Source organism: Bradyrhizobium sp. USDA 3256, from assembly GCF_054058275.1.
Window position 1 is genome coordinate 6,437,847 of record NZ_JBSSAE010000002.1, and the last position, 55,127, is coordinate 6,492,973.

Below are 55,127 nucleotides of genomic sequence, written 5' to 3' on the forward strand. Positions count from 1 at the left end.
AGGAAGCTGAAGGCGGCCGGCAAGCCCGCGGGCTTCGCACTCGGCAACGCGGTCGGCGACGGCAACGGCTTCGCCAACTGGCTGTTGTGGTCGCACAACGCCGCGCTGCTCGATGAGGAAGGCAACATCATCATCAACAGCAAGGAGACGATCGCGGCGCTGAAATATCTGAAGGAGCTGTATCCGACCTTCATCGCCGGCACCCCGTCCTGGAACGACGTTTCCAACAACCGCGCCTACTCGTCGCAGGAAATCGGCCTGACCGCAAACGGCGTCTCGCTGTATTTCTCGCTGAAGAACGATCCCGCGACCAAGGCGATCGCCGACGACACCGCGCATCAGTTCCTGATCAAGGGGCTGGCCCCGACCTCTCCGATGTCCGGCCTGACCTTGAACGCAATGGTGTTCAAGCACAGCAAGTATCCCAACGCGGCGAAGGCATTTCTGCAGTTCATGCTCGAGCACGAACAGTACGAGCCGTGGCTCAACGCCAACTCCGGCTACTGGTCGCAACCGCTGGCGGCCTATGCCGACGCGGCGGTGTGGTCGAGCGACCCCAAGGTCGCTATCTTCAAGGACACGATGCGGAGCCCCTATTACAACGGCTACAAGGGGCCGATCTCGACCGCGACCGGCGCCGTCAACGCCGACTACGTGCTGGTGCAGATGTGCGCCTCGGTCGCGACCGACGCCGCAACGCCCGAGGCCGCCGCAGCGGAAGCCGAACAGCGCGCCAAGCGGTACTTCCGGCGGCAGGGCCGGTAAGATCGACCTCAAGCCGCTGTCATTCCGGGGCGATGCGTAGCATCGAACCCGGAATCTCGAGATTCCGGGTCTGGTGCTAACGCACCATCCCGGAATGACCCTGGAAGTCGGACCGAGACAAGAACCTGATGTCTGTCACCACCCTCCCCTCACGAGGACACGCGCTGCACCAGCCGGGCTGGCTCGCGCGCCTGTTCGACTACAAGCCGTTCCTGATCGTGATGTGCCTTGCGCCCGCGATCGGCCTGCTGCTGGTGTTCCTCACCTATCCGCTGGGCCTCGGCATCTGGCTCGCTTTCACCGATACCACGATCGGCCAGCGCGGCATCTACATCGGACTTGAGAACTTCCAGTATCTGCTCAAGGATCCCTTGTGGTGGAACGCGGTGTTCTATTCGATCTTCTACACCGCGATCGCAACCTTCGGAAAGTTCGCGCTCGGCTTCTGGCTGGCGCTGCTGCTCAACAACCATTTCCCGCTCAAGAGCCTGATCCGCGCCATCGTGCTGCTGCCGTGGATCGTGCCGACGGTGCTCTCCGCACTGGCGTTCTGGTGGATCTACGATCCGCAGTTCTCGATCATCTCCTATCTCCTGGTCGACGTGCTGCACTGGCGTGACAGCAATGTCGACTTCCTCGGCTCGCCCTGGCCGGCGCGGTTCTCGCTGATCGCCGCCAATATCTGGCGCGGCATCCCGTTCGTCGCGATCTCGCTGTTGGCGGGGCTGCAGACCATCTCGCCCTCGCTCTACGAGGCGGCGATGCTCGACGGCGCCACTTCCTGGCAGCGCTTCCGCTACATCACCTTCCCGATGATGATGCCGATCCTGGCGATCGTGATGACGTTCTCGATCATCTTCACCTTCACCGACTTCCAGCTGGTCTACGCCATCACCCGCGGCGGCCCGGTCAACTCGACCCATCTGCTCGCGACACTGGCGTTCCAGCGCGGCATCGCCGGCGGCGAGCTGGGCGAGGGTGCCGCGATCGCCGTCTCGATGATCCCGTTCCTGGTGTTCGCAACATTGTTCAGCTACTTCGGCCTCGCGCGCCGCAAATGGCAGCAGGGAGAAGCCAATGACTGACGTTGCAGCCCAATCCTCCAACGTCGCCAGCGCCACCCCCGATACGATGGCGTGGGACTCCCGCGCCCGGCGCGTGGTGATGATCTATCTGCCGCTCGCCTGCTTCATCCTGATCCTGCTGTTTCCGTTCTACTGGATGGCGGTCACCTCGTTCAAACCGAACGCGGAGCTGCTGAACTACAAGGAGCACAACCCGTTCTGGATCACCTCGCCGACGCTCGCGCATATCAAGCATCTATTGTTCGACACGGCCTATCCGCGCTGGCTGAAGACCACCATGCTGGTGGCGATCGGCTCGACCTTCCTGTCGCTGTTCGCCTCGACGCTCGCCGCTTACGCGATCGAGCGGCTGCGCTTCCGCGGCAGCCCCTATGTGGGCCTCGGCATCTACCTCGCTTATCTGGTGCCGCCGTCGATCCTGTTCATTCCGCTCGCCACCGTCATCGTGCAGTTCGGGCTGTTCGATTCTCCGCTGGCGCTGATCCTGGTCTATCCGACCTTCCTGGTGCCGTTCTGCACCTGGCTGTTGATCGGCTATTTCAAGTCGATCCCCTACGAGCTCGAGGAATGTGCGCTGGTCGACGGCGCGACGCGATTGCAGATCCTGTGGCGGATCACGCTGCCGCTCGCGGTGCCCGGCCTGATCTCGGCCGGCATCTTCTCCTTCACGCTGTCGTGGAACGAGTTCATCTACGCGCTCGCCTTCATCCAGAGCGGCGCCAACAAGACGGTGCCGGTCGCGATCCTGACCGAGCTCGTCACCGGCGACGTCTATCAGTGGGGCGCGCTGATGGCCGGCTCGCTGCTCGGCTCGCTGCCGGTCGCGCTGTTCTACTCGCTGTTCGTCGACTACTACGTGTCGTCGCTGACGGGCGCGGTGAAGGAGTAACCAAGCTTCCGGCGTCTTGAAGCGAACTCAATCTATCCCCGTCATCCTGATGAGCGCGAAGCGCGTCTCGAAGGATCGACGGCCACCGGCCGGGCCGTGCATCCTTCGAGGCTCGCCCAGCGGCGCAAGTGCGCCGCAAGGCTCGCACCTCCAGCGACAAAGGCGAAGCTTTTGCGCGGGGATGACGGGGATGAAATAATGCGGCCTCCATCAATGAGGTCGCACGCTACCGCGGCACAAACGCGACCGGCACGGAAAAGCCCATCGAGCCCTGCGTGATCTCGGACGGAAACGCCGGAAACGGCTGGGCCTGGCGCACCATCGCCAACGCGCGCGCGTCGAAGGTCGGATTGCCGGAGGAGCCGCCGAGATGGCTCGACAGCACCTGCCCGCCGCGGCCGAGCGTGAACACCAGGCGTACCACGCCGCGCTGGCCGTTGCCGCCTGCGGGATAGGAATGGAAGCGCAGCAGATGCGCGCGGACGCGGGCGTTATAGGCCGCGATCGCTGACGCGGCTGCGCCGGCGCTGATCGCGGACGCAGCCGGCGCCTGCCGTTCGGCACGGCTCGGCGCGCTGGTGCGCGGTGCCGGCGTTGCCTCGGACGGCTTTTTTGCTTCCCGACGAACCACCTTCGGCTTGACCGGTTCGGGCCTCCTCTCCGGGACGACTTTCGCGGGCTCGGGTTTCGGCGGCGTGATCTGCGGCTTCTGTTCCGGCGGCGCGACGACGTCGGGCTTCTCCTGCATCGGCGTTGGCGCGATCTCCTGCTGCACGGGCTGCGCGGCGGCAGGCTCCGGCGGCGACGCGTCGGCCTCCTGCATCGCCGGCCCCGGCGGCAGTTCGGTCTCCGAAAGCTCCGGCGCCGAGGTGATCGGCGTCAGGTCGACCAGCACTGCCGGCACCGCGACGCCCGGCGGCGGCGCCGGGACCCAGCTCATGGCAACCGCGAGCACTGCCGCATGCGCCGCCAGGATCGCTGCCGCCGACAGGCCCCAACGCCTCAGCCGGATCTCGCCGCCCGCATCATGAAGCGCGTACGCATTCATAAATCAGCTACGCCCGTCGAGGCCGACCAGCGCGATCTTGAGATAGCCGGCGTTGCGCAGCAGGTTCATCACCTCCATCAGATCGCCATAGCTGACCGCCTTGTCGGCGCGCAGGAAGATGCGCTCGTCCTTCCTGCCTTGCGTGGCGCCATCGAGCGTCGACGTCAGCGTCTCGCGCGCGATCACGTCCTCGCCGACCGCGACGGAAAGATCGGGCTTCACGGTGACGAACACCGGCTTGTCCGGCCGCGGCTGCGGCTCCGCGGTCGAGGCCGGCAGATCGACGCCGAGATCGACGGTTGCGAGCGGCGCCGCCACCATGAAGATGATCAGCAGCACCAGCATCACATCGATGAACGGCGTGACGTTGATCTCATGTGCCTCGACCAGATCGTCGTCGCCGCGACGCCGGCCGCCGAACGCGCCGCCAGTGCCAAGCTTCGCGCCCATCGCCTACTCCGCAGCGCGCGCCAGCCGGAACAGGCTGCGATCGCCCTCGCGGCTGACCAGCAGCATCACCATGACGGAGGCGTCGCCGAGCAGCGCGCGGTAAGACGCGATCGAACGGGTCAGGTGATTGTAGATCACGACCGCGGGGATCGCGGCAACCAGGCCGAGCGCGGTTGCAAGCAGCGCCTCGGCGATGCCGGGTGCGACCACCGCGAGATTGGTGGTGTGGGCCTCGGAGATGCCGATGAAGGCATTCATGATGCCCCACACCGTGCCGAACAGGCCGACGAACGGCGCTGTGGCGCCGATCGTCGCCAGCACACCGGTGCCGCGCGCGATCTGCCGTGACATCTCCGCCTCGACCCGCTCCAGCCGCAGCGCGATGCGCTCCTTGAAGCCGTCGTCGAACATGCCGCCGGACAGCGCAGCCTCGCGCGAGGCCGATTGCACGATCTGCGCCACCGCGTCGTTGCTGTCGCGGCTCGCCTGCTCGACCTCGGCAAGCTGGGTGTCACGCTCAAGGAGGCCGATCCCCTGCCGGGCGAGCGCGGTCTTGCGGCGGATCTCGACGGTCTTGGCGAGCCAGATCGTCCAGGTGACGAGCGAGGCGAAGGCGAGCCCTATCATCACCGCCTTCACGACGATGTCGGCGCTTTCGAACATGCCCCAGGGCGAGAGGTTGCGCGGCAGCAGTGCGGCGTCGGCTGCGGCAAGGCTCGTGCCCGGCAGCATGCCGAGCCCGGCCGACGCCGCCATCCAGATGCTTCGCCCAAGCCAGCGCTGCGACATTGTCGCCTCCCGTCCTTCGTTGCTTTCAGGCCGCCTGCGGCGCGAGGCGGTCCGCCAGCGCATGAAAGCGCACCAGCTGATCGCCGCGCAGCGCGCGCGTCTCGTCGCGGCCGACGAACACCTTGAACATGATGCCGCCGTCGCGATTGATGAAGGCGATGAACGCCGACACCTTGCCCATGAAAGGCCGCTCGACGAAGGCGATCGCCGCGCAGCGCTCGTGCCTCAGGTGGCCGTGCAGGCCCTTCGGCTGCATCAGGTTGAAATAGCCGCGGCCGACTTCGCCGTTCGGAATGGCGCCGGTGAACTCGAAGATCGCGTCATCGGTATGCACGATCAGCGTCACCTCGCCCCACTCCGCGATGTCCTGCATCGCGGCGGCAAACTCGCCGGGGCCGATCCGCACCATGCTCTCGGGCAGCGCCTCGAGCACCGCGCGCGGCGTCACCCTGCGCTCGCGCGCGACGTCCTCGATCACAGCGCCGGGATTGTCGGCCATATAGGCCTTCAGCCCCGCAAGCTCCGCATCAGGCACGACCGCCTCCATCACGCCGCCGCGCTCTTCGCCCGCTCGGTGATCAGCACCTCGAAGCCCTCGAATTTCGGATGCCCGAGATAGAGGCTGCCGCCGGTCTCGTTGCCGGCGCGGGAATGAGCGCGGCGGAACGCATCCGACCTGGTCCAGTCCTCGAACGCCGCCTTGCTGGCCCACACCGTGTGGGTCGCGTAGAGCGTGTGATCCTCGGCCTCGGGGCCCTTCACCAGGTGAAACTCGATGAATCCAGGCAGATCGCCGAGATAGGATTCGCGCGTCTTCCAGACCGTCTCGAACGCCTGCTCCTTGCCCTTGATCACCTGGAACCGGTTCATTGCGATGAACATGAAAACTCTCTCCTGTATGACGGCGGATGCCCGATCCTGCCGGTTGATCTCGTTAATAACATGAACGCGCCAAGGAACACGCCAAGGCCGCGCCGGGGGCACCAGCGCGGCCGGAGCAACCTGGATGGAATGATCGGCGTCTCGCGTTACGCTCCACCTAGGTGAATCCTGAGCCCGGCCTTGTAGACGGTACCCGGACCGGGGCTCGAGAACAGCACGTCGTTCTGCGTCGTGCCGTCGGTCGAGGAGCCCGGGATCGCATAAGGCCGGTAGTACTGGTTCAAGAGGTTGTCGACCGACGCCGTGAAGGTGATGTCCTTGGTGGCGTTCCAGGTCAGATAGAGGTTGACGAGCTCGTAGCCGGTCGAGGGCAGATAGCCCGCCGGCAGGTCGTTGTTGGCGCCGAACGAGGACCATTGCGCGGCAATGATCAGCGAACGGTCGAGCAGCCGCACGCCGCCGGTGGTCGTCACCTTGCGCGGCGTGATGGTGGCGAGCCCGACATTGGTCTGGGTGTTCCGGCCGCGCATCAGATGGCCGGCGACGCCGACGAACCAGTCGCCTGCATCATACATCGTCTCGAGCTCGAAGCCCTCGATGCGGGCGTGCGCGATGTTCTGATACTGGTAGAACTGGCTGAAGCGCCCGAACGGCGTCAGCGTCGGCGCCGAGGCGACGAGATCGATATAGCCGTCGACGTCGTTGCGGAACACATTGATCTTGCCGCGGAACGAGTCGCTCGCGGTGAAAATGCCGTCATATTTCAGGTTGATGCCGACTTCCTTGTTCTTGCCGACCTCCGGCCGCAGCGCCGCATTGGGCAGGAAGCAGAACAGGCCTGAGGTGCCGTCGGGGCAGTTGAACAGCGCCGGCCCGCCGCCGGTGGCGTGGCCGCCCGCGATCAGGGTCTCGGTAATCGACGGCGCGCGATAGCCTTCGGCATAGCTCGCATAGGGCGTGAAGCCGGCAACCGGCGTGACGCCGACCGTGATCTTCGGCGACAACCGGTCGCCGCTGGTCGTGGTGCTGATCGAGTTGAGCTCGTAGTGGTCGTAGCGGACCGCGCTGATCAGCTCGAGCCAGGTCGAATAGTTCTGCTTCAGCTGCACGAAGCCGCCGGACACGGTGCGCTGGCCGCCCGGCGTCGTGATGTTGGAATTGCCGCGCGAGTCGAAGGTCTCGACATCGTCGCGGAAGGCGTCGAAGCCGTAAGTCACGGCGTTGCGCCAGTCGCCGAAATTGAAGCGCGAGGTGTTGTTGACGTCGATACCTACGGTGTCCAGCAAATAACCACGCTTGTCGCCGACGCAGCCGGAGATGTTGTTGCCGGGATTGGCGAGCGTGCAGACGCCGCCGCCGGTGGTGATGCGGTTGTTGTAGGTCTTGACCTGGTCGTTGTCGGTGCGGTTGCCGTAGACCGAGATGTTCCAGTCGAACAGCATGTCGTCCGGCTTGGAATATCTCCAGCTCAAGGTGCCCGTGTAGTTCTTGGCGTCGGATGCATAGACCGAGGAGCCCGCGATCGCGGCGAGCGGCGCCGCCGTCGTGGTCGGGCCGCGGTTCGGCTGACCGATATTGTACTGGTAGTCCTGGAAGATACCGCCGATCTTGAACTCGTGGCCTTCGGCCGGCCGGAACGTCACCTTCATCAGGCCGGCCGCGATATCGTTGCCGGTGTTGCCGATCTCGGTGCCCGCGCCGTCCTTGTAATTGCCCTGGGTGCGATAGACCGCGCCGCCGAACACATCGACATTCGGATCGACGCGCACGCCGCCGAACACCGAGCCCATGCCGCGGTCCGTGTTGGTGCCGTAGGAGCCCGACATGTCGACACCCCAGCGCTCGCCGGGACGCACCACGTCGTCGATATCCTTGGTGCGGAACGAGACCACGCCGCCGATCGCGCCGGAGCCGTAGATGTTCGCGGTCGGGCCGCGCACCACGTCGACGCCGCCGATCAGTTCGGGATCGAGGAAGAACGAGCCGTTGGCGTTGTGGCCGGTGCGCTGGTAGTTCTGCCGCGCGCCGTCGACGACAACGGCGACACGGCCGAAATCCTGCAGGCCGCGGATGTTGATGACGGTCGCCGGATCGTCGCCGCGCTCCTGAACCGAGACACCGGGCACGGCATAGAATATGTCCGAGAGCCGGTTCGGCTGCAGGCCCTGGATCTTCTCCAGGGTGACGGCGCTGACCGGCGCCAGCGCATCGATCGCGCGCTCCTCGGTCTTGGACGCCACCGCCGTGATGGTGTCGAGCGATTGCACCGGCACCGCGCCGATCTGCGCCCGCGCATTCATCGCCGGCGAGGCCGCCACCTGAGCTTCGGCCACCGGCTTCGGCTTCCGCTTGGCCTGCTTCGGCCGTTCGCTGGAAGGACGCGCAGCCGGCGGATCGGCGGTCTGCGCGAAGCCGCGTTCCGGCAGTGCTGCCGCAAATGAAAACACCGACGCGCCCAAAATCAGGGCGCACGAAACCCTAGCCCCGTCAGCCATTCTAGCCCCAGCCTGATCATCGCTTTCTGGTTTGGCTGGCGTGCGCTCTCTGACGAGCGGCTTGCTGGCTACGTCGCGATGCAAGCCACCGGCTTGCATCGCGTGAGGATTGGTTACGAGCCGGCAACAAAACGGTCAAGAATGCGGCGGCGCTGTTTATATCGATTGTAAAGTGCTGCCGTTGGAATGCGCCTTCGCCCGCTTATACAAGCAAACACCATTTGAAAATTTTCGCAGGCGCAACACCACAATATGTCCGCAGCTTCCGGAGACAATATCGGCGCAGCCGGAAAGCAGACCGAGCCTGCATCCGGCGCAGCCAAAACACTGATCATGCGCGGTAATCGTCTCGACAGCCGCGACCTGTTCGCTGCGGAGCGCGAGATCATCATCATGCATGGCGAGGAGCACTACCGCTTGCGGCTGACCTCGCAGAACAAGCTGATCCTGACCAAGTGACGGCCCCGATGACAATTTGTCGCACGCTCGCTTTGCTCGCCTTCTCCTGCCTGCTGCCGATCGAAGCAGTGGCAACCGAGGGCATCACCGTGCATGACGCGCGCGACCGCGACGTCGTGATCGACAATCCGTCGCGCATCGTCTCGATCGGAGGCGCGATCACCGAGATCCTCTATGCGCTCGGCTTCGAGGACCGCATCGCCGGCGTCGATGCGACCAGCCTCTACCCGCCGGCTGCGCTGCGCGAGAAGCCCGACGTCGGCTACATGCGCCAGCTGTCGCCGGAGGGCGTGCTCGGCCTGCACCCGTCGCTGGTGCTCGCAGTGCAGGGCTCCGGGCCGAAGGAGACCATGGACGTGCTGGAGGCGGCCAAGGTGCCGCTGGTGCTGGTGCCGGAGACGTTCTCGGAGGCCGGGCTAGTCGAGAAGATCAGGTTGGTCGGCCACGCCATGGGCGCCGATCCGCGCGCCGCCTGCCTGACCACGGCGGTGGAGGGCGATCTCGCGCAACTGCGCGCGCTGCGTGCCAGGGTGACCAAGCCGGTGCGCGTGATGTTCGTGATGTCGCTGCTGAATGGCCGGGCGATGGCGGCGGGCCACAAGACCGCCGCGGACGAGATCATCCGGCTTGCCGGCGGCGTCAACGCCATCGACGGTTACGACGGCTACAAGCCGGTCAATGACGAGGCCATCGTGGCGGCGAAACCGGATGTCGTGCTGTCGATCGATCGCGGCAAGGATTCGCTGACGTCGGATGCCGTGTTCGCGCATCCGGCCTTCGCGCTGACGCCGGTCGCGGCCAACAAGGCCTTCATCGCGATGGAAGGCCTTTATCTGCTCGGCTTCGGGCCGCGCACCGCGGCCGCGGCACGCGACCTCTCGGTCAAGCTCTATCCGGCGCTGGCGCCGGAGGCTGACAACTTCAAGCCGGCAGCGCTGACCGCGAATTGTCGGCAATGAGCGTGCTGACTGAGCGCCGCGGGCGTGCGAAACAACGGCGCGCCGGCATGTCGCTGCGGCCGGCCGCGACACTCACCCTGCTCTGCCTGCTTGCGGCGCTCGCAGGCGCCGCCCTGGTCGCCCTGACGGTCGGGGCCGCCGGGATTCCAATGGCGCGGCTTCCGGCAGCGCTTGGGCTTTGGGCTGATGGTGTCGCCAACCCGCTGCTTGCACGCGACCAACTCGTGGTGTGGTCGATCCGCATCCCGCGGATCGCGGCGGCGGCGATGGTCGGCGGACTCCTTGCCGTATCAGGCGCGATCATGCAGGGCCTGTTCCGCAACCCCCTCGCCGACCCCGCGCTGGTCGGCGTCTCCTCCGGCGGCGCGTTTGCCGCGGCGGCCGCGATCGTGTTCACCGACAGCCATCTCGGCGAAAGCCTGCGCTTCCTGCAACACCAGCTGCTGCCGATCGCGGCCTTTGCCGGCTCGCTGATCACGACCATCGTGCTTTACGGCATCGCCAGCCGCGGCGGCCGGACATCGATCGCGATCTTCCTGCTGGCCGGGCTTGCGATCGCCGCGATCGCCAATGCCGGCATCGGCCTTCTGGTGTTCGTCGCCGACGACCGCCAGCTCCGCGACATCACCTTCTGGCTGCTCGGCTCGCTCAGCGGCGCGACCTGGAGCAAGCTCACGGCGCTGGCGCCGGTGCTGGCGGTCGCGCTGGCCGCCTGCCTCTCGATCGCGCGCGGGCTCGACGTGCTGGTGCTCGGCGAGGCGGAGGCGTTCCACAGCGGCGTCGACGTCGAACGGCTGAAGCGGATCTCGATCGTGCTGGTGTCGGCGATGACCGGGGTCGCGGTCTCGGTCTGCGGCGTGGTCGGTTTCGTCGGCATCGTGGTGCCGCATCTGTTGCGGCTGGTGATCGGGCCCGCGCATCGGCTGCTGCTGCCGGCGTCCGCACTGCTCGGCGCCATCCTCCTGGTCGGCGCCGACACCGTGGCGCGCACCATCGTGGCACCCGCGGAAATGCCGATCGGCATCCTCACCGCGGCGATCGGCGCGCCGTTCTTCCTCGCCATGCTGCTGCGGCAGCGCGGGCTGGTGTCGCTATGACGGCCCTGCTCGAAGCGCAGTCGGTATCGATGACGGTCGGCGGCACTGATCTGGTCGACGCGGTGTCGCTGCAGATCGGCGCCGGCGAGATGGTCGCGATCGTCGGTCCCAACGGCGCCGGCAAATCGACGCTGCTGCGGATGCTGTCGGGCGACCTGCGCCCGTCGCGCGGGGCGATCCGACTCAGGCAGCGCGACCTGCAAACCTACGGACCACGCGCGCTGGCGCAGCACCGCGCGATGCTGTCGCAGCACGTCAACGTCACCTTCCCGTTCACCGTCGAGGAAATCGTCAGCATGGGCGCCGGCGAAAGTCCGCGTGCCGTCACGCGGGCGCTGGTCGAGGCGGCACTCGACGAGGTCGGGCTCGCGCGTTTCCGTTTCAGGCAATTGCCGACGCTGTCGGGCGGTGAGCAGCAGCGGGCGCATTTCGCCCGCGTGCTGGTGCAGCTCGCCTGCGGCGAAGCGCTGCATGGACCCGGGCTGTTGCTGCTGGACGAGCCGACCTCGAGCCTCGATCTGCGGCACCAGATCGACCTGGTCGAAACGGCGAGGCGCCGCGCCGCGCGCGGCACCGCCGTGATCGCGATCCTGCACGACCTCAACCTCGCGATGCGGTTCGCCGACCGCATCCTGCTGCTGCACCGCGGCCGGCTTGCCGTCGACGGCGACCGCACGGCGGCGATGAAGGCCGAGACGCTGCGCGAGATCTTCGAGATCGACGCTGCGATCGCCTACACCGGAAACGGCGTACCGTTCCTGCTGCCGCAGACCATGCGGCCCGTTTAGACCCTCATGGTGAGAGCGCGGTACGCGCGTCTCGAACCACGAGGCCCGGCTGTTGCTCGCGGCCATCCTTCGAGACGGCCGCCGCGCGGCCTCCTCAGGATGGGATTGCGAGTGAGAGGCGACGTAACGCCGCAAGCCTTATCCCGCCGCAACATCCGCGGTTCACAAAACTGTCAGCCGGCTGTAACAGGCGGCTCGGAGAACACCGCATCGTTTATCCTTTGGGAGATCAACCATGCGCCTGTCCCTGCTCTGCTCCGTCGCCTCGATCCTGCTCACCACATCGGCGTTCGCGCAGGGTGAGGGCGAATTCCCGGCGACGCTGGCAGGACACGCCGTGATGCCGGCAGAGAGCTTCATCGACGCGCCCGCCGACGCCCCTGATGATCTGAAGAGCTCGGGCAAATACACCACCGGCAAGCGCGTCGACGCCATCGGCACCGTGATGGGCAAGTCCTATGAGCGGCCGACCGGCGTGTCGCTGCCGTTCAAGGGCCAGCCGCTGCAGGGCCATTCCGGCATCAAGGTGATGCCCGACGGCTCGTTCTGGGTGATCACCGATAACGGCATGGGCTCGCGCTACAACTCGGCGGACTCGATGCTGTATCTGAACCGGCACAAGATCGACTGGGCGAGCGGCAAGATCGAGCGTCAGCAAACCGTGTTCCTGCACGATCCCGACAGGAAGGTGCCGTTCCGCATCGTGCACGAGGACACCGCCAAGCGCTATTTGACCGGTGCCGATTTCGACACCGAGGGCTTCCAGATCATCAACGAGATTTTCTGGATCGGCGACGAGTTCGGGCCCTACATCCTCAAGGCCGACAAGACCGGCAAGATCCTCGCCGTATTCGAGACCGTCGCCGACGGCAAGCCGGTGCGCTCACCGGATCACTGGGCGGTGCAGTCGCCCGGTGCGCCCGGCGCCAGCTACACCAACGTCAACCTGCGCCGCTCCAAGGGCTATGAAGGTTTTGCTTCCTCCAAGGACGGCAAGTTCCTTTACGGCCTGCTCGAGGGGCCGCTGTGGGATGCCGACAAGAAGGATTGGGAGAAGGTCGACGGCAAGGAAGCCTCGCGCATCCTGGAATTCGACGTCGCGGCGGAGAAGTTCACCGGACGCTACTGGCAGTATGTGTTCGAGCAGAACGGCAATGCGATCGGCGACTTCAACATGATCGACCCGGCCCAGGGCCTCGTGATCGAGCGCGACAATGGCGAAGGCACCGCCGACAAGGCCTGCCCGCAAGGCCAGCGCGGCGAGAACTGTTTTCCTGACCTCGCCAAGTTCAAGCGCGTCTACAAGATCGAGCTGTCCGACGCCAATGTCGGCAAGCCGGTGCGCAAGATCGCCTATATCGACCTGATGAAGATCCGCGATCCGAACAAGAAGGCGCGCAAGCCGCTCAACGACGGCGTCTACACCTTCCCCTTCTTCACCATCGAGAACGTCGATCGGGTCGACGAGACCCATATCATCGTCGGCAACGACAACAACCTGCCATTCTCCTCGAGCCGCGACCCGAACAAGGCCGATGACGACGAGTTCGTGCTGCTCGAAGTCGGCGAGTTCCTGAAGTCGAAGTGAAGGGGCCGCTCTCGCCGATCACAACAGTGTCGTTGCCCGGCTCGGCCGGGCGACCCAGTATTGACGTCCGAATTTGGCGGACAAGCCGCGGCGTACTGGATGCCCCGCTCAAGGCGGGGCATGACAGCGAATTTAAGCCGGCCATTATCGCCGCACCGGTCAGCGCGCGCGGCAAGCCACGTCACTCCTTCTTCGTCCGGTAATCTCCGAACGTCGTGTCGCGCTGGTCGAGCTGGGCCTTCACGCTGCCGCCGTCGCGGCGGAAGCCCGCCATGTAGGCCTTGCTGGCCTCGGTCGTGAAGGCCAGCGCCTGGATCTCGGTGCCGGCCCGTATCGCGGCGCGGGCGCCCATGATTTCCATGGCGCGGTGGACGCTGCGCTTGTTGAGCTGCTGCAGCTCGATCGGCACCTTCGTCGCGCGCTCGGCGAAATCGAGCGTCTTCGCCTCCAGTTCGGCGAGCGGAAACGACCGGGTCGCATAGCCCCATTCGGCGGCCTCGCGGCCGGACATCGCGTCGCCCGTCAACATCAATTCCATGGCGCGGCGCATGCCGACCAGCCACGGGTGATACTGCATGTCGGGCGGGCTCATCAGCCGCACCGGCGGATAGCCGATCTGGGCGTCGTCGGCGACATAGACCACGTCGCAGGCGGTCGCGAGCTCTGTGCCGCCGGCGAGGCAATAGCCGTGTACCTGCGCGATCACAGGCTTTGCGAGATCCCAGATCGAGAACCAGCCCTCGACGACATGGCGCGACCACTGGCCGGGGCCGGATGCCGAATGGTAGGGCTGGTCGACGCGGTTGTCGGCGGAGAGATCGTAGCCCGCCGAGAAGCAGGGTCCGGCGCCGCGCAGGATCGAGATCGAAATCCCGGGATCGCGGTCGGCCTGTTCCAGCACCTCGAAGATCTCGCCGCGCAGGCGATTGTTCAGCGCGTTGCGCTTCTCGGGGCGGTTCAGCGTGATGCGGCGGACGCGCGGACGCGGATCATCGACGACGATGTGCTGGTAGCTCATGAATCCTCCCGATCTCAGGCTTTGTTGCCTTTGGCAAAGTGATGCCCGAGATCGGGAGGGTTGTCATCGGTAGATGACGCAGGTCCTCATAGCGTTTTCAAGCGAAGTGGGTTCCGGTTCGCGTGAAGAAGACGCGTCAAGCAACAACGCTAGAGCCCGGCACGGGCTCTAGCCCGCCGGCACCATCACGACGCCCTTGTCCTTGGGCCAGCGCATCCGCCAGGCGAAATTGATATCACGGACCTCGCCGGCCTTGGCCTCGAACGCCCATTCCAGCACGCCGCGCTTGTCGCGCAGATTGGTCGTTGTCGCCGGCGTCGACGACGGCAGCATCTCGACCACGATATCGTCGTTCTCGCTGACCGGCAGCTGGTCCTGGATCGCGACCTTGATCGGGAAGTCGTGGCCGTTGCGCACCGTGGTCTTGAAGGCGCGCTCGTCGGTTTTCGACGTGGTCACGATCAGGCCGGCGGAGCCCTCGTTGCGCTTCACCACCGTGCGTTCGATCTTGACCTTGTCGTCGGCGCCGAAACCGAGCCGCACGGTCTCGTCCTTGGCGGCGGTGGCCATCCGGCTGCGGCCGACAAAGATGCCGTCGCGGTAGATCGAGACCTGTCCCGGCAGCAACGGCGCATCGTCGGCCTGCACGAAGCTCGCTTCCAGGAAAGCGGTCGGGTCGATCACCGGAACGGCGCGAACCGCGAGATCGGGGGTGATGGTCGCCGTCGAGATACGCAGGCTCTTTGCGCCCTCATTGGCGGCAACGCTGACGCGGCCGGGGATCTTGAAGGTGGCCTGGAAAGCTCCGATCTCGGCGGTGGCTTCCAGTTCGTCCATGCGTCCCCCACCAAAACGGAACTGCTGAACCGCGTCGGCGGCTGGCGCAGGTGCCAGCGCCTCGCGCGCCCGCATGCTGGCCTCTCCCGAAAGCTTCGCCAGCGGCCGCGGCGGTTGCGGATATTGCACGATCAGCGAGCGGAGGTCGGGCGCGTTTCCGCCGCGCGCGACCCGCACGGTGGAGACGACGAGCGCCACGTTCGACCAATCCTCACCGGTCGACTGGGTGATCTCGGCGCGGCGCACCAGCTCGATCGCGGGCTTGCGGTCCCTGGCGCCGGTGTCGAGCCGGGCGTCATAGAGCGGCACCCACCGGGCGTTGGGAACCGCATAGGTGACCCGTAAGGTCGCCTTGGTCACCGCCTGCGAGGCGACGTCGATCCGCACCTCGACCTTGCTCGGCGGCTTGCTCGTGCGATCGGCTGCGAGCTGCGCAAGATCGCGGTCGATCACGCGGATCTTGCGCTCGGCGTCACGGATCGCGCTGTCGGCGGTTGCGACCTCGTCGGCCACCGCCGAGAACGCCGCACGCCACTCGCTGAGCGGACGCGCCTCGCCCTTCTCGCCGAGACCCGCGGGCGACGCTTCGGCAAAGCGCTCGGCAAATTTGCGCCGCGCCTCGGCCGCGCTGATCAGCCCCTGCAAATCGGCGCGCTCATCGTTAAGCGCCTCGATGCGCTTGTCGATCTCGGAAAGATTTGGCGGCAGCAAGGGCTGCGGCAGCTTTGTATCGATCGCGCCGATCGTGAGCTTCGCTCCGCCCTCGCCGTCGACCCGCAGCGAGGACGGATCGAGCCCCATCGGGAAATCCCTGGCTATGAGCGTGCTGTCGCCGGCAGGCAGATCCAGCGTGATGACGCGGGTGACGCTCGCGCCATCGGGGTAGACGGTCACGGCATCGACCTGCGAGACTGCATCGAGATTGGCCGCATGCAGCGGCCCGGCAACCAGCGCACCCGCCAGCACCAGGCTGGTGGTCACAAGATAATTCGCAATCCTACACATGACATCCCTCCGGAAAAACGCCGCATCGCGCGCGAGACGAACGGCGCGCCGGGCTCGAGGGCGCGTCGTTTCTCGTGGTGAGACGCGGCGAGGAAGGAACTGGTTCGATTGAGGTTTCCCTGCGGCGCGACGATGGCGCCGCAGCGGCTGCCGCATGGCGCGGCGATGTCTTCGGGCTCTAGCGATCCGCCTTGCGCCGGATGAACAGATAATTCGGCACGAAGCCGGCCAACGTGATCGCGATCATGATCCACCAGCCGCGCTGAAACGCCGCGATCCGCTCGGTCATCGAGACCGGCGTTGCAAGGATCGCGACAAAGATCGCGACGCCGATCGCCAGTGCCGCCTGCCGGATCATGTTGATGACGCCCGAGCCGGTGGCAAACGACGACGGCGGCAGCGCGCCGGCGCCGACGCCCATCAGGGTCGGAAAGGTCAGCCCGACGCCGATACCGATCAGCATCACGCCCGCGACGACGGCAGGCGCATTGGGTTCGGCCCCGAGCAGCGTCGCCCAGATCGCGAGGCCGGCCGCGAACAGCACGATCCCGGCGGAGACGACGGCCGCGGCGCCAAACCGCGCAATCAGCCGGCCGGCAAACAACAGCGAGGTGATCGGCACCATTAGCGGACCGGGGGCGATTGCAAGGCCGGTCTTCAACGCCGACCAGCCCCATACCGTCTGCTCCCACAACGCGCAGGACAGCAACATGGCGCCGAAGGCCGCCGAATAAGGCGCCATCACCAGCGACGCGCCGGTGAACGGCCTGACCGCGAACAGTGCAGGATCGACGAAGGGATTCCTCGATCTGAGGCAATGCCACGCGAAGGCGGCGAGCGAGACGGTCGCGACGCCAAAGCCGAGCGCGACGCCGCGCGAACTCCATCCCCAATCGTTCGCCTTCACGATCGCAAATGTCAGCGCACCGATACCCGAGGTCACCAGCAGCGCCGCCCATGAACTCGGGCGCGGCACGTCGTGACCGGGCACTTCGGGCAATTTCAGCCAGCCGATGATCAGCGCGACCACGCCGATCGGGACATTGACGATGAAGATCCAGCGCCAGTCGAACGTGACCAGGACGCCTCCCGCGAGCGGGCCCAGTGCGGCGGCAAGGCCGCCGATCGCCGTCCAGGTGCGCACCGCCCCGGCGCGCTGCTCGGGCGGAAATGATGCCAGCAGCAGGCCGATCGAGGTCGGCGTCATCAATGCCGCACCGGCCGCCTGCGCCACGCGGGAGACGACCAGGAACTCGACACTGGACGCCAGCGCACATGCGGCTGACGCGGCCGTGAACAGCGCGACGCCGAGCAGGAAGCTGAGATTGCGGCTGTGGCGTTCGGCGAGCCGGCCGAAGAACACCAGCAAGGCCGCGTAGGCAATGGCATAGGCATTGAGGATCCAGGACAGATCCTCAAGCGAGGCGCCGCGAAATTCCTGCGCGATGTTCGGCAGCCCGACATTGACGATGAACAAATCGAGATTGGCGAGGCAAATTCCGACCGACACGATCGCAAGCACCTGGCGCGGGGTTGCGGTGGCGACGCCGGACCGCGGCCGCGCATCAGGTTCGACGACCAGATCGATGGTCTCCGCCTCTACCTCCGACATCACACCCTCCAAAATATGTGCATATGCATCTATTGCCATTAGGTGCATATGCATGTATCTGTCAAGTCCATCGGAGGCAGCGATGGCGAAAACGGAACCCAGCCGGTGTAATCTCACGGCGTTGCGCAAGGCGACGCGGCGGGTGTCGCAGCTTTACGATCAGGTCCTTGCGACATCCGGCCTGCGCGGCACGCAACGGGCGATTCTGGTCTATGTCAGGCGGTCGGGCGCGCCGACGATGGGCGAGCTTGCCGCAGCCCTGGTGCTCGACCGCACCGCGCTCAACCACAACCTCAAACCGCTCGAGCGCGACGGTCTGTTGACCATCATTGTCGACAAGAACGACCGGCGCAGCCGGCTGGTGCGGCTCACCAAGCGCGGCGAAGCCAGGCTCGAGGAATCACAGGCCGCATGGCTCAAGGCGCAGGAGCGTTTCGAGACCGCCTTTGGCGCAAGGCAGGCCGCCGATCTCAGGCAGACGCTCGAGCTGATTGCCTCGCTCGAGTTTGACGAGCGCGCGCTCGGCTCACCGGCGAGCTAGCCGGCTCCAAAAGAAAAGCGGCCCGGCGTTGCCGCCGGGCCCCTGGTTCGCACACGATCAGTGTCGATCGCGCTTAGCTATAGATCTCGAACAGGCCGGCGCCGCCCTGGCCGCCGCCGATGCACATGGTCACGACGCCCCACTTGGCCTTGCGGCGACGACCTTCCTGCAACAGGTGGCCGGTGAGGCGGGCGCCGGTCATGCCGAAGGGATGGCCAATCGCGATCGAGCCGCCATTGACGTTGTACTTCTCGGGATCGATGCCGAGCTGGTCGCGCGAATAGAGGCACTGGCTGGCGAACGCCTCGTTGAGCTCCCAGAGATCGATGTCGTCGATCTTCAGGCCGTGGCGCTTCAGCAGCTTCGGCACCGCAAAGACCGGACCGATGCCCATCTCGTCGGGCTCGCAGCCGGCCGAAGCCCAGGCCACGAAGCGGCCGAGCGGATTGAGGCCGCGCTTCTCGGCGTCCTTGGCCTCCATCAGCACCACGGCGGCGGCGCCGTCGGAGAGCTGGCTGGCATTGCCGGCGGTGATGAACTTGCCCGGGCCCTTGACCGGCTCGAGCTTGGCGAGGCCCTCAAGCGTGGTCTCGGGGCGGTTGCACTCGTCGCGATCGACCACGTAGTCGACGATCGACTCGGCCTTGGTCGCCTTGTCGACCACCTTCATCTTGGTCTTCATCGGGACGATTTCGTCCTTGAACTTGTTGGCCTGCTGCGCGGCGGCCATGCGGCGCTGCGACTCCAGCGAATACTCGTCCTGGTATTCGCGGCTGAGCTTGTAGCGCTCCGCGACGATGTCGGCGGTATCGATCATCGCCATGAAGATGTCGGGCGCGGTCTTGAGCAGGTCCGGATCGATCGATTCCTTCGGCGAGCCGCCGCCGGGAATCGAGATGCTCTCGACGCCACCGGCGACGATGCAATCGGAGCCGTCGGAACGGATCGAGTTGGCGGCCATCGCGATGGTCTGCAGGCCGGACGAGCAGAAGCGATTGACCGAGACGCCGGCGGTCGATTTCGGCAGGCCGGCGAGCAGCGCCGCCTGGCGGCCGATGTTCGGCGCGCCGTGCGCGCAATTGCCGAGATAGCAGTCCTCGACATATTCCTTGTCGACGCCGGCGCGGTCGACCGCGTGCTTGATGGCGTGCGCGGCGAGCGACATCGGCGGGGTGATGTTGAATCCGCCACGGCCGGACTTTGCCAGGCCGGTGCGCGCGTAGGAAACGATTACGGCTTCACGCATTGTTTTCTCCCTCTGAGATGACGGTCATTGTGGCGCGTCGTGGCCCGTTCGTACACATTTTTCGTCGGGCGCAACAGCAATACCGGACGCCCCGGAACGACAAACGCCGCCTCCGGGACCGGAGACGGCGTCATGTTCCGCAGATCGGAATTTGGATATGCTTGAGCGGTATCTTGTTCGTCACGTTCCGGACGCGTCCCGGGGACGACGAGAACCGCTCAAACAACGTTTAAAACATCGGCGCCCTAAAACGTCGGCGGCTCAGAACGTCAGTGCCTCAGAATGTCAGTGCCTTGGCCTGCTTCACCTGCGGCAGCGTCTGTACCTTGGCGAGCAGCTCCGCCGGCACCGCGCCGTCGACCTCGACCAGCGCAATGGCGTCACCGCCCTGCTTGACGCGGCCGAGATGGAAGGTCGCGATATTGATTTTCGCATCACCCAAGAGGCTCGCGAATGCGCCGATGAAGCCCGGCTTGTCCTCGTTGGTCACGTAGATCATCGACTTGCCGAACTCGGCGTCGACGCGGATGCCCTTGATGTCGACGAGACGCGGCTTGCCGTCAGCGTAGACGGTGCCGGACACCGAACGCTCCTGACGCTCCGTGGTGACGGTGACCGTGATCAGGCTTTCATAGTCGCTCTGCGCGGCGCGGACGACCTCGTCGACCACCATGCCGCGCTCCTTGGCGACGACCGGCGCCGAGACCACGTTGACCTCGCCCAGCATCGGCCGCAGCAGGCCCGACAGCACCGCCGAGGTGATCGCCTTGATCTTCATCTCGGCGACGTGGCCCTCATAGGTGATCTCTGTCTTGAGGATGCCGCTCTCGGTGAGCTGGCCCGCGAACGAGCCGAGCTTCTCGGCAAGCTCGATAAACGGCTTCAGCTTCGGCGCCTCTTCCGCCGTGATCGAGGGGAAGTTGACCGCGTTCGAGATCGCGCCCGACAACAGATAATCCGACATCTGCTCGGCGACCTGCAGCGCGACGTTTTCCTGCGCCTCGGTGGTGGAGGCGCCGAGATGCGGGGTGCAGATCACGTTGGGATGGCCGAACAGCACGTTCGAGGTCGCCGGCTCCTCGACGAACACGTCGAAGGCGGCGCCCGCGACATGCTTCGAATTCAGCGCGTCGACCAGCGCCTGCTCGTCGACCAGGCCGCCACGCGCGCAGTTGATGATGCGAACGCCCTTCTTCATCTTGGCGATCGCGGCCGCGTCGATCACGTTGCGGGTCTTCTCGGTCAGCGGCGTGTGCAGCGTGATGAAATCGGCGCGCTTCAAGAGATCGTCGAGCTCGACCTTCTCGACGCCGATGTCCTTGGCGCGCTCCGGCGACAGGAACGGATCGAACGCGATCACCTTCATGCGCAGGCCGAGCGCGCGGTCGGCGACGATCGTGCCGATATTGCCGCAGCCGATCACGCCGAGGGTCTTGGCGGTGATTTCGACGCCCATGAAGCGGTTCTTCTCCCACTTGCCGGCCTGGGTCGAGGCGTCGGCCTGCGGGATCTCGCGCGCCAGCGCCAGCATCAGCGTGATCGCGTGCTCGGCGGTCGTGATCGAATTGCCGAACGGCGTATTCATCACGATGATGCCCTTGGCGGTCGCGGCCGGAATCTCGACATTGTCGACGCCGATGCCGGCGCGGCCGATCACCTTGAGCCTCGTCGCCTTCTCGATGAGCTTGGCGGTCGCCTTGGTGGCCGAGCGGATCGCGAGGCCGTCGTAATTGCCGATGATCTCGGCGAGCTTTTCCTTGTCCTTGCCGAGGTTGGGCTGGAAGTCGACCTCGACGCCGCGATCCTTGAAGATCTGCACGGCGGCGGGAGACAGCGCGTCGGAAATCAGAACTTTGGGTTTTGTCATCTCGATTGTTCCTTTGCCCTGCGGCGGGCGGGTCTCCTGGACCGATCTGGTGAAGTCTCTGATCACTTCTCCCTCTCCCCGCTCTTGCGGGGAGAGGGTTGGGGTGAGGGGCAGCCACGGGCGAGGAACAAGCCGAAAGGGCCCCTCACCCGGATCGCTGCGCGATCCGACCTCTCCCCGTAAGAACGGGGAGAGGTGACAAGAGAAAACTTATGCCGCCTTGGGCAACGCTGCCTTGATCTCGGCAAACGCCCAGTCGATCCACTGCGTCAGCAGCTCGACGTCCTTTGCCTCGACGGTGGCGCCGCACCAGATCCGCAGGCCGGCCGGCGCGTCGCGGTAATACGCGAAGTCGAAGCCGGCGTTCTCCTTCTCAACCAGCGCGACCAGCTTCTTGCAGAAGTCGGCCTGTGCGTCTGAAGGAAGCGAGGTGATCGCGGGATCGGTGAACTTGAGGCACACCGAGGTGTTGGAGCGGATCGCGGGATCCTTGGCCAGGAAGTCGATCCACGGCGTCTTCGCCTTCCAGTCGGCGAGCGCCTTGGTGTTGGCATCGGCGCGGGCGATCAGCGCCTTCAGGCCGCCGATCGACTTCGCCCAGTTCAACGCATCGAGATAGTCCTCGACGCAGAGCATCGACGGCGTGTTGATGGTCTCGCCTTCGAAGATGCCCTGGTTGAGCTTGCCGCCCTTGGTGAGGCGGAAGATCTTCGGCAGCGGCCAGGCCGGCTTGTAGGTCTCGAGCCGTTCCACCGCACGCGGCGACAGGATCAGCATCCCGTGCGCGGCTTCACCGCCGAGCGCCTTCTGCCAGGAGAAGGTGACGACATCGAGCTTGGCGAAATCGAGCGGCTGCGCGAAGGCGGCCGACGTCGCGTCGCAAATCGTCAGGCCTTCGCGATCCGCGCTGATCCAGTCGGCGTTCGGAACGCGCACACCCGAGGTGGTGCCGTTCCAGGTGAAGACGATATCCGACTTCGGATCGACCTTGGCGAGATCGGGGATTTCACCATAAGCCGCGTTGAGCTTGGTGACGTCCTTCAGCTTCAATTCCTTGACGATATCGCTGACCCAGCCCTCGCCGAAGGATTCCCAGGCGATCGTGGTGACGGGCCGCGCGCCGAGCAGCGACCACAGCGCCATCTCGACCGCGCCGGTATCCGACGCCGGCACGATGCCGATCTTGTAATCGGCGGGCACCTCAAGCACTTCGCGCGTCAGGTCGATCGCAAGCTTGAGCTTGGCCTTGCCGACTTTCGCGCGATGCGAGCGGCCGAGGGCGGCGTCCTTGAGATTGTTGGGGTTCCAGCCGGGGCGCTTGGCACAGGGGCCGGAGGAAAAATGCGGCACTTCAGGCCGCGAAGCGGGCTTCGCTGCAGTCATAATCTACCCTTCCAGATAGCTGCCTCTCGGTGGGGAGAGGTTTCCCGCGGTCGGGGATAGTGGAAAGGTACCCAAACGTCAAGAAAGTTCGGACTCGTCTGGAACAATCCGGGCATCACGGCTGATTGATGGGGCGTCCTCGACCTGCTGGACTGTCTCCTGATCGAGCAAATCTGCTGCCAGAGTCATGATCTTAACCGCCCTGCGCCGGCTCGATACTTTCAGAATGCGCTTCTCGCCGGCCTGCACGATGTATTCGTTGCCGACCCGCACGATCGAATAATCCGACATTCCAATCCCCAGTTGCCCGTCGCCCCGTGGGAGACGTCCGACATACCGGACTCGTTCCGGCCCGTAAAATCACGGAGGTCGGCTTAGTTTATTGCCTGTTAACCGGATCGCAGACTATCCGCTGCCGCAGGTATTGCCCGGTAGATGGCACAACTTCTTGCGCGCGTTTCAAAAGCGAATCGTCATCCCCACATGGCTGCGTGCGAACCCGAGACGTTCATAGAAGCGCTGCGCATCGACCCGCGTCTGATGCGTCAGCAGCTCGACGAGCATGCAGCCTCTCGCGCGCGCTTCCGTGACTGCCCACTGGACGAGCTTCTCGCCGATGCCGCGGCTGCGGCAATGCTTTGCAACGCGAACGTCCTCGAGCAGGCCGCGCGAGCCGCCCTGCGAGCTGATGCCCGGCAGAACCGCAAGCTGCAGACAGCCGACGACGACGCCTTCGCCCTCTCCGTCGACGGCGACGACGAGCTGCAGGTTGGGATCGCACTCGACCCGCGCGAAGGCCTCGTAATAGCTTTGCGGCAGCGGATCCTCGATCCGCTCGCGCGCACTGCCGAGCGGATCGTCCGCAAGCATGCCGACGATGGCGGCGACGTCTTCGCGGCAAGCGCGGCGGATCGTGATGGATGAAGCTTCAGTCATGGCGGCATTCACCTGAGGTCAGCAGACCGGCGGCAGCGCGAGCACGCGCTCTGCGTCGGCGATCCAGCGACGGATCACCGGATAGCGCGCGAGCTCGAGGCCGCCATCCTCCGCGACACGGGTATAGGCGAGCAGCGAGACGTCGGCGAGCGAGAACGCGTCTCCGACCAGGAATTGCGTGCCCGCCAGATGCCGCTCCAGATGATCGAGCGCGACATAGCCGCGCTTGACGAGGTTCGGATCGATCTCCGAGATGGCCTTGCCGAGATACACGGCCTGAAAGCGGCAGACGGCCACATAAGGCTCGTGGCTGTTCTGTTCCCAGAACATCCAGGCATCCATTTGCGCCGCGCGATAGGGATCGCTCGGGATCAGGTCGCTGCCGCGCGCGAGATAGCGGATGATGGCGTTGGATTGCGCCAGCGTACGGCCGTCATCCAGCTCCACCGTCGGCACCTGGCCCCAGCCGTTTCGCTTGAGGAATTCCGCGGTCCGGCTGCCGCCCTTCATGGTGTCGATCTCGACCCATGTGTACGGCAGCGCCAGCCTGTCGCACACCCATTTCACCTTCAGGCAGTTGCCTGAATTGGCGTCGCCGTAGATTTTCATGTGATCGCGCTCCGACCGTGTGGCGACAGAGCAGCAGTCGCTCCCCGATCTGTCAACCGTCGCCGGCTACGGCAGCGGCGATCAGAACTTGTAGCCGGCGCCGACCCGGAAGCTGTTCATATCGACTGTGATATTCTTGACCGCCGCGAAGCGCACATATTCCCACTCGCCGCGGAGAAACAACCCGCCGACCACGCAATATTCAAACCCGAGGCCCGCGGTCCAGCCGACCGCATAGTTGTTCACCCGCTGCTCCGTCTGGGCGGCACTGCCTGAGCCCAGGTAGTCGTTATGCTGAATTGTAACGGTGTTGTTGCCGACCGTCTGGGTCTCGGCCCAGGCATCGTACTTGTCAAACGACACCGTCGCCGAACGCGACACGGACATGCGTCCCACCGCAACACCGCCGAACATGTAAGGCAGGAAGTTGCCCGCCGCCCACCCGGCGCGTCCACGGAAGGTCGTGACGTCCTTGACCTGCAAGGCGGCGCTCCCCGACAACGTCGTGTTGTAGGTGTAGGTGTGCCCGCTCGGAGGAGTCTCGCCCTTGGGATTCACGATCTGCCGCGTCATCGAGTCGCCCGCCGAACTTTCGAGGCCGTTCAGGTAATTGTAGTTGGCCTCGACGCCGAGCACGACGTCGTCCCATTGCCAGTTGCGGCCGACGAACGCGCCGAATCCGTTGCTCTGCGCATGGTTCTTCGGCAGCAGGCCCCAACCCGAAACCGGGTCGGCCAGAACGCTCTCGCGCAGCATGAAGGAGGTCATCGCGCTTGGCGCGTGGCTGAAATCGATGTCGCCGGAGGTATAGCCGATCTGGCCGCCGACATACCATCCTTCCCAGTTTCCGCTCCTGCTCGGTGCATCGACATAGGAGCCGCGCAGGATCGGAAAGTCCGGCAGATCGGCAGCCTGTGCGCCGGTCACCGTTCCAATCATCATCGCCGCCAGCACCAACCTACGCATTGCAACGCTCCATCCACCGCACCGATTTCGCGTTGATCATCGCCTGTTAACCTTAACCAATCGTTGTCGCCGCCCGTTTTCGAGCACGCAAGTTGCAGAAGCTCGCGACACGACGCGCAAAGAAAAACGGCGCGGGCTGGTCCCGCGCCGTTGCAATCGTTAACCGTGAAGGCTGGAAATTAACCCTTGCGGATCAGCGGCGGAGGCGGCGGCGGCACGTCGCAGCACGGCAAGTTGAAGCGCACGCCGAGCTTCACGTCCTGCGAAGTGATGTCGCGGTACTGGAAGCTCGAGGGACCGACCGGCGTGCCGTCGAAGAAGTGACCCTGGCCGTGGCCGGCAGTGCCCATGTCGAGGTAGCGATAGGCCAGTTCAACCGTGAAGTTGTTGGTGACCTTGTAGGCGACACCGGCATGCAGCGCCCAGGCGAAGTTGGTCTTGGTAGCGCCATCGGCGATGAAGGAGCTGGTCAGGCCCGACCCGCTCGGGAACGTCGCGACGTCGGAAAAGGCCGAGGTCTTGATCGTCGCGGCACCGACACCGGCACCGATAAACGGGGTCAAACAGCCCCAGGTGCCGAGATCAGCGTAGACGTTGACGAGGCCGACCCAGCTCTGGATGCCGCCATGATAGGCGTCGCTCAGCGGGCTGGGACCGGGGAACGTGAAGAAATCGGTGCCGTTGAAGCTCACCTTCGAGCGATACTCACCGGTGATGTCGGCGCGGAACCAGTTGTTGAACTGATAGCCGACGCCGATGCCGTAGAGCACGCCGCCGTCGAAGCCGTGGCCATACTGGTTGAAGGCGGTGCCGGCCGGCAGTGTGTCGTAGGCGTTGACGTGCAGCTTGGCCTGGGTGTTGGTCATGCCGATGTCGCCGCGCAGATACCAGCCGCCGAAATCCTGGACCGGCGGAGGAGCATACGCCATCGGAGGTGGCGGCATGATGGGCATGTCGGCGGCGAACGCCGCCGAGGACAACAGAGATGCCGCACCGGCGGCAATCAGGGTCTTTACGCTACGCATTGGCTTCGTCCTTTTGGGCCAAGTGAGGCGACACGAAAGCCCCACGTCTGAAACTCACGGCCCGGACGATGGCAGGAAATGTTTAAGCGGCACTTAACCCTAATTTTTAAGGTTGATTTTCTCTCACCTTTTTCTGCGGCTGTCGCTTATGGGTCCATAAAATGGCGCAGGAGGCGGCGAAACATCGCGATCCCGCCACAAGTGCTAATGAAGCGTTGACGCATGGGTGCCGGCCGCAGGGCACGCGAGCCGCGTGTGTTAGCGAATGCTTAACGCGGGCACCGCGTCTGCGGCCGAGCGTTCAGCGCACGGCCTTCGGCATCTTCGGCAGGAACACCGCGAGCAGGCCGATCGCCGGCAGGAAGGCGCACAGCTGATAGACGAAGGCGATCGAGGTGTGGTCTGCGAGCTTGCCGAGCACGGCGGCGCCGAGACCGCCGATCCCGAACGCGACGCCGAAGAACACGCCGGAGATCATGCCGAAGCGATGCGGCATCAATTCCTGCGCGAACACGATGATCGCCGACGTCGCCGACGAGATGATCAGGCCGATCACCACTGTGAGCACGGCACTGGCGAACAGGCCGGCATAGGGCAGCGCCAGCGTGAACGGCAGCGCGCCGAGGATCGAGAACCAGATCACGTATTTGCGGCCGAAGCGGTCGCCGAGCGGACCGCCGATGAAGGCGCCCGCGGCATTGGCGGCAAGGAAGATGAACAGATAGAGCTGCGCCGCCTGTGTCGAGACGCCGAACCGGTCGATCAGATAGAAGATGTAATAGCTCGACAGGCTCGAGACATAGAGCTGCTTGGAGAACAGCAGCGCGACCAGCACGATGAGCGCGATCTTCACGCGCCGCTGATCCGGATGGTCGGGATGCCGCGCGATGGCGGCCGCCTTCTTGCCCGATATCTGCGGCTTGTACCAGACGCCGATGCGCCAGAGGATCACGATGGCGAGGAACGCGATCGAGGAGAACCAGGCGATCGAGGGCTGGCCGAACGGCACCACGATCAGTGCTGCGAGCACCGGTCCCATCGAGGTGCCGAAACTGCCGCCGAGCTGGAACACCGATTGCGCGAAACCGTAACGTCCGCCTGACGCCAGCCGCGCGATGCGCGACGATTCCGGGTGGAACACCGCGGAGCCAAGGCCGACCAGCGAAGCCGCGATCAGGATGACGCCATAGGTGTGCGCAACGCTGAGCAGCAACAGCCCGAAGAAGGTGAAGCCCATGCCGATCGCAAGCGAGAACGGCTGCGCCTTCTTGTCGGTGAAATGCCCGACCAGCGGCTGCAGCAGCGACGCCGTGAACTGGAACGCCAGCGTGATCATGCCGATCTGCGCGAAGTCGAGCGCGTAATTGTCCTTCAGGATCGGATAGACCGAAGCGATCAGCGACTGCATCGTGTCGTTGAGGAAGTGCGAGAAGCTGATGCCGGCAAGCACGACATAGGCCGGCCCCGCCACGGCCGCTTTCGCAGCCTGCGCAGCCGTCAACTCCGGCACCAGCACCGGCTCGCCCAGTGCCTCTTCGCTTACGACGGGCTTGTTCAATGCAGCATTCCCGGACGGATTCGCAGAAAAATACCTCCGTGTCGTACGACGCGGAGGTGAGGCGGACCAGTTGCGCTAGCCGATGGCTGCGATGCGCTGTGGGTCAGCGATGCTGAATCAAGATCCATCTCCGTCATCCCCGCGCAAAGGCTCCGCCTCTGCGCGGGGATGACGGAATCGGCAGCTACGCCCTGGAGAATCAGCAGTCCTACGCCGCGGCGGCGTGGCCGAGTGCGCTGACGATGTTGTCGACGACCTCTTCCACCAGGATGCGATCGTCGCCCTCGCCCATGACGCGGATCACCGGCTCGGTGCCGGAGGGGCGGATCAACAGACGACCATGGCCGTTGAGGCGCTTCTCACCGTCGGTGATCGCGGACTTGACCTCGGCGTCGTCGAGCGGCTTGCCGCTGCGATAGCGCACGTTCTTCAGGATCTGCGGCAATGGGTCGAAACGCCGGCAGATCTCCGACACCGGGCGGCGCAGCTTCTGCACCACCGCCAGCACCTGCAGCGCCGCGACGAAACCGTCGCCGGTGGTCGAATAGTCCGACATGATGATGTGGCCCGACGGCTCGCCGCCGAGATTGTAGCCGCCGCTCAGCATCTGCTCGAGCACATAGCGGTCGCCGACCGGCGTGCGGACCATCTGCAGCCCGAGACCCTGCAGGAAGCGCTCCAGCCCGAGATTGGACATCACGGTCGTGACGATGCCGGGCTTGGCGAGGCGCCCCTCCTCCTTCCAGCTCTGCGCGATCACCGCGAGCAGCTGGTCGCCGTCGACGATGTGGCCGCGCTCGTCGACCAGGATGACGCGATCGGCATCGCCGTCGAGCGCGATGCCGATGTCGGCGCGCATCTCGCGCACCTTCCGCGACAGCGCTTCCGGCGAGGTGGAGCCGCATTCCTTGTTGATGTTGAAACCGTCGGGTTCGACCCCGATCGGCACCACGTCGGCGCCGAGCTCCCACAGCGCTTCCGGCACCACCTTGTAGGCGGCGCCATTGGCGCAATCGACCACGACGCGCAGGCCGTCGAGCGAGAGATCGCGCGGCAGCGTGCGCTTGGCGAATTCGATGTAGCGGTCATGGACGCCGTCGATGCGGCGGGCGCGGCCGAGGCTCGCGCTCTGCGCCAGGCGGCGGTCGAGCGATTCGTCGAGCAGCTGCTCGATCTGCTTCTCGACATCGTCGGACAGCTTGAAGCCCTGTGGGCCGAACAGCTTGATGCCGTTGTCTTCGAAAAGATTATGCGATGCCGAGATCATGACGCCGAGATCGGCGCGCATCGACTTGGTGAGCATCGCGATCGCCGGGGTCGGCATCGGGCCGACCAGCAGCACGTCCATCCCGACCGACGTGAAACCCGCGACCATGGCGTATTCGATCATGTAGCCGGACAGCCGCGTGTCCTTGCCGATCACGACGCGATGGCGATGGTCGCCACGCTGAAACACCAATCCCGCGGCCTGTCCCACCTTGAGCGCGAGCTCCGGCGTGATCAGCCCATTGGCGCGGCCCCGAATTCCATCGGTCCCGAAATATTTGCGGCTCATGTAACCCCCAACACGGACCTCTCGAACCACCCGGCGAGAGAGTCCTGAACGCCTACCAGTCTAGCGTGCATCGGCCTTATAGACTGCCAGGCGCTAAAAGGACTTCAAAAAATATGATGAATCATTACCGGGGCTAAACCCCGTGCTTCGACATTAAGGCACTGAAAGATATAACATTATTACTCTTTCGGCAACCTGGGTAACGAACGTCGTCCCCTACCCTTTGCCGTTGCGCTTGACGTGCTGGTCGCCCTTGCTGGGGGCCGGCTGGGTGACATTGACCGGGTCGGAACCCGGAAACGTCTCCTCCAGCCCCTCCTCCAGGGCCTCGTCGAGCCGACGCTTTTCGGCGCTCTCGTCTGCTTTCGGCTTGGAGCCTGATTGGGTCATCGCGCTCTCCCATCCGTCTTCGATTTGGCAGCTCCCCCATCCATGCTAGATGACGGCAAGATCGAACACCCGCAAGACTTGCTGCCTAAAACAAGGCTCGCGACATCGAACTTGCGACACAGAAGAAGGGCCGGGACCGTCCATGAAGCACATTACCTGCATCGAAGACCTGCGCCAGCTGCACAAGCGCCGGGTGCCGAAGGCGTTTTTCGATTATGCGGACCGCGGCTCCTACACCGAGGACACGCTGCGCGCGAATTCGGAAGATCTGCAGCAGATCAAGTTCCGCCAACGCATCCTGGTCGATGTGTCCAAGCGCACCCTAGCAACCACGATCCTCGGCGAGCCGGCGGCCATGCCGCTGATCCTGGCGCCGGTCGGCCTGCTCGGCATGCAGCACGGCGACGGCGAGATCTATGCCTGCCGCGCCGCGCAGGCGGCCGGCATTCCCTTCACCCAGAGCACGATGTCGATCTGCTCGATCGAGGACATCGCGGCCGCCGTCGACAAGCCGTTCTGGTTCCAGCTCTACGTCATGAAGGACCGCGGCTTCATCAAGTCGCTGATCGAGCGCGCGATCGCCGCGAAATGCTCGGCGCTGGTGTTGACCGTCGACCTGCAGGTGATCGGCCAGCGCCACCAGGACATCAAGAACGGCATGACGGTGCCGCCGGAATGGTCGCTGTCGAAGCTGATCGACTTCGCGACCAAGCCCGCCTGGGTGTCAGGCGTGCTGCAAGGCAAGCGCCGCACCTTCGGCAACATTGCCGGCCACGTCAAAGGCACCGAGGATCTGACGAAGCTGTCGGAATGGACCGCCTCGCAGTTCGACACCTCGCTGAACTGGAAGGACATCGACTGGATCCGCAGTATCTGGCCGGGCAAGCTGATCCTTAAAGGGATTCTCGATGTCGAGGACGCCGAGCTCGCCGCCAAGACCGGCGCGCAGGCGATCGTGGTTTCCAACCATGGCGGCCGCCAGCTCGACGGCGCGCCGTCCTCGATCGAGGTGCTGCCGGAGATCGTCGACGAGGTCGGGTCGAAGGTCGAGATCATGTTCGACGGCGGCATCCGCACCGGCATGGACGTGATGCGGGCGCTGGCGCTCGGCGCGAAGTCCTGCATGATCGGCCGCGCCTATGCCTACGGCCTCGGCGCCGGCGGCCAGGAAGGCGTCGCCAAGGCGATCGATATCCTGGGCAAAGAGCTCACCACCACGATGGGGCTGTGCGGCGTCAACACCATCGCCGAGATCGACGATCACGTGCTGGCGGTTTAGCGCGGAGCGGCAGCCTCTCTCAACACGTCGTCCCGGGCAAGCGAAGCGCGACCCGGCAACTGTTATGTCGGCTTGGTCTGCAGGTAGGGCTTTCTGTCGCGCATCATGGCGTTGAGGACCGTTAGGAGCTTCCTGGCGACGGCAATGAGAGCGAGCTTGGCTGGTTTGCCGACCTGTCGCAGCCGCGCGTAGAAGGCCTTGAATGGATCGGCCCGACGAACCGCGTTCAGAGCCGCCATATAGAGGGCGTCACGAACGCGCTTTCGGCCGCCGGCGATCTTGCGTTTTCCACGGAAGGCGCCGCTGTCGACGTTGAAGGGGGCAAGGCCCGCGAGCGCGGCGATCTGCTTCGCTCCAACATGTCCAAGTTCCGGCATCTTCGCGATCAGCTGCATGCAAGCCACGGGACCCACGCCCGGCAGTGAGCGCATCAACCGCGCATCGTCCGCGATCTCCGGCTCGGCCTTGGTCAATGCGTTGATATCGGCCTCGATCTCGGCGATCTCGCCATCGAGAACCTCAATGAGCCGACTGATCCGTTCGGCCATGGCGCGGTCGTCGGCCTCGCTGCGCCGGTTCTTCTCCTGCGCGCGCATGAGAACCAGTTGGTCCCGCCGTTTTGCAAGCCCTGCCAAAGCGTTGCGGGCGGGATTGGCGGCCCGCTCGGCTGCCGGCTGCATGACCCGGCCAAAGGCCGCCAGCATCCGTGCATCGATCGGATCGGTTTTGGCAAGTTGGCCGCTGGCCCGCGCAAAATCGCGAGCTCGAGCCGGATTGATCCGAGCGAAGCGGACACCGGCCTGGCTTAGGGCCTCGCGAAGCGCGAGGTCATAGGCGCCCGTGGCCTCGAAGACGACCAGCGCATCGCATCGCCAACGCGCCACCTGCTGTGTGATGGCCTGTGCCGCGTTGGCGATGCGCCTGGACACGCCGTCAGCTTCATCAAAGATATCGAGATGCTTCTTGGAGACGTCGATTCCGACATAACGAGGGGGTATGATCACGGTGCCTGTCCCTGTGATGCGAGGTCTGTTGGCGCAGCCTCGTGCAACTGTTCAGGTTGGTAATGGAACGGGCGGGAGGCCGAGCCGGCTCACGGCGTCAAGCGCCAAGGACCCAACGGCTTCCCGCCCAACCCATCCTGACAGACTTCCAAGACACAGGGACCCATAACCACCGATGGCCGTCGTTTCGCAGCGCTGCGGGCGACAGCGCGCTTCAACAACTCAACCCTGTGGTTATGGGTCCCTGCTTTCGCAGGGACGACAGCGGAGCCTGTTCAGCATCACATCGGCGGCGCGATCCCGTCGCGGCCGACGTTGACGCGGTTGGCTTCCAGCGTGCCGTCGTCCTTCTTCACCGCACCGAAGATGATGATCTTGGCGCCCGGCTTCAGCTCCGACTTGTCGCCGGCGACGAAGGTGACGACCGGGGTGCCCGGCGGCACCACGACTTTCTTCTCGCCGTCCTTGTACTTCACCGTGATGTTCTGGCCGTCGGTGCCCTTCACGGTCTCGGCGACGGTGGCGTTGGTCATGGTCGAATTGGCGCGCAGGTCCCACGGGCGGAAGCCTTCGGCGGCGCCGCGCTGGTTCTCCGGGAAGATGTGAACCGCGATCGCCTTCTGCGTTCCGTCGGGCTCGGGCATCGCGGTGACGCCGATATAGGAACCGGGCTTGATCTCCGACAGATCGGTCTTGGCGACGCCGAACACCGCGACGCTGTCGGTGGTCCGCACCTTCATGTCGGCGCCGTCGCGCGACTTGATCGACAGCATCGCGCCGTCGACGGCCTCGATGGTGCCGCGGATGCGCACCGTCGGCAGCTGCTGCGCGGATGCAGCCGAGGCAAAGGCAACAAGAAGCAATGCGGCGAACAGCGGCGATTTCGGCATGGTGTCCCTCATGGGTTGGGCTGGCGGATGAAGGAACACCGGGGAATTGGTGGTATTCCGTGCAAGCCACAACTTCCTCGCGGAAGCGACGGCTCGCACGACAGCGACGCGCCGGACGAGGGGACTGTTACTGCGATAACGGACAGGTGATGCGCTCGCATGTTCTGATGTAGCCCGTTCACATCGTCATTCCGGGATGGTCCGAAGAACCAGACCCGGAATCTCGAGATCCCACAATTCGCAATTGCGAATTGAGGTTCGACGCTTCGCATCGCCCCGGGATGACATTGTGCGTCACATCGGCGGCGTAAGGCCGTCGCGGCCGACGCTGACGCGATCGGTTTCAAGCGAGCCGTCCGGCAGTTTCTTCATGAAAGCGATGACCTTGGCGCCGGCCTTCAGGTCGGCCTTGTCGCCGGGAACATAGGTCACGACCGGCGTATCGGGTGCGACCTCCACCTTCTTCTCGCCGTCCTTGTATTTGACCAGCAATGTGTGGCCGTCATTGCTGACGACGGATTGCGCAACGGTCGCATTGGTCATGCTGCTGTTCGGTTTCAGATCGTAGGGCCGCGACCCTTCGCCGGTGCCGCGCATGTTCTCCGGAAAGACATGCACCTCGACCGCCTTCGGCGTGCCGTCGGGGCCGGGCACGGTGGTCGTGCCGATGAAGGAACCGACCTTGATGTCGGACAGCGCGATCTTGGTGAGACCGAGCACCACCATATTGCCTGCCATGTGCAGCTTGACGTCCTCGCCGCTGCGCGACTTCACCGCCAGCGTATCGCCGTCGACGCTCTCGACGGTTCCACGCACCCGCGTCGGCGTCGGCGGTTGCTGCGCGAGCGCGTAGAGCGTGGACACCGTCACCATCGCGAGCGCAATGAACGGCCGAATGAGATGGGAGCGGCTGGCAGGCATAATTGATCTCCGGGAGGGAACGCGGGCGGACTAACACCAGACCCCGTTCCGGAGATGCTATTCCAGGCCTCAAGTCTTTGTGAGATCGGCCTCAACAAGCGCACGCAGTTCCGGCGTGACCTGCGGACGCTGTCCGAACCACAATTCGAAACCGCGCACCGCCTGATGCAGCAGCATGCCTAGTCCATCGGCGGTCTTCAGACCACGCGCCTCTGCCGCCGCAAGCAGCGGCGTCACCAGCGGCACATAGACGAGATCGGAAACGACCGCGTGTTGCGGCAGCAGGCCGACATCGATCTCGAGCACGGGCTGACCATGCATGCCGAGCGAGGTGGTATTCACCAGCAGGCCGGCGCGCGGCAGCAGCTCGCCGACCTTGTCCCAGGTCGCGGGATGAACCCGCGCGCCGAATTGCCCGGCCAGCGCACGGGCGCGATCGATGCTGCGGTTGACCAGATGCACGCGCGCGATGCCGCGCTCGATCAGGCCGAACACCACCGCACGGGCCGCGCCGCCGGCGCCGAGCACCAGCGCGTCCTCCGTCTTGTCCCAGCCGGGCGCGCAGGCGTCGAGATTGTTGATGAAGCCTTCGACATCGGTGTTGGTCGAGCGCAACTCGCCATCGGCGAACCACAGCGTGTTGGCGGCGCCGACGGCACGGGCGCGCTCGTCCGGTGCCGACAGCGCCAGCGCGCGCTCCTTGTGCGGAATGGTGACATTGGCGCCGACGAAGCCGCGCAGCGACAGGCGAAACAGGAAATCCTTGAAATCCTCCGGCGGCACCGCCTCGATCACATAGCCGCCCTCGATGCCGAGCGTGCGCAGCCAGTAATGATGGATCAACGGCGAGCGGGAATGCGCGGCGGGCCAGCCGATCAGGCACGCGGCGCGGGTTTTGCTTGAGGACGTCATGATGGTGACATCGGCTAAGGCAGGCGCGCTGTCAATCCGTCCGCTTCGCGGTTGCGGCAACCAGCGCGCTGAGGGCGAACGCGGCGGCGGCGGCGAACCAGATCGCGGCGAGGTTGATCCAGCCATAGGCCAGCGCGCCGGCGAGCGCGCCCGCGACCAGCGCCGCCCACAGCAGCAGGTTCGGCAGCCAGGCCCAGCCCGCGCCGCCGGTGAGCGCGGCGGCGATCAGCTGACCGGCCTTCACCAGCGCCCCGGTGACATAGGTGAGGCCGAGCCCGGCCCCGCCTTCGAGCTGGAATACAGCGTTCTCGAGCCCCATCGCCAGCACGATGGCGGCGACCGCGGCGTTCGGCAGGCCATAGGCATAGGCCACCGCCGCCGCCGTGAGCAGCCACGCCTCGACCAGCAGGAGCAGGGGCTGGCGATGCGCCAGCGCGCTGAGCACGATCAGGCTACCGGCTGCGGCACCGGCGACGAACAGCACGATCAGCTCCAGCGCTTCCAGGGCGTGCTGCCAATGCCCCTCGGCCAGTGTCACGCCAAGCCGCGTCGAGTTGCCGCTCATGAAGGACACGAACAGCCCGCCGAGATGCAGATAGCCGATGCCGTCGACATAGCCGGCCATTGCGCTGAGCGCGCAGGCCAGCGCCAGGTTACGGCGGGATTCAAGCATGACGGTGGGAATCGCTCCCGGTGTTCAGAACGGCAATGTTCATGAAAGCAGTCGGTTTGGGAAGGAAGGGAGCGAAGCAAAGCGGCCTCGTCCGTCATTCCGGGATGGTCCGAAGGACCAGACCCGGAATCTCGAGATTCCGGGTTCGATGCTAACGCATCGCCCCGGAATGACGGAGTGCCATCAGGCCGCGTCGCGATGCGCGGCGATGATCTGGTCGGCGGCGCGGCCCGTCACTTCGGCCATGCGGTCGAACTGGCGGGTGAAGGTGCCGGCGCCGGCGGTGGCGGAGCGCAGCTCGACGATCAGGTCGCCGATCTCGGATTCCGGCATCGTGGCGCGGACGCAATCCCAGCCGATCCAGCCCTCGCGGGTGTCGAAGCCGAGGATCTGGCCGCGGCGCGCCGACAGGATCGCGTTGATCTTGGCGGTGGCATCGGTCGGACAGACGATCTCGACCATATGGATCGGCTCCAGCAGCACCGGCTGGCACTGCGGCAACCCCTCGCTGACCCCGATCCGCGCCGCGGTGCGGAACGCGAGATCGGACGAGTCGACGCTGTGATAGGAGCCGTCGGTCAGCGTGACGTCGACGTCGATCACGGGAAAGCCGAGCGGGCCGCGCGCCAATGCGTCGACGACGCCCTCTTCCACCGCGCCGATATAGTTGCGCGGCACCGCGCCGCCGACCACTTTCTCGTGGAATTCAAAGCCTGACCCGCGCGGCTTCGGCTTGATGTCGAGCACGACGTCGCCGAACTGGCCGTGGCCGCCGGACTGCTTCTTGTGCCGGCCGCGCTGGGTGATCGGTTTGCGGATGGTCTCCTGGTAGCCGATTGCCGGCGGATGCGATTTGACGTTGACGCCGTAGCGGTCCTTCAGCCGCTCCTGCGCCACGCGCAGATGCATCTCGCCCTGCCCCCACAGCACGGTGTCGTGGGTGCGCGGGTTCTGGATCATCGTCAGCGAGGGATCTTCCTCGTTCAGCCGCAGCAGCGCCTGGCCGAGCTTGACATCGTCCTTGCGGTCGGTCGCGGCAATCGAGATCGACAGCACGGCCGCGGCCGGCTCGACCTTGACCAGCGAGGCCGGCGCCGTCTTGCCGCTCGAGACCGTATCCCCGGTCTTGATCGCATCGAGCTTGCCGAGCGCGACAGTGTCGCCGGCCTCGGCCTGCGGCCGCTTGCTGTCATGCCCGCCCGAGACCGCGAGGATGCCTGAGACGCGTCCGCTCTCGCCGCTCGAAGATTGCAGCGTCGCGCCGTCGTCGAGCCGGCCCGCAAGCACGCGCGCCAGCGACAGCTTGCCGCCATGCTGCAAGTGCACGGTCTTGAACACGTAGGCCAGCGCATCCTTCTGATCCTTGATGCCGAGCCGATTGGCGGTCTCGGCAACGCCGGGCGCCTCATGGCGCAGCGCCTTCATCAGGCGCAGCACGCCGTTCTCGCGGCTCGCGGCGCCGAGCAGCACCGGACAAATCTGCCCTTCGCGCAGTTCGCGGGCGAGATCGTCGAACACGGCATCGCGCGGCGGCTGGATATCCTCCAGCAATTGCTCCATCAGCGCGTCGTCATGGTCGGCAAGCTTCTCCAGCATCGAGAAGCGCGCTTCCTTCTCGCGATCGAGATTGCCGCCCTCGAGCGCCATCACTTCCGACGGCTTGTGCTCGCGATAGACGAAGGCGCGCTCCAGCGCGAGATCGACAAAGCCTTCGATCAGATCGCCGTTCCAGATCGGGATCTGGCGCAGCACCAGCGGCACGCGCGATGCCGGCTGCAGCGTCGCAAGCGTCTCGCGGACGCGCTTGTTGGCGCGGTCGATCTTGTTCAGGAACAGGAAACGGGGAATTCCGAGCTCCTCGAGCTCGCGCAGGATGATCTGCAGCTGCGGCAGCTTCTTCTCATCGGCTTCGCAGACCACGACCGCGGCATCGACCGCCGGCAACGCTGCACGCATATCGTGCGCGAATTCGATCGAGCCGGGACAATCGATAAAGGTGTAGCTGTCCCCCATAAAGGTGGTGGTGGCGGCGGTCAGGCCTACGCCCATCTTGTGCTGACGCGCCTCGGGGCTGGCATCGCCGACGGAGGTTCCGGCATCGACGCTGCCGGCAGTCTTGATGGCGCCAGTGCGCGCCAGGATCGCTTCCAGAAGTGTGGTTTTACCGCTTTGGAAAGGGCCCACCAATGCGATGCATCGTGGACCTCGGGGACTTCTGACGTCTTGTCCCATTGCCGCCTCCTCGTTTTGGAGCTCGGCCCATGATTGGGTCGGCGACCGTTTATGCTCTGCCTGCGTTTGGCGTTTGGCAAGCAGGAAAACGTCGCTGCGGTGCGGCGTCGCGGAAGTTTGCAATTCCGAGCCTTCGTCCGGACAATTGCGTCCGCTGCGTCAGTTCCTTCGTGCAAGTCCCGGAGCAATCTCGCGCCAACGTATCGCAAGGTCGAGCAGACGCTGCACGGCGGGCGAGACATCTTCATCGCGCCACGCAATCGTGAGCGGAGCCGACACCGCCGGCGCGGCGAGCGCGATGTAAGCCACGCCGCGACCGGTCTGCGCGCGTGCCGCGGCCTCCGGAACGAGCGACACACCGACGCCGGCGGCGATCAGGCCGATCGCCGTTTGCAGATGCAGCACCTCCTGCGCGAGCCGCGGCGTGAAACCGGCGGCCTGGCACGCGGCGACGATCAGGCCGGTGACCGAAGGCTCCGGCCGCGCCGGATAGAGCACGAAGGCATCATCGGACAATTCGGCAAGCGCAATGTCGTCCCTCTCGGCAAGCGGATGTGCGCGCGGCAACGCCGCGACATAGGGCTCCTCCAGGATCAGGCGCTGGGCAAGACCCGCCTCCGGCAATAGCGCCGGGCGTGCGAAGCCGACATCGATCCGGCGTCGCCGCAGCGCTTCGGCAATCTCGGCCGCCAGCATCTCGTCAAGCACGAGCTCGACGTCGGGACAGGCGTCGCGATAGCTGCCTATGATATCGGGCAGACCGGCGAACATCGCGGAGCCGACGAATCCGATCGCTAGCTTGCCGGCCTGTCCGCGCCCGACGCGCCGCGTGTCCGCAACCGCGGCCTCGAAGTTTGCGAGCAGGGAGCGGGCGCGCGCAAGCAGCAGCTCGCCCGCCTCGGTGAGCCTGACAGGACGGCTATTCCGCTGCAGCAACGTCACGCCGAGTTCGTCCTCGAGCTGACGGATCTGCTGGCTCAGCGGCGGTTGCGCGATGTGCAGCCGCTCGGCCGCGCGGGTGAAATTCAATTCCTCGCCGAGCGCCACGAAATATCTGAGATGTCGCAATTCCATGCCGTCGGTATAGCACGGCGGCGGGTACCGTCAGTCATACGCAATAGCTCTGCAACCGTATCGAACAAGTATTGGACCGGACGCGCGAACGCGGACAGCCTGCGGCAAAGCACAGGGAGTCCCCATGACGGCGCTGGAAAAAGCCTTCGCGGAAGCAGCCGCGGCAGGCATCACACAACAGAAGATCGATATCGGCGGCCTGCGCGTCAACGTCGCGCGCTTCGGCAAAGGGCCGCCGCTGCTCCTGCTTCACGGCTGGCCGGAGTTCTGGCTGGTGTGGCGCCCGCTGATGCTGCGCCTCGGCGACAGTTTTGAACTGATCGCGCCCGACTTGCGCGGCTGCGGCGGCACCGGCAAGCCGACACCGGGGCCCGATGCGTCGGCCACCGCGGAGCGTCACGCGCTGGATATGTCTGCCGTCATGGACGCGCTCGGTCATGACCGCTTCGGCGTGATCGGCGGCGATCTTGGCGCCTATGTCATGCAGGCGATGTCGCATCGTCAGCCGCAGCGGCTGACCGGCACGCTCTATCTCTGCACGCCCTATCCGGGCCTCGGGCATCGCTACGGCCAGCCCGGTCACCTGATCGAGGTCTGGTATCAATACTTCCAGCAGCTGCCATGGGCCGCGCAATTGGTCGGAAGCTCGCGCGAGTCATGCCGGCTCTACTTCCGGCATTTCCTCGACCACTGGTCGGGCGACGATCCCGCGGTGTTCGGCGAGCTGCTGGAAGCCTATGTCGACAACTTCATGAAGCCGGGCAACATCCAGGGCGGGTTCGACTGGTATCTCTCGTCCGCGCCTAATCGCCGGCTCTGGCTGGAAGGCAAGCTGCCGGCGCAGCCGCGCATCGACGTGCCCTCGCGCTTTCTCTGGGGCCGCCGCGATCCGTTGATCGCGCCCGAATGGTCGGACAGGTTGAAAGACTATTGGAGCGAACCTTCGATCAGGTTCGTCGAAACCGGGCACTATGTTCACGCCGAGGCGCCCGGGATCGTTGCCGAAGAAGCAAGCGGCTTCTTCGGCAAGCTGATCAACCGCGCGGACGCGCGTTAGAGCATGATCCGGAAAAGTGCGAAGCGGTTTTCCGATAACATCATGCTTAGACGGCTTTAGCGGCCCGGACGCAGCTCCAGGCTTTCGAGGCCGGCGGCGATGTTGATGCCGACCTGGCCCTGCACGCTGAGCGGCTGCAGGGCGATCGTGTTGTCGGAGCCGCCGACCAGCACGTTGCCGCCGACGCCGACACCGAGCGTCGCGCTGCCCTGCGCGCCGGCATAATTGCCGGAGAGCGCACCCGGCCCGAGCCGCTCCACCGGTGCGTAGACGCCCCAGGCCAGCGCCGATTCCTGGGTGATGCCGAGATCGATGCCGACCTTCTGGATGGTCGCGATGTAGCGATCCTCAGGCAGACCATTGGCGCGCAGCACGCAACCGAGATGGGTCACGGAACCGACGATGAAGCCGACGCTCGCGCCACCGCGGCATTCAAGGACGCCGACCTGCACGCGCTGGATCGGCTGTTGGGCGCTGGCGCCAACGATCGCGGTCAGCGTGGCAATGGCAGCACCGGCGAGGAGAGTGAAGCGACGCATGGTGGTGAGTCTCCGGCTGTGAGGCATGACGCGAGCAGAGAACAGAACGGCGCCGTGTCTGCGGCGCCGTTCGCATCCTATGCCACAACATCGAACGTCCAGCCAGAATTTGCGGTGCCCGGCCACCGATTGTCAGGAGATGTTGCGGCGCTGCTATGTTCCTCCCGGGCCTGACGACTGATCGAGCAACGGACAGCAAACAACAGACAACAAAAAAGAGGCCCGCTTTCGCGGGCCTCTTTGATCGAGCACCGACCAGCTTAGAGCGTTTTCGAGCGAAGTGGATACCGGTTCGCGTGAAGAAAACGCGTCAAAACAAAATCTAGTGGTGGTGGTGATGATGACGGTGGTGACGATGATGACGGCGCGGACCGCCGTAGGCGACCGGCTCGAGATCGATCCCGGCGATGCCGGCCGCAACGTTGAGGCCGGTCTGGCCCTGCACGCTGACCGGCTGCAGCGCATAGGCGTTGTTCGGACCGCCGAACAGGAAGTTACCGCCGGCACCGAGGCCGACCGAAGCATTGACGCCGACGCCGCCGTAGCTGCCGGCCAGCGCACCGCGCGGGAGCTGGGTGGTCGGCGCGCTCACGGCCCAGGCGAGCTGGGTCGTCGCGGTGACGCCGAGGTCGACGCCGATCCGCTTCACGGTCGCAACATAGGGTTCGGGCCGACGGCCGCCGCTCTGAAACACGCATTCGAGGCGCGCGACAGAGCCGACAACGAAGCCGACATTCTCGCCGCCCTGGCATTGCAGGACCCCGGCTTGAACCTGAGGCGCCGCGTTGGCGGTGGCGAACGGCGCCAGTAACGCAAGCGCTGCAAGGGTGAGGGTCGAAAGTCGCATTGAACTGTCTCCGCAAGGTGAACTGAATTTGCGCGGCGGACAGGAAGGAAGGCTCGTGTCCAAAACAAGGCAGTGCGCAAAGACGCCGTAAAAACTTCCCGCGTGTGGCATCGATGTTCGCACACACGCGCGTGAGGTGAGCAGGATGTGATTTGACTCGTCGAATCTACCGGCGCGATTTCAGCGCACAAACAAAAACGCTCCCGCACCAGGTGCGGGAGCGTTTCTTGATTTCGGATCGAACTACCGCAGATTACCGCAGAAGCGCTGGATGCGCTTGCAGGCATCCTCGAGATCGGAAGTCTTGGTGGCGTAGGAGATGCGGAACGCGGGGCCGAGCCCGAATGCCGATCCCTGCACCACGGCCACGCCTTCGCTCTCGAGCAACTCGGTGACGAACGCCTCGTCGTTGTCGATCAGCTTGCCCGACGGCGCCTTCTTGCCGATCGTGCCGGCGCAGGACGGATAGACGTAGAACGCGCCTTCCGGCCGCGGGCACTCGATGCCGCTCGCCTGGTTGAGCATCGACACCACGAGGTCGCGACGCTCCTTGAACACCTTGTTGTTCGCGGCGATGAAGTCCTGCGGACCGTTGAGCGCCTCGACCGATGCCCACTGCGCGATCGACGACGGGTTCGAGGTCGACTGCGACTGGATCGTCGCCATCGCCTTGATCAGCTGCGCCGGGCCGCCGGCATAGCCGATGCGCCAGCCGGTCATGCAGTAGGCCTTCGACACGCCGTTCACGGTCAACGTGCGATCGTACAGGCTCGGCTCGACCTGCGCCGCCGTGGTGAAGACGAAGTCGTCATAGACGAGGTGCTCGTACATGTCGTCGGTCATCACCCAGACATGCGGATGCCTGACCAGCACGTCGGTGATCGCCTTGAGCTCGCTCTTCGTATAGGCCGAGCCGGTCGGGTTCGACGGCGAGCACAGGATCACCCACTTGGTCTTCGGCGTGATCGCCTTCTCGAGATCTTCCGGACGCAGCTTGAAGCCGGTCGAGGCCGGGCACACCACCGGCACCGACTCGCCGCCGGCGAGCGCCACCATCTCGGGATAGCTAACCCAGTACGGCGCCGGGATGATCACCTCATCGCCCGGATTGATGGTCGCCATCAGCGCGTTGTAGAGCACCTGCTTGCCGCCGGTGCCGACGATGACCTGGTTCGGCTTGTAGGTCAGGCCATTCTCGCGCGCGAACTTGTTGATGATGGCTTCCTTGAGCTCCGGAATGCCGCCGACATCGGTGTACTTGGTCTTGCCGGCCTCGATCGCGTGGATCGCTGCCAGCTTGATGTTGGCGGGCGTATCGAAGTCAGGCTCGCCGGCGCCGAGGCCGATGACGTTGCGGCCCGCGGCTTTCAGCGCGCGTGCTTTGTCCGTGACCGCGATCGTCGCGGACGGCTTCACACGGTCGAGCGCAGCGGACAGGAAGGCCATTATCATCTCCTGGCAAACGTCGTGAGCCGTAGGGCCACGACTTGATTTGAATGGGATCGCGGCACCCTAGGCCTGTCGCCGCTGCACCGCAAGAAGCTTGGCGGTAAAGCACGAAAACTTTCGCGCATGGCTCGCGGCGCACGCAATTTTCCGCAAGTTCCGGCACCGGATGACTCATATCCGGCAAGCCCGCTCCGGTCTTGCCGGCGGGGCCTTCGGCGGCATGCGCCGGCGCGGATTGCTCCGAGGACAATGCCGCGCGGCACCCGCCTGACAGCGCTAACGGCGGGTCGTCAACGCAGCCCGGCGCGTCGTGCCGCCAAGGATGGCGCGTTAAGGTTTGTAATTTCAGCGCGCCGGCCATGGTCGCGACCTGGCCATCGACCGGCACCGTGCAGAGCGTCGCGCAGGCGTGATCCGAGTTGTTCTGCCGTGTGGATGGAATCGTTCTGCACGTGTGCAGTGCAGTAGACGTTTCGACTTTTTCCACATTGCAGGGCTTGCGACGCACCCCCGCCAGCATCATTGTTTAGCGGCGTTGCGGTGTGACAGGCCGCGCAATTCTTAAAGCGTACCGTCTCCCTGACCGAGTGAACCACGACGCAATGTACAAGCTCTATTCGATGCAGCGCTCCGGCAACAGCTACAAGGTCCGGCTGGCGCTTGCCGTGCTGAACACGCCGTACGAGGCGATCGAGATCGACATCCTGCGCGGCGAGAGCCGCACCCCGGAATTCCTGGCCAAGAATCCGAGCGGCCAGGTGCCGCTGCTCGAGGTCGCCGAGGGCCGCCATCTCGCCGAGTCCAATGCCATCCTCTGGTACGTCGCGATCGGCACGCCGCTGGCGCCGGAGTCGCGGATCGAGCGCGCCGAGGCGCTGCAGTGGATGTTCTTCGAGCAGCACGCGCTGGAGCCGAACATCGGCGCCGCCTATTTCTGGCTGTCGCTGGTCAAGGGCGGACGCGACCTGCAGACGCACGCGCTGGAGGACTGGATGGAGCGCGGCTATGCGGCGCTGCAGGTGATGGAAAATCACCTCAAGGAGCACACCTATTTCGCCGCCGGACAGCTTACAGTCGCCGACATCGCCCTCTACGGCTATACCCACGTCGCCGACCGCTGCGACTTCGACCTGGCGACCTTTCCGTCGATCCGCGCCTGGCTCAAGCGCGTCGAGCAGACCCCCGGATTTGTCTCGATGGACTGGCAGCCTGGTACCGAGGCCGAGCCTGAGCCCCGCCTCGCGGCCGGCGTCTGAACGGCCGGGTGTGAATCCAGGGAATAACGGGGAAACTGCCCAAATAGCGGGCAAAACCCGCACCGCCGCCGTATTTTAGCCATTTTTGGACGGTGCCGCTGCCGCAATGTTGCCGGTGACAACCGGCAGATTCACGCGGATGTCGCGAGTGATTCGCTCGCGGCCTGAGGGATTTAGACCATGAAACGGTGGTCCGGCACGGCAGGCTTCGATGGCCGCCCTGCCCCGGTGGCATCATCCCGGCTGACGAACGCGATCGCCGCGTCGCTCGCGCTTGGCGCGCTGACGTTGTGCCTGGTCGTCGCCGTGACCGTGCTGTCGAGCAACGTCACCATGGCAACGGCGGTCCCGGCGTAATCAAGCAATTTCCGGTTGGCACCTGATCCGCGGCAAGGCGCGGGAGAGACAGCGGCGCGACATGATGAAGACCCCCGTCGGACTGGTGACCGTGACGCTGTCGGCGGCGATCCTGCTGGCGGCATCGCTCCTGATCGTGACCGGCACGCAAGGCGAAGACCACGCACGCCCCGCGCATGTCACGATGCCGGCCGCCAAGCCGGCCCCGCATCACTAGCTCAGGCGCAAAGCGCATTAGCCCCATTTGTGGAAGATCAGAAACGCGCCGGCGGCGATGAAGGCGAATCCGAGCGCGTGATTCCAGCCCAGCGGCTCCTTCAGGTACAACACCGAGAAGGCGGCGAACACCACCAGCGTGATCACCTCCTGCATGGTCTTGAGCTGCGCCGCCGAGTAGACCGCGCTGCCCCAACGATTGGCCGGCACCGCCAGCCAGTACTCGAAGAAGGCGATGCCCCAGCTCACCAGGATGACGATGGGGAGCGAGTGATCCTTGAACTTGAGATGGCCGTACCAGGCGAAGGTCATGAAGACGTTCGAGGCGAACAGCATCAGGATCGGCAGCAGCGAAGGCGAAATGGCGGGCATCGAATGTCCTCTTGCAAGCAAAGTACGCGGTAACCCGCAGGCACGGAACCGGGTTCCGCGCCGATCTGCATACCATTTGATTTGAAAGCAGCGAAAGCTGGTTCGGCCCCCGCAACGCCCGCTTAACGGTCGGGACGGAAATGCCGGCGCGGTTGCGGCCCTGTCGTCAAACTGCGGCTTTATCGTTCGTTTGACAGATAGCGAGAGCGGGCATGCGGTTCGACTGGCGTGCAATTTCAGGTCCGGCCCTGACGGCGATCACGGCATCCGCCGCCTTCCTGCTCGATCGCCTCGTTGTCGCCGTCCCCAATCCCGCGCCGCTGTTCGTCTGCATCGTGGCGCTTGCGAGCTCGATCAGCGGCATCACCTCCGGGCTGATCTCCGCCGCGATCGCGGTTGCCGCCTCGGCGCTGTTTTTCCTCGATCATCGCGCGCTGCCCGGTTACGACACCGCCGACGTCGCGCGGATGCTGATGCTGGCGGCGACCGCGGCCGGCACCGCCATGATCACCGGAATGCTGCGGCAGAAATGGATCGACGCCTTTGCCGCGGACCAGCAGCATCACGCCACCGCGGAGCGCCTCGCCGCCGCGCTCGACCAGGTCGACATCGGCATCGTGCTGCTCGGCGCCGACACCCGCGCTGAATTCATCAACCGCGCCTTCCGCGACTATTTCGCGCTGTCGGATGCGCAGGCCGAGAGCAAGCCGCCCTTCGTCGCGCTGATGTATCACGGCCGCGACACCGGCGCCTATGAACTGCCGGAAGACGAGCTGAGCGCGTTCATCGCCGAGCGCATCGCGATGATGCGCGCCGGCGACTCCACGCCGATCAATCTCAACCTCGCCGACGGCAAGGTGCTGCGCTTCAGCTGCACCGCGCTGCCGGACGGCGGCCGCATGCTGAGCTACACGCCGGTGACCGACCTCGTGCGGCACACCGACGATCCCGCGAAGGCCGAGGAATACCGGGCGCAGCGCGCGGGGCGCGAGCGCCATCTGGCGCGGCCGCTGCGCGCCGCCGAGTGAGGCGCGGCTTCGTCCGCAATTGATCCTGCGAGATAGCGACGGTAGAACCTTGCGAGCGGTGCGGAGACATCGCCCGCAACGCAGGATCATCCAGGAATCCTCCATGGCCGACGACGTCACCATCCGCTTCGTCACCCGCGACGACTACGCGCAGTGGCTTCCTCTGTCGGATGGCTACAATGCCTTCTATGAGCGATCCGGGCCGACCGCGCTCGCGCCCGAGATCACCGCGATGACGTGGGAGCGTTTCTTCGATGCCTATGAGCCGGTGCACGCGCTGGTCGCCGACGCCGGCGGCAGATTGCTCGGGCTGACGCATTATCTGTTTCACCGCTCGACCACGGCGATCGCGCCGACCTGCTATTTGCAGGATCTGTTCACCAGCGAAGCCGCGCGCGGCAAGGGCGTTGGCCGCGCGTTGATCAACGGCGTCTACGCGCAGGCGAGGCTCGCGGGATCGCCGCGCGTCTACTGGCAGACGCATGAGACCAACCACACCGCGATGCAGCTTTATGACAAGGTCGCGGACAAGCCCGGCTTCGTCATCTATCGCAAGATTGTCTGAGCGGATCTTCGCGGCCTGTGGATTGAACAGAGGTGTCACCGGCACGTTACAAAGCCCGGCTAGGCTTCCGCTCGCGCAGATCAGGCCCCCCGTCTCAGATCTTCGCCAAGCGGTCCCCGTCAGTCGCCGCGTCTGACCGGGACCGCTTTTTTTGCGGCATCTCATTTTGCGACACCGCCATGCGTGATCGGCGGTAGGACGGCACCTTGCCGGGCTCGGGGCGGCGCGTCACAATCCGCCACACCCCTCGCCTATCCTACAGGATTGTCTCATGGAAGTTCGTAATCTCGGCGGCTCCGGGCTGCGCGTGTCCGCGGTCGGCCTCGGCTGCAACAATTTCGGCCAGCGCACCGACCTCGAAACCTCGCGCAAGGTGATCCACAAGGCGATCGATCTCGGCATCACGCTGTTCGACACCGCCGACATCTATGCCGGCATGGGCGGCTCGGAGACCGTGCTCGGCACCGTGCTGGGCGACCGCCGCAAGGACATCGTGCTCGCCACCAAATTCTCCAAGCCGATGGCGACCGACGGCACCAAACAGGGCGCCTCGCGGCGCTACATCATGTCCGCAGTCGAAGCGAGCCTCAGCCGCCTGAAGACCGACTATATCGATCTCTACCAGCAGCACGACTACGATCCGCTCACTCCAATCGACGAGACGCTGCGCGCGCTCGACGATCTCGTCCGCCAGGGCAAGGTGCGCTACATCGGCAACTCCAACTTCCCGGCCTGGCGGATCGCCGAAGCCGAGTACGTCGCGCGCCAGATGAACGTGAACCGTTTCGTGTCCTGCCAGGACGAATACAGCCTCCTGGTGCGCGGCATCGAGAAGGACCTGCTGCCGGCGGCGCAGCAATACAATCTCGGCCTCTTACCGTTCTTCCCGCTCGCCAGCGGCCTGTTGACCGGCAAGTACCAGCGCGGCGCCGCCGCACCCACCGATACCCGCTTCGCCAAGGCGCCGGCGTTGAAGGATCGCTACGTCACGCCGCGCAACGAGGACATCGTCGAGAAGCTGCAGGCGTTTGCCAGGGAGCGCGGCCACACCATGCTCGAGCTCGCCTTCTCCTGGCTCGCCGCGCGCCCGCAAGTCGCAAGCGTCATCGCCGGGGCGACGCGTCCCGAGCAGATCGAGCAGAACGTCAAGGCGATCAGCTGGAAGCTCTCCGCGGAGGAGATGGCTGAGGTCGATGGGATAACGAAGGGGTAGCCCCGCTGGAGCTGCATTCACAACGGTCGTCCCGGCGAAAGCCGGGACCCATAACCACAAATCTTCGTGGTTGCGCCGCGCTGTGGCTCCAGTGCGTTCCAACAATCATCAGCGGTGGTAATGGGTCCCGGCTCCCGTGCGCAATTGCGCACTAGGCCGGGACGACGCCGAGTATGTGACTGCCGCTTACACCACCAGCCCCTTCATCGGCTTCACCGGGGCGCTGTCCGGAAACACGGCATCAGCCAGCACGCGCTCGCCGAGGCCGAACTGGTCGTGCAGCACGCCCTTGATCACGGCGCGCAGGTCGGTGGTCGGGGCGAGGTCGCGGGCCTGGTAGAGATTGGCGGGCTTGAGGCCCGGCCAATCGGTGATCGTGCGGCCGCCATTCACCGCGCCGCCGGCGAGCAGCGCGATGGTGCCGGTGCCGTGGTCGGTGCCCTCGGTGCCGTTGATGCGCGCGGTGCGGCCGAACTCGGTCGCGACCACGATCACGGTGTCGCGCCAGCGCGCGCCGAGGCCACTCTGGAATTCCGCCAGCGCACCGTCGAGACCGCCGAGCAGCTGCGCGAGCCGGCCGACCGGCCCGCCTTCATTGGCATGGGTGTCCCAGCCGTCGAAGGCGAACGCGCCGATCCGCGGGCCGTCATCGGCCGCCATCAATTTCGCGGCGCCGCGCGCCACAAGGCGCATCGCCGCCACGCCGCCCGCCCCGGGCTTCGGCTTCATCTCGTCGCCCTGCGCCTGCTTCTCGAGCTGCAAGCCTTGCGTCAGCGCGCTCGCCAGCGCCGGATCGCGGTGCTGATAGAGATCGAGCAGCCGCATCGCGGTGTCGTCGTCGGCTTGCGGCAGCGCGGTCGGGGCCCAGCCGACGGTCGGCGCCGCGCCGCGCAGCACCAGCGGCGTGGTCGGGCCGACCGCGAGCGCGCTCGTCACCCGCTCGCCTTTCGGCAAGGCTTCGAGCGCGCGGTTGAGCCAGCCGGACTGCACGCGGCCCGGACCGGGGAAGCCACTCTCCAGCACATCCTGGCCGTCGAAATGCGAGCGATCGCGATAGGAGGTCGCCACCGCATGAACCACCGCAGCCTGCCTGGCGCGAAACATCCGCGAAAATTCCGGCATCGCCGGATGCAGGCCGAAGAACTGATCGAGCATCACGGCCGCGTTCGGGCCATCGGAGCGCAGCGCGATCGCGCCATGCAGGCCGGCATAATCAGGGTCGCCGACCGGCGCGACGGTGGCAAGGCCGTCGAGCGCGCCGCGCAGGATGATGGTGACGAAGCGCGGATCGCGGCCATCGGCGGCGCGCGCGAATTTCGGCAAATAGGCCCATGCCGCAAACGAGGCGCCGCCGAGCAGCAGCGCGCGCCGCGACGTCGCCTGCAGCATCAGGCTCTCGGAGCATTCCATCGTCATCTCCTCTGGACCTCGGGCGACATCAACAGCAGCGCCAGCGCCTGCTGCCGCGATTCCGCGCGCTCGATGGTGCGCCGCGTCTCGGGCGAGGCTGCATCGGCGGCAATGAGCTCGAGCAGGTCGCGCGGGTCGAACCGGTCGGCGAGCTGGGAGGCAAGCTGCGCCGAAATGTCGAGCCTGAGCTTGACGCCTTCAGGTGCCGCCCAGGCCGCGGCGGTGTCCGGAAATCCGTTCGGCCCGGCCGGCGACCACAGCGGCTGGCCGAGCACGTTGAGGCCGTTGAGGTAGCGGCCCGGATCCTCCGGATTGCGGGCCAGCAGGCGGCCGGAGGCGACCAGGAATTCGTAAGGCGAACGCATCTTTTTCAGCGGCGGCTGCCATGCCTCGCTGGACTCAACGAGCGCGGTGGCCAGCGCCCTGAGATCGCCGTCCGTTTTCGTGAACGTATCCTGCAGCCTCGCCACCAGCGCCGGCGGCGGATCGTCGGCGACGAAGTGGCGCGCGAACTTGGTCGCGATGAATTTTGCGGTCGAGGGATGCCGCGCGATGTCCGACAGCACCGCCTCGCCCTGCGCGACGCCGGCCTGCGCGTAGGTCTTGCCGAGCACCTGCTGCGGTCCGGGCTGGTGCGCATTGGCATTGAACACGAAGCTGCCGGGCGTGCCGAGCTGGCCACGGCGGCCGGCAAAGGTCCAGCCGGTGATGACGCGCGCCAGCGCCGTGGCGTCGTCCTGGGTGTAGCCGCCGCCGACGCCGAGCGTATGCAGCTCCATGATCTCGCGCGCGAGGTTCTCGTTCAGGCCGCGATTGCGGTTGATGCCGGCGCGCGACTCCGGGCCGAGCGATTGCTGGTTGTCGAGAAAGAACAGCATCGCCGGATGCTGTTCGACGGCCTTCAGCATGTCCGAGAAACGGCCGAGCACATGCGGACGGATCGCCTCGCGCTCGAACGAGCCAGCCCACATCCGCGCCAGCGCGCCCTTGTTGGCGGAGATGCAGAAGTGGTTGGACCAGAACACCACGAGCCGCTCGACGAAGCCGCAATCGGCGACCACGCCGCGTTGCAGCCGCGCCAGCGCCTCGGCACGGAATGTCTTTTGGATGATGTTGAGCGGTTGCGCCGGCGGCTTGGGCGGAGTACCCGATGGCTGCATCGTCGCGGACGGCGTCATCGCCGCATTGGCGCCATCGGCGGCCTGCGCCTGCATCGTCGGATCCTTCCCGGCGATCTCCTTGGCCGCAGTGGACAGCGACAGATTGCGCCGCTGCGGCGACTTCGTGTCCGGGCCCTGCGGCGGTGTCTCGCTCGCGCCCTGCTGCGCGGCCTTCGCGGCATTGCGTGCTTGCTGGATCTCGAACTGATAGTCGAACACCTGCTTGCCGAGCTCCGGCGTCGAGAGCAGGCCCGGCACTTCGAGCAGCGCGCCGTTCGGACGCGCCAGTTCCGCCAGCACGAAACCGCGCGGATCGGAGGCCGCGTTGATGAAGTCGCCGGACGCCCCGCCGCGGGCGCCAAACCCAAACCGGTTCAGGGCAGTCAGCGCGGCTTGCGAATCACGGGCCATCAGAATTCCCTTAACGGCCTATCCCGGCTATATCAATTGCCTGGCATCATAGCGCGGTCCGGGATGAACCCGAGATTAATTCGCGCATTAAATCGCGGTTAGAATGGACCTCTCGTCAAACGATCGCCCCGAACAAGCTTCGCCACGCAGGCTTGCCTGCACGGCATGCGGCAGCGAATTTTCCTGCTCGCTCACGGGAGCATGCTGGTGCTCCGATGAGAGTTTTCGCCTGCCTATGCCGACCGACGGCGACGACTGCCTGTGCCCCGCATGCTTGCGGAAGCTCGCGGAACAGCAAGCAGCGGTGAGCGCGACGTGAACACACGCTGGACCGTCGACGCCGTCCTGCTCGACATGGACGGTACCTTGCTCGACACCGAGAAGGTCTATTTCGACAGCCTGGTCGCAGCACTGAATGCATGCGGCTACACCGACGACGTCGTCGCGCTGTGCCATTCGATGGTCGGTCTTCCCGGCCCGGACTGCGAGGCGATGCTGCGCGACCATTACGGCGCGGCGTTTCCACTCGCCGAGGTCAACCAAGCGTTTCTCGAACATCGCGATGAGATGATGCGGTCGGGCCTGCCGCTCAAGCCCGGCACGCTGGCTCTGCTCGATGCGCTCGCGCTTGCGGAGCGCCCGATGGCGATCGTCACCTCGTCGTCGCGCCGTTCGGCCGAACGCAACCTCACCCTTGCCGGCATCCGCGATCGTTTCGACACGCTGCTGACGCTTGACGATGTCGCGCAGGGCAAGCCGGATCCCGAGCTCTATCTCAAGGCCGCCGCGCGGCTCGGCGTGACGCCGGCAGCCTGCATCGCGGTGGAGGATTCCAACCACGGCGTCGCCGCCGCCCACGCCGCCGGCGCGATCACCCTGATGGTGCCGGACATGGCGCCGCCGACCGACGAGACCCGTGCGAAATGCGCAGCCGTGTTGCCGGACCTCAACGCCGTGCTGGCGCTGCTGCAGGAGCGCGGCGCGCTTTAGCCATCATCGTCGGCTTTTGACCTAACCCGGACATATCCGCACGCTCGCGGAGCGTCCACCGGCTGATTGCTACCGCCGCGCCAGATTGAACCTTCAGCACGGCACCGGTGGCAGCGCTATTGCTATTTCGTGAATCTGGGCCTTGTGGATGTCGGCGGCGTTGGCGCCGCGGGCTGAAGATTGAACGTCAGCCAGACGTTCCAGCCTGCTGGCCGATTTTCATTGGCGAATTCGCCGTAGCCCTTCAGGTTCAGATATCCCTGCATGTCTCCGACCGGGAAAATGTAGCCGACCTGCGGGCCGACGCCGGCCACGCGCGACCGGAAGCAGCCGACGCGATCGCCGGAGCCGCTGTCGCAGCCGAGCTGCTGATAGAGGTAACCGACGAGGCCGACCTGCCATTGCTTGGTCAGGAATTGCGATGCGCCCCAGTCGAGGTGCATGTCGACGCCGCTTTGATATTGAGTGGCTGGATTGACGAAGTTGTAGGTGAATCCCAGCACGGTCGAAAATTCATGCCCGGTCTTTGGATCGAAATAGGTGTAGCCGCCGCCCGCGTCGATCGCCCAGTGCCCAAGCCCCAAATTCGCCAGGCGGCCCGACTGATAGGCGCCGACCGGAAGGTCGGCGGTAATGTACGTCATGTAATTGTTGACACCGGCATTCCAGCGCAGCGCGAACTGCGGGATCAGGTCGCCGAATGCAATGAGCGAGCTGTCGATGCTGTCGAACCGGGAGAAGGGGAACGTGGCGCCGCCCGGTCCCGTCAATGTCCCAACGAGCGATCCCGCCAGCGACGTGGAGTTGGAGCCGTAGGTCGCCAACAGGCTGGCAGAGGCCTGACCGCCCAGCACGGGCGTTGCAAAGGTGTAAGTCCCGGCCACAAGGCCAAGGTTCACATTCGCATTGACGTTCGCGTTCACGTTCGCCGTCAGATTCGCGGGAAAGCGACCAAGCGTGATTTCGCGCGACCGCGCCACGTCGCCGCCGGCGGAAACAGAGGTGTGATAGTAAACCGAGGTCACCGACCAGCCCGGCGCCTGCTGAGGAACAGCCGCGAGGCTGCCAAAAAATCCGGGTAGCCAAAAGCTGATGCCATTTTCATCGGCGCGAGCCGCTTGGGTGGAAAGCACCAGCAGAGCGGCAAGCGCCCCAACACTCAAATGCCACTGCGAAAAAAATCTGCGTCCCAGATTCGGTTTAAAGTACCGCATCGCCGATTCCCCGACTCTCGCGATCCCACCATTGCTCCGGCGGGGTAGAAACTCGGAAAGAATAAGCTGACGCCGCCGTTCGTCCACGCGAATTCGGCATATTTGAGTTCAGCCGGAGGTTTATTGAAAGGTTGTGTCCATGACGCCACAACCCTGGCACTTTTTGCATAGTCATCAGGGGCTCTCGACAAGGGGCGACCTGGCTCGATTGATCTAGATCAATACAACAGGGATGCGTTGCTGAGCATCTTGTCTTGTCTGGTTCGTAGATGCTGCATTATCGGTCTCGCGCTTCAGATACGCGACTGTCTTTTGACTGACCAAAGCGTTGAACCGTCCCCCGAAGCATCGGCGAGCCAGAAAGCTGCCGACAGGTTCTTGCTCGGGCGGCGCTCGTAACTTTGAAACTCGGTCACGGCGAGTAGCCCATGCACGACGTTGGCGTTGCGACAGGCGCACCCAATCTGCCGGCCGATGGCTTCGAGCGCACCTCGCCCGCCACCGCATTCCCGGCCAACGGCTGCGACCTTCGTGACACGATCGCCAGCGCCTCGGAATTGACGGCCGATGGGTATTCACCAAAGCACGACGCAGGCCGCCCGAAAGCCTGCTGCATCCCGCAAGCTCCTCGCGGCCGGTCCCAGGGCGCGAATTACGACTCTCGCCAGCCGAACCTCAGGATTCCACGCAAGGTGCTTAAAGGCGGCTCGCATCCTTGCGCTCCGAGCTACTGCCGCCGCCATCGTCCGGCCGCGCGTCATGCCGAGCGGATCGACGACACCTCAGCAAGCCATATCGGCTTCAGGTGCATCATCAGGAAGAGGATCATGTCATGAGTAACGATACGATTCCGGAAAAGCCTCAGAATACGGGGCCGAACAGCGTGGGACTGAAACGCCGCGATCTCTTGTTGCGCGGTAGTTCGCTGGTAGCCGCTTCAGCACTCTCCGCCGTCGGGACGACAAGCTTCGCGCAGGCGCAGCAACCAACGCCGGTCCCGGCGCCCGCGCCGGCCGGACAGCGGCCCAATATCGTCGTCATCATGGGGGACGATATCGGCATCTGGAATATCGGTGCTTACCATCGTGGCATGATGGCCGGCCGGACGCCGAACCTCGACAAGATCGCCGCAGAAGGCATGCTGTTTACCGATTATTACGCCGAGGCGAGTTGCACCGCGGGCCGCGCCAACTTCATCACCGGCGAGCTGCCGATCCGCACCGGCATGACAACGGTCGGCCAGGCCGGCGCCCCCACAGGCTTGCCGGCGGAGGCCGTGACCATTGCCACCGCGCTCAAGGGCATGGGCTATGCCACCGGCCAATTCGGCAAGAACCACCTTGGCGACAAGAACGAGTTTCTGCCGACAGTGCACGGCTTCGACGAGTTCTTCGGCTATTTGTATCACCTCGACGCGATGGAAGATCCGGCTCACCCTGCCTATCCGCAGGAACTGTTGAACAAGGTCGGCCCGCGCAACATGGTCCATTCGTGGGCGACCAATGTGGACGACGCCACCGTGGATCCCCGTTGGGGCAAAGTCGGCAAGCAGAGGATTGAAGACGCCGGAACCCTCTATCCCAAGCGGATGGAAACGGTGGACGACGAAATCCGAGACTTCGCCTTGTCGTTCATTGAAAGGGCCAAGGCCGATAACAAGCCCTTCTTCTTGTGGCTCAATCCGACCCGCATGCACATCGTCACGCATTTGTCGCCGAAGTACCAGGCGATGCGCAACTCCAAGAACGGCTGGTCGATTCACGAAGCCGGCATGGCGCAGCTCGACGACGATATCGGCCTCGTCATGCAAAAACTCAAGGACATGGGCGTGGATGACAACACCATTGTCATCTTCACCACGGATAACGGCACCGAGGTCTTCACTTGGCCGGATGGCGGACAGACACCCTTCGCGCAGAGCAAAGGTACGGTCATGGAAGGCGGCTTCCGCGCGCCGGCGATGATCCGCTGGCCGGGCAAGGTGCCCGCGGGCAAGGTCGAGAACGGCATCATCTCCGGGCTGGACTGGTTCCCGACCTTACTGGCCGCTGCCGGCAACCCGAACATTGTCGAGGAACTGAAGAAGGGCAAGCCAATCGGGGATCGCACCTACAAGTGCCACCTGGATGGCTATAATCAGATGGACATGATCACCGGCAAGGGGCCGTCCAACCGACACGAAATCTGGTACTTCGGCGAGAGCGAGCTGGGGGCCG

General features: G+C 65.1%; 55 protein-coding genes (2 of these 55 cut by a window edge). 21 read left to right on the forward strand and 34 right to left on the reverse strand.

All coding sequences use genetic code 11. The annotated features are described in order from the left end of the window. The 3 genes from ACVWY5_RS32405 to ACVWY5_RS32415 form a co-directional block, all read left to right on the forward strand. Positions 1-765 carry the 3' portion of an ABC transporter substrate-binding protein gene (locus tag ACVWY5_RS32405; protein WP_028333493.1) on the forward strand. The gene continues 582 nt to the left of window position 1, outside the view, so 765 of the gene's 1,347 nt are visible here — the last part of the coding sequence; the start codon falls outside the window, past its left edge; it ends in the stop codon at positions 763-765. 128 nt (positions 766-893) lie between these two features. After that, entirely contained in the window at positions 894-1,850 is a 957-nt protein-coding gene (locus ACVWY5_RS32410; protein WP_028333494.1) for a carbohydrate ABC transporter permease, read from the forward strand. Positions 1,851-1,896: 46 nt separating this feature from the next. Further along, complete coding sequence (locus ACVWY5_RS32415) at positions 1,897-2,739, forward strand: carbohydrate ABC transporter permease (protein ID WP_016840579.1); 843 nt, start codon at positions 1,897-1,899, stop codon at positions 2,737-2,739. Positions 2,740-2,965: 226 nt separating this feature from the next. Here the strand turns inward: ACVWY5_RS32415 and ACVWY5_RS32420 are convergent, their stop codons facing one another. The 6 genes from ACVWY5_RS32420 to ACVWY5_RS32445 all read right to left on the reverse strand — a co-directional run bounded on the left by ACVWY5_RS32420 (position 2,966) and on the right by ACVWY5_RS32445 (position 8,403). After that, a complete protein-coding gene (locus ACVWY5_RS32420; protein WP_028333495.1) occupies positions 2,966-3,787 on the reverse strand; it encodes an energy transducer TonB in 822 nt (273 codons plus the stop codon). A 3-nt stretch (positions 3,788-3,790) separates the two neighbouring features. Next, positions 3,791-4,237 (reverse strand): TonB system transport protein ExbD, encoded by a 447-nt coding sequence (gene exbD / locus ACVWY5_RS32425; RefSeq protein WP_028333496.1) that lies wholly within the window; start codon positions 4,235-4,237, stop codon positions 3,791-3,793. A gap of 3 nt (positions 4,238-4,240) precedes the next feature. Continuing rightward, the gene (exbB, locus tag ACVWY5_RS32430) at positions 4,241-4,993 is read right to left on the reverse strand and encodes a tonB-system energizer ExbB (protein ID WP_038377371.1); all 753 of its coding nucleotides are present in this window, start codon (positions 4,991-4,993) and stop codon (positions 4,241-4,243) included. 58 nt (positions 4,994-5,051) lie between these two features. Then, positions 5,052-5,573: a heme utilization cystosolic carrier protein HutX gene (hutX, locus tag ACVWY5_RS32435; protein ID WP_028333498.1), complete on the reverse strand. Its 522-nt coding sequence runs from the start codon at positions 5,571-5,573 to the stop codon at positions 5,052-5,054. After that, positions 5,573-5,908, reverse strand: a complete 336-nt coding sequence (locus ACVWY5_RS32440) for an antibiotic biosynthesis monooxygenase family protein (protein ID WP_028333499.1) — start codon at positions 5,906-5,908, stop codon at positions 5,573-5,575. The genes hutX and ACVWY5_RS32440 overlap by 1 nt, the downstream gene beginning before the upstream one ends. Positions 5,909-6,054: 146 nt before the next feature. Beyond that, a complete protein-coding gene (locus tag ACVWY5_RS32445; RefSeq protein WP_028333500.1) occupies positions 6,055-8,403 on the reverse strand; it encodes a TonB-dependent hemoglobin/transferrin/lactoferrin family receptor in 2,349 nt (782 codons plus the stop codon). Between the two features lie 252 nt (positions 8,404-8,655). On the opposite strand from ACVWY5_RS32445, the gene hemP reads away from it, so the two are divergent. From hemP to ACVWY5_RS32470, 5 genes are all read left to right on the forward strand, one after another. Continuing rightward, positions 8,656-8,862: a hemin uptake protein HemP gene (gene hemP, locus ACVWY5_RS32450; RefSeq protein WP_016840569.1), complete on the forward strand. Its 207-nt coding sequence runs from the start codon at positions 8,656-8,658 to the stop codon at positions 8,860-8,862. Positions 8,863-8,870: 8 nt separating this feature from the next. After that, a complete protein-coding gene (locus ACVWY5_RS32455; RefSeq protein WP_028333501.1) occupies positions 8,871-9,821 on the forward strand; it encodes a hemin ABC transporter substrate-binding protein in 951 nt (316 codons plus the stop codon). Further along, positions 9,818-10,918 carry an iron chelate uptake ABC transporter family permease subunit gene (locus tag ACVWY5_RS32460; RefSeq protein WP_028333502.1) on the forward strand — a complete coding sequence of 367 codons (1,101 nt, stop codon included), beginning with the start codon at positions 9,818-9,820 and terminating at the stop codon, positions 10,916-10,918. Before ACVWY5_RS32455 ends, ACVWY5_RS32460 begins: the two co-directional genes overlap by 4 nt. Beyond that, entirely contained in the window at positions 10,915-11,706 is a 792-nt protein-coding gene (locus ACVWY5_RS32465; protein WP_028333503.1) for a heme ABC transporter ATP-binding protein, read from the forward strand. The genes ACVWY5_RS32460 and ACVWY5_RS32465 overlap by 4 nt, the downstream gene beginning before the upstream one ends. A gap of 235 nt (positions 11,707-11,941) precedes the next feature. After that, positions 11,942-13,294, forward strand: a complete 1,353-nt coding sequence (locus ACVWY5_RS32470) for an esterase-like activity of phytase family protein (protein WP_028333504.1) — start codon at positions 11,942-11,944, stop codon at positions 13,292-13,294. Between the two features lie 181 nt (positions 13,295-13,475). On the opposite strand, the gene ACVWY5_RS32475 is transcribed toward ACVWY5_RS32470, so the two are convergent. The 3 genes from ACVWY5_RS32475 to ACVWY5_RS32485 all read right to left on the reverse strand — a co-directional run bounded on the left by ACVWY5_RS32475 (position 13,476) and on the right by ACVWY5_RS32485 (position 17,766). Next, positions 13,476-14,312, reverse strand: coding sequence for an enoyl-CoA hydratase-related protein (locus ACVWY5_RS32475; protein WP_028333505.1), 837 nt, complete (start codon positions 14,310-14,312; stop codon positions 13,476-13,478). A 168-nt stretch (positions 14,313-14,480) separates the two neighbouring features. Then, entirely contained in the window at positions 14,481-16,154 is a 1,674-nt protein-coding gene (locus ACVWY5_RS32480) for a mucoidy inhibitor MuiA family protein (protein WP_028333506.1), read from the reverse strand. Positions 16,155-16,332: 178 nt separating this feature from the next. Continuing rightward, complete coding sequence (locus ACVWY5_RS32485; protein ID WP_028333507.1) at positions 16,333-17,766, reverse strand: MFS transporter; 1,434 nt, start codon at positions 17,764-17,766, stop codon at positions 16,333-16,335. Between the two features lie 82 nt (positions 17,767-17,848). On the opposite strand from ACVWY5_RS32485, the gene ACVWY5_RS32490 reads away from it, so the two are divergent. Continuing rightward, positions 17,849-18,307 carry a MarR family winged helix-turn-helix transcriptional regulator gene (locus tag ACVWY5_RS32490; RefSeq protein WP_028333508.1) on the forward strand — a complete coding sequence of 153 codons (459 nt, stop codon included), beginning with the start codon at positions 17,849-17,851 and terminating at the stop codon, positions 18,305-18,307. A gap of 73 nt (positions 18,308-18,380) precedes the next feature. Here ACVWY5_RS32490 and ACVWY5_RS32495 read toward each other — a convergent pair whose 3' ends face one another. The 11 genes from ACVWY5_RS32495 to ACVWY5_RS32545 form a co-directional block, all read right to left on the reverse strand. Then, positions 18,381-19,553 carry an acetyl-CoA C-acyltransferase gene (locus ACVWY5_RS32495; RefSeq protein ID WP_028333509.1) on the reverse strand — a complete coding sequence of 391 codons (1,173 nt, stop codon included), beginning with the start codon at positions 19,551-19,553 and terminating at the stop codon, positions 18,381-18,383. Between the two features lie 277 nt (positions 19,554-19,830). Further along, positions 19,831-21,420 carry a phosphoglycerate dehydrogenase gene (serA, locus tag ACVWY5_RS32500; RefSeq protein WP_028333510.1) on the reverse strand — a complete coding sequence of 530 codons (1,590 nt, stop codon included), beginning with the start codon at positions 21,418-21,420 and terminating at the stop codon, positions 19,831-19,833. Positions 21,421-21,630: 210 nt separating this feature from the next. Then, positions 21,631-22,803: a phosphoserine transaminase gene (locus ACVWY5_RS32505; RefSeq protein ID WP_028333511.1), complete on the reverse strand. Its 1,173-nt coding sequence runs from the start codon at positions 22,801-22,803 to the stop codon at positions 21,631-21,633. Between the two features lie 78 nt (positions 22,804-22,881). Beyond that, entirely contained in the window at positions 22,882-23,094 is a 213-nt protein-coding gene (locus ACVWY5_RS32510) for a hypothetical protein (protein WP_028333512.1), read from the reverse strand. A gap of 168 nt (positions 23,095-23,262) precedes the next feature. Then, positions 23,263-23,739: a GNAT family N-acetyltransferase gene (locus ACVWY5_RS32515; RefSeq protein WP_028333513.1), complete on the reverse strand. Its 477-nt coding sequence runs from the start codon at positions 23,737-23,739 to the stop codon at positions 23,263-23,265. Positions 23,740-23,757: 18 nt separating this feature from the next. After that, the gene (locus ACVWY5_RS32520) at positions 23,758-24,348 is read right to left on the reverse strand and encodes a glutathione S-transferase family protein (protein ID WP_028333514.1); all 591 of its coding nucleotides are present in this window, start codon (positions 24,346-24,348) and stop codon (positions 23,758-23,760) included. A gap of 81 nt (positions 24,349-24,429) precedes the next feature. Then, positions 24,430-25,314 carry an outer membrane beta-barrel protein gene (locus ACVWY5_RS32525; protein ID WP_028333515.1) on the reverse strand — a complete coding sequence of 295 codons (885 nt, stop codon included), beginning with the start codon at positions 25,312-25,314 and terminating at the stop codon, positions 24,430-24,432. A 179-nt stretch (positions 25,315-25,493) separates the two neighbouring features. Continuing rightward, positions 25,494-26,339, reverse strand: coding sequence for an outer membrane protein (locus ACVWY5_RS32530; protein WP_028333516.1), 846 nt, complete (start codon positions 26,337-26,339; stop codon positions 25,494-25,496). Between the two features lie 301 nt (positions 26,340-26,640). Further along, on the reverse strand, positions 26,641-27,897 hold the full coding sequence (locus tag ACVWY5_RS32535) for an MFS transporter (RefSeq protein WP_028333517.1): 1,257 nt from the start codon (positions 27,895-27,897) through the stop codon (positions 26,641-26,643). Between the two features lie 208 nt (positions 27,898-28,105). Then, positions 28,106-29,452 carry a phosphoglucosamine mutase gene (gene glmM, locus ACVWY5_RS32540; RefSeq protein ID WP_016846677.1) on the reverse strand — a complete coding sequence of 449 codons (1,347 nt, stop codon included), beginning with the start codon at positions 29,450-29,452 and terminating at the stop codon, positions 28,106-28,108. A gap of 216 nt (positions 29,453-29,668) precedes the next feature. Beyond that, on the reverse strand, positions 29,669-29,842 hold the full coding sequence (locus ACVWY5_RS32545; protein WP_167350366.1) for a hypothetical protein: 174 nt from the start codon (positions 29,840-29,842) through the stop codon (positions 29,669-29,671). 142 nt (positions 29,843-29,984) lie between these two features. Between ACVWY5_RS32545 and ACVWY5_RS32550 the strand changes: the two genes are divergently transcribed. After that, the gene (locus ACVWY5_RS32550; RefSeq protein ID WP_028333518.1) at positions 29,985-31,121 is read left to right on the forward strand and encodes an alpha-hydroxy acid oxidase; all 1,137 of its coding nucleotides are present in this window, start codon (positions 29,985-29,987) and stop codon (positions 31,119-31,121) included. Positions 31,122-31,183: 62 nt separating this feature from the next. On the opposite strand, the gene ACVWY5_RS32555 is transcribed toward ACVWY5_RS32550, so the two are convergent. From ACVWY5_RS32555 to ACVWY5_RS32585, 7 genes are all read right to left on the reverse strand, one after another. Next, entirely contained in the window at positions 31,184-32,125 is a 942-nt protein-coding gene (locus ACVWY5_RS32555; protein WP_283089771.1) for an IS110 family RNA-guided transposase, read from the reverse strand. A gap of 281 nt (positions 32,126-32,406) precedes the next feature. Continuing rightward, complete coding sequence (locus tag ACVWY5_RS32560; protein ID WP_028336073.1) at positions 32,407-33,015, reverse strand: single stranded DNA-binding domain-containing protein; 609 nt, start codon at positions 33,013-33,015, stop codon at positions 32,407-32,409. 294 nt (positions 33,016-33,309) lie between these two features. Continuing rightward, positions 33,310-33,888 carry a hypothetical protein gene (locus ACVWY5_RS32565; protein ID WP_194295382.1) on the reverse strand — a complete coding sequence of 193 codons (579 nt, stop codon included), beginning with the start codon at positions 33,886-33,888 and terminating at the stop codon, positions 33,310-33,312. 117 nt (positions 33,889-34,005) lie between these two features. After that, complete coding sequence (locus tag ACVWY5_RS32570) at positions 34,006-34,848, reverse strand: shikimate dehydrogenase (protein WP_028336071.1); 843 nt, start codon at positions 34,846-34,848, stop codon at positions 34,006-34,008. 31 nt (positions 34,849-34,879) lie between these two features. Beyond that, positions 34,880-35,521, reverse strand: a complete 642-nt coding sequence (locus tag ACVWY5_RS32575) for a YoaK family protein (RefSeq protein ID WP_028336070.1) — start codon at positions 35,519-35,521, stop codon at positions 34,880-34,882. Between the two features lie 183 nt (positions 35,522-35,704). Beyond that, positions 35,705-37,753, reverse strand: coding sequence for an elongation factor G (locus tag ACVWY5_RS32580; RefSeq protein ID WP_028336069.1), 2,049 nt, complete (start codon positions 37,751-37,753; stop codon positions 35,705-35,707). Positions 37,754-37,912: 159 nt separating this feature from the next. Beyond that, positions 37,913-38,827 (reverse strand): LysR substrate-binding domain-containing protein, encoded by a 915-nt coding sequence (locus tag ACVWY5_RS32585; RefSeq protein WP_028336068.1) that lies wholly within the window; start codon positions 38,825-38,827, stop codon positions 37,913-37,915. 124 nt (positions 38,828-38,951) lie between these two features. On the opposite strand from ACVWY5_RS32585, the gene ACVWY5_RS32590 reads away from it, so the two are divergent. Further along, positions 38,952-39,884 (forward strand): alpha/beta fold hydrolase, encoded by a 933-nt coding sequence (locus ACVWY5_RS32590; protein WP_051376251.1) that lies wholly within the window; start codon positions 38,952-38,954, stop codon positions 39,882-39,884. A gap of 56 nt (positions 39,885-39,940) precedes the next feature. Here ACVWY5_RS32590 and ACVWY5_RS32595 read toward each other — a convergent pair whose 3' ends face one another. From ACVWY5_RS32595 to ACVWY5_RS32605, 3 genes are all read right to left on the reverse strand, one after another. After that, positions 39,941-40,423 (reverse strand): DUF992 domain-containing protein, encoded by a 483-nt coding sequence (locus ACVWY5_RS32595; protein ID WP_028336066.1) that lies wholly within the window; start codon positions 40,421-40,423, stop codon positions 39,941-39,943. A 322-nt stretch (positions 40,424-40,745) separates the two neighbouring features. Further along, positions 40,746-41,270, reverse strand: coding sequence for a DUF992 domain-containing protein (locus ACVWY5_RS32600; RefSeq protein WP_028336065.1), 525 nt, complete (start codon positions 41,268-41,270; stop codon positions 40,746-40,748). A 243-nt stretch (positions 41,271-41,513) separates the two neighbouring features. Beyond that, positions 41,514-42,716 carry a pyridoxal phosphate-dependent aminotransferase gene (locus tag ACVWY5_RS32605; RefSeq protein ID WP_018273579.1) on the reverse strand — a complete coding sequence of 401 codons (1,203 nt, stop codon included), beginning with the start codon at positions 42,714-42,716 and terminating at the stop codon, positions 41,514-41,516. Between the two features lie 605 nt (positions 42,717-43,321). Here ACVWY5_RS32605 and ACVWY5_RS32610 point away from each other — a divergent pair. From ACVWY5_RS32610 to ACVWY5_RS32620, 3 genes are all read left to right on the forward strand, one after another. Next, positions 43,322-43,975 (forward strand): glutathione S-transferase family protein, encoded by a 654-nt coding sequence (locus ACVWY5_RS32610; RefSeq protein ID WP_028336064.1) that lies wholly within the window; start codon positions 43,322-43,324, stop codon positions 43,973-43,975. Between the two features lie 180 nt (positions 43,976-44,155). Continuing rightward, complete coding sequence (locus ACVWY5_RS32615; protein WP_321177044.1) at positions 44,156-44,332, forward strand: hypothetical protein; 177 nt, start codon at positions 44,156-44,158, stop codon at positions 44,330-44,332. Positions 44,333-44,393: 61 nt separating this feature from the next. Next, on the forward strand, positions 44,394-44,549 hold the full coding sequence (locus tag ACVWY5_RS32620) for a hypothetical protein (protein WP_321177045.1): 156 nt from the start codon (positions 44,394-44,396) through the stop codon (positions 44,547-44,549). A 17-nt stretch (positions 44,550-44,566) separates the two neighbouring features. On the opposite strand, the gene ACVWY5_RS32625 is transcribed toward ACVWY5_RS32620, so the two are convergent. Next, entirely contained in the window at positions 44,567-44,920 is a 354-nt protein-coding gene (locus ACVWY5_RS32625; protein ID WP_028336063.1) for a DMT family protein, read from the reverse strand. A 212-nt stretch (positions 44,921-45,132) separates the two neighbouring features. Here ACVWY5_RS32625 and ACVWY5_RS32630 point away from each other — a divergent pair, with 212 nt between their 5' ends. The 3 genes from ACVWY5_RS32630 (at position 45,133) to ACVWY5_RS32640 (ending at position 47,726) form a co-directional block, all read left to right on the forward strand. After that, a complete protein-coding gene (locus ACVWY5_RS32630; protein WP_028336062.1) occupies positions 45,133-45,948 on the forward strand; it encodes a PAS domain-containing protein in 816 nt (271 codons plus the stop codon). 103 nt (positions 45,949-46,051) lie between these two features. Further along, the gene (locus ACVWY5_RS32635; RefSeq protein ID WP_028336061.1) at positions 46,052-46,513 is read left to right on the forward strand and encodes a GNAT family N-acetyltransferase; all 462 of its coding nucleotides are present in this window, start codon (positions 46,052-46,054) and stop codon (positions 46,511-46,513) included. A 271-nt stretch (positions 46,514-46,784) separates the two neighbouring features. Next, positions 46,785-47,726, forward strand: a complete 942-nt coding sequence (locus tag ACVWY5_RS32640; RefSeq protein WP_028336060.1) for an aldo/keto reductase — start codon at positions 46,785-46,787, stop codon at positions 47,724-47,726. A gap of 186 nt (positions 47,727-47,912) precedes the next feature. Here ACVWY5_RS32640 and ACVWY5_RS32645 read toward each other — a convergent pair whose 3' ends face one another. Beyond that, positions 47,913-49,142 carry a DUF1501 domain-containing protein gene (locus ACVWY5_RS32645; protein ID WP_028336059.1) on the reverse strand — a complete coding sequence of 410 codons (1,230 nt, stop codon included), beginning with the start codon at positions 49,140-49,142 and terminating at the stop codon, positions 47,913-47,915. Further along, on the reverse strand, positions 49,139-50,707 hold the full coding sequence (locus tag ACVWY5_RS32650) for a DUF1800 family protein (protein ID WP_028336058.1): 1,569 nt from the start codon (positions 50,705-50,707) through the stop codon (positions 49,139-49,141). Before ACVWY5_RS32650 ends, ACVWY5_RS32645 begins: the two co-directional genes overlap by 4 nt. Before the next feature lie 103 nt (positions 50,708-50,810). Here ACVWY5_RS32650 and ACVWY5_RS32655 point away from each other — a divergent pair, with 103 nt between their 5' ends. Together ACVWY5_RS32655 and ACVWY5_RS32660 are read left to right on the forward strand one after the other, a co-directional pair. Then, a complete protein-coding gene (locus ACVWY5_RS32655; RefSeq protein ID WP_080667166.1) occupies positions 50,811-51,026 on the forward strand; it encodes a cysteine-rich CWC family protein in 216 nt (71 codons plus the stop codon). After that, a complete protein-coding gene (locus ACVWY5_RS32660; protein WP_028336057.1) occupies positions 51,023-51,697 on the forward strand; it encodes an HAD family hydrolase in 675 nt (224 codons plus the stop codon). The genes ACVWY5_RS32655 and ACVWY5_RS32660 overlap by 4 nt, the downstream gene beginning before the upstream one ends. Positions 51,698-51,819: 122 nt before the next feature. Here the strand turns inward: ACVWY5_RS32660 and ACVWY5_RS32665 are convergent, their stop codons facing one another. Further along, the gene (locus tag ACVWY5_RS32665; RefSeq protein WP_244481693.1) at positions 51,820-52,911 is read right to left on the reverse strand and encodes a SphA family protein; all 1,092 of its coding nucleotides are present in this window, start codon (positions 52,909-52,911) and stop codon (positions 51,820-51,822) included. Between the two features lie 428 nt (positions 52,912-53,339). Between ACVWY5_RS32665 and ACVWY5_RS32670 the strand changes: the two genes are divergently transcribed. After that, the gene (locus ACVWY5_RS32670) at positions 53,340-53,747 is read left to right on the forward strand and encodes an SUMF1/EgtB/PvdO family nonheme iron enzyme (RefSeq protein WP_080667164.1); all 408 of its coding nucleotides are present in this window, start codon (positions 53,340-53,342) and stop codon (positions 53,745-53,747) included. Beyond that, a protein-coding gene (locus ACVWY5_RS32675; RefSeq protein WP_028336055.1) for an arylsulfatase crosses the window boundary here: on the forward strand, positions 53,744-55,127 show its 5' portion. 329 nt of this gene lie beyond the right edge of the window; 1,384 of the gene's 1,713 nt are visible here — the first part of the coding sequence; its start codon is at positions 53,744-53,746; the stop codon falls past the right edge of the window. Before ACVWY5_RS32670 ends, ACVWY5_RS32675 begins: the two co-directional genes overlap by 4 nt.

Excerpts from the sequence above, each read along its gene's own strand:
- ACVWY5_RS32410 (WP_028333494.1), top strand. The coding sequence starts at position 894 with ATGTCTGTCACCACCCTCCCCTCACGAGGACACGCGCTGCACCAGCCG.
- ACVWY5_RS32415 (WP_016840579.1), top strand. The coding sequence starts at position 1,897 with ATGGCGTGGGACTCCCGCGCCCGGCGCGTGGTGATGATCTATCTGCCG.
- ACVWY5_RS32420 (WP_028333495.1), bottom strand. The coding sequence starts at position 3,787 with ATGAATGCGTACGCGCTTCATGATGCGGGCGGCGAGATCCGGCTGAGG.
- exbD (WP_028333496.1), bottom strand. The coding sequence starts at position 4,237 with ATGGGCGCGAAGCTTGGCACTGGCGGCGCGTTCGGCGGCCGGCGTCGC.
- exbB (WP_038377371.1), bottom strand. The coding sequence starts at position 4,993 with ATGGCGGCGTCGGCCGGGCTCGGCATGCTGCCGGGCACGAGCCTTGCC.
- hutX (WP_028333498.1), bottom strand. The coding sequence starts at position 5,573 with ATGGAGGCGGTCGTGCCTGATGCGGAGCTTGCGGGGCTGAAGGCCTAT.
- ACVWY5_RS32440 (WP_028333499.1), bottom strand. The coding sequence starts at position 5,908 with ATGTTCATCGCAATGAACCGGTTCCAGGTGATCAAGGGCAAGGAGCAG.
- ACVWY5_RS32445 (WP_028333500.1), bottom strand. The coding sequence starts at position 8,403 with ATGGCTGACGGGGCTAGGGTTTCGTGCGCCCTGATTTTGGGCGCGTCG.
- hemP (WP_016840569.1), top strand. The coding sequence starts at position 8,656 with ATGTCCGCAGCTTCCGGAGACAATATCGGCGCAGCCGGAAAGCAGACC.
- ACVWY5_RS32455 (WP_028333501.1), top strand. The coding sequence starts at position 8,871 with ATGACAATTTGTCGCACGCTCGCTTTGCTCGCCTTCTCCTGCCTGCTG.
- ACVWY5_RS32460 (WP_028333502.1), top strand. The coding sequence starts at position 9,818 with ATGAGCGTGCTGACTGAGCGCCGCGGGCGTGCGAAACAACGGCGCGCC.
- ACVWY5_RS32465 (WP_028333503.1), top strand. The coding sequence starts at position 10,915 with ATGACGGCCCTGCTCGAAGCGCAGTCGGTATCGATGACGGTCGGCGGC.
- ACVWY5_RS32470 (WP_028333504.1), top strand. The coding sequence starts at position 11,942 with ATGCGCCTGTCCCTGCTCTGCTCCGTCGCCTCGATCCTGCTCACCACA.
- ACVWY5_RS32475 (WP_028333505.1), bottom strand. The coding sequence starts at position 14,312 with ATGAGCTACCAGCACATCGTCGTCGATGATCCGCGTCCGCGCGTCCGC.
- ACVWY5_RS32480 (WP_028333506.1), bottom strand. The coding sequence starts at position 16,154 with ATGTGTAGGATTGCGAATTATCTTGTGACCACCAGCCTGGTGCTGGCG.
- ACVWY5_RS32485 (WP_028333507.1), bottom strand. The coding sequence starts at position 17,766 with ATGTCGGAGGTAGAGGCGGAGACCATCGATCTGGTCGTCGAACCTGAT.
- ACVWY5_RS32490 (WP_028333508.1), top strand. The coding sequence starts at position 17,849 with ATGGCGAAAACGGAACCCAGCCGGTGTAATCTCACGGCGTTGCGCAAG.
- ACVWY5_RS32495 (WP_028333509.1), bottom strand. The coding sequence starts at position 19,553 with ATGCGTGAAGCCGTAATCGTTTCCTACGCGCGCACCGGCCTGGCAAAG.
- serA (WP_028333510.1), bottom strand. The coding sequence starts at position 21,420 with ATGACAAAACCCAAAGTTCTGATTTCCGACGCGCTGTCTCCCGCCGCC.
- ACVWY5_RS32505 (WP_028333511.1), bottom strand. The coding sequence starts at position 22,803 with ATGACTGCAGCGAAGCCCGCTTCGCGGCCTGAAGTGCCGCATTTTTCC.
- ACVWY5_RS32510 (WP_028333512.1), bottom strand. The coding sequence starts at position 23,094 with ATGTCGGATTATTCGATCGTGCGGGTCGGCAACGAATACATCGTGCAG.
- ACVWY5_RS32515 (WP_028333513.1), bottom strand. The coding sequence starts at position 23,739 with ATGACTGAAGCTTCATCCATCACGATCCGCCGCGCTTGCCGCGAAGAC.
- ACVWY5_RS32520 (WP_028333514.1), bottom strand. The coding sequence starts at position 24,348 with ATGAAAATCTACGGCGACGCCAATTCAGGCAACTGCCTGAAGGTGAAA.
- ACVWY5_RS32525 (WP_028333515.1), bottom strand. The coding sequence starts at position 25,314 with ATGCGTAGGTTGGTGCTGGCGGCGATGATGATTGGAACGGTGACCGGC.
- ACVWY5_RS32530 (WP_028333516.1), bottom strand. The coding sequence starts at position 26,339 with ATGCGTAGCGTAAAGACCCTGATTGCCGCCGGTGCGGCATCTCTGTTG.
- glmM (WP_016846677.1), bottom strand. The coding sequence starts at position 29,452 with ATGAGCCGCAAATATTTCGGGACCGATGGAATTCGGGGCCGCGCCAAT.
- ACVWY5_RS32545 (WP_167350366.1), bottom strand. The coding sequence starts at position 29,842 with ATGACCCAATCAGGCTCCAAGCCGAAAGCAGACGAGAGCGCCGAAAAG.
- ACVWY5_RS32550 (WP_028333518.1), top strand. The coding sequence starts at position 29,985 with ATGAAGCACATTACCTGCATCGAAGACCTGCGCCAGCTGCACAAGCGC.
- ACVWY5_RS32560 (WP_028336073.1), bottom strand. The coding sequence starts at position 33,015 with ATGCCGAAATCGCCGCTGTTCGCCGCATTGCTTCTTGTTGCCTTTGCC.
- ACVWY5_RS32565 (WP_194295382.1), bottom strand. The coding sequence starts at position 33,888 with ATGGTGACGGTGTCCACGCTCTACGCGCTCGCGCAGCAACCGCCGACG.
- ACVWY5_RS32570 (WP_028336071.1), bottom strand. The coding sequence starts at position 34,848 with ATGACGTCCTCAAGCAAAACCCGCGCCGCGTGCCTGATCGGCTGGCCC.
- ACVWY5_RS32575 (WP_028336070.1), bottom strand. The coding sequence starts at position 35,521 with ATGCTTGAATCCCGCCGTAACCTGGCGCTGGCCTGCGCGCTCAGCGCA.
- ACVWY5_RS32580 (WP_028336069.1), bottom strand. The coding sequence starts at position 37,753 with ATGGGACAAGACGTCAGAAGTCCCCGAGGTCCACGATGCATCGCATTG.
- ACVWY5_RS32585 (WP_028336068.1), bottom strand. The coding sequence starts at position 38,827 with ATGGAATTGCGACATCTCAGATATTTCGTGGCGCTCGGCGAGGAATTG.
- ACVWY5_RS32590 (WP_051376251.1), top strand. The coding sequence starts at position 38,952 with ATGACGGCGCTGGAAAAAGCCTTCGCGGAAGCAGCCGCGGCAGGCATC.
- ACVWY5_RS32595 (WP_028336066.1), bottom strand. The coding sequence starts at position 40,423 with ATGCGTCGCTTCACTCTCCTCGCCGGTGCTGCCATTGCCACGCTGACC.
- ACVWY5_RS32600 (WP_028336065.1), bottom strand. The coding sequence starts at position 41,270 with ATGCGACTTTCGACCCTCACCCTTGCAGCGCTTGCGTTACTGGCGCCG.
- ACVWY5_RS32605 (WP_018273579.1), bottom strand. The coding sequence starts at position 42,716 with ATGGCCTTCCTGTCCGCTGCGCTCGACCGTGTGAAGCCGTCCGCGACG.
- ACVWY5_RS32610 (WP_028336064.1), top strand. The coding sequence starts at position 43,322 with ATGTACAAGCTCTATTCGATGCAGCGCTCCGGCAACAGCTACAAGGTC.
- ACVWY5_RS32615 (WP_321177044.1), top strand. The coding sequence starts at position 44,156 with ATGAAACGGTGGTCCGGCACGGCAGGCTTCGATGGCCGCCCTGCCCCG.
- ACVWY5_RS32620 (WP_321177045.1), top strand. The coding sequence starts at position 44,394 with ATGATGAAGACCCCCGTCGGACTGGTGACCGTGACGCTGTCGGCGGCG.
- ACVWY5_RS32625 (WP_028336063.1), bottom strand. The coding sequence starts at position 44,920 with ATGCCCGCCATTTCGCCTTCGCTGCTGCCGATCCTGATGCTGTTCGCC.
- ACVWY5_RS32630 (WP_028336062.1), top strand. The coding sequence starts at position 45,133 with ATGCGGTTCGACTGGCGTGCAATTTCAGGTCCGGCCCTGACGGCGATC.
- ACVWY5_RS32635 (WP_028336061.1), top strand. The coding sequence starts at position 46,052 with ATGGCCGACGACGTCACCATCCGCTTCGTCACCCGCGACGACTACGCG.
- ACVWY5_RS32640 (WP_028336060.1), top strand. The coding sequence starts at position 46,785 with ATGGAAGTTCGTAATCTCGGCGGCTCCGGGCTGCGCGTGTCCGCGGTC.
- ACVWY5_RS32645 (WP_028336059.1), bottom strand. The coding sequence starts at position 49,142 with ATGACGATGGAATGCTCCGAGAGCCTGATGCTGCAGGCGACGTCGCGG.
- ACVWY5_RS32650 (WP_028336058.1), bottom strand. The coding sequence starts at position 50,707 with ATGGCCCGTGATTCGCAAGCCGCGCTGACTGCCCTGAACCGGTTTGGG.
- ACVWY5_RS32655 (WP_080667166.1), top strand. The coding sequence starts at position 50,811 with ATGGACCTCTCGTCAAACGATCGCCCCGAACAAGCTTCGCCACGCAGG.
- ACVWY5_RS32665 (WP_244481693.1), bottom strand. The coding sequence starts at position 52,911 with ATGCGGTACTTTAAACCGAATCTGGGACGCAGATTTTTTTCGCAGTGG.
- ACVWY5_RS32670 (WP_080667164.1), top strand. The coding sequence starts at position 53,340 with ATGCACGACGTTGGCGTTGCGACAGGCGCACCCAATCTGCCGGCCGAT.